At 60.7% G+C, this 53253-nt stretch carries 59 protein-coding genes (1 of these 59 cut by a window edge); 30 read left to right on the top strand and 29 right to left on the bottom strand.

Annotated elements, in window-relative coordinates:
• The first annotated feature begins 39 nt into the window (after nt 1-39).
• Both speB and ACR0KM_RS15925 read left to right on the top strand, forming a co-directional pair.
• Nucleotides 40-987: an agmatinase gene (gene speB, locus ACR0KM_RS15930; protein WP_480857417.1), complete on the top strand. Its 948-nt coding sequence runs from the start codon at nt 40-42 to the stop codon at nt 985-987.
• 57 nt (nt 988-1044) lie between these two features.
• The gene (locus ACR0KM_RS15925; protein ID WP_480857419.1) at nt 1045-1446 is read left to right on the top strand and encodes a DUF1499 domain-containing protein; all 402 of its coding nucleotides are present in this window, start codon (nt 1045-1047) and stop codon (nt 1444-1446) included.
• On the opposite strand, the gene ACR0KM_RS15920 is transcribed toward ACR0KM_RS15925, so the two are convergent.
• Nucleotides 1372-1674, bottom strand: a complete 303-nt coding sequence (locus tag ACR0KM_RS15920) for a hypothetical protein (protein WP_480819766.1) — start codon at nt 1672-1674, stop codon at nt 1372-1374. The two genes, ACR0KM_RS15925 and ACR0KM_RS15920, sit on opposite strands and share 75 nt — an antisense overlap.
• 62 nt (nt 1675-1736) lie before the next feature.
• Here ACR0KM_RS15920 and prfA point away from each other — a divergent pair, with 62 nt between their 5' ends.
• The 3 genes from prfA to ACR0KM_RS15905 all read left to right on the top strand — a co-directional run bounded on the left by prfA (nt 1737) and on the right by ACR0KM_RS15905 (nt 4447).
• On the top strand, nt 1737-2792 hold the full coding sequence (prfA, locus tag ACR0KM_RS15915; protein WP_480857641.1) for a peptide chain release factor 1: 1056 nt from the start codon (nt 1737-1739) through the stop codon (nt 2790-2792).
• The gene (gene prmC / locus ACR0KM_RS15910; protein WP_480819767.1) at nt 2789-3634 is read left to right on the top strand and encodes a peptide chain release factor N(5)-glutamine methyltransferase; all 846 of its coding nucleotides are present in this window, start codon (nt 2789-2791) and stop codon (nt 3632-3634) included. Before prfA ends, prmC begins: the two co-directional genes overlap by 4 nt.
• 240 nt (nt 3635-3874) lie before the next feature.
• Nucleotides 3875-4447, top strand: coding sequence for a DUF4167 domain-containing protein (locus tag ACR0KM_RS15905; RefSeq protein WP_480819768.1), 573 nt, complete (start codon nt 3875-3877; stop codon nt 4445-4447).
• A 55-nt stretch (nt 4448-4502) separates the two neighbouring features.
• Here ACR0KM_RS15905 and rsmA read toward each other — a convergent pair whose 3' ends face one another.
• The 5 genes from rsmA to lptG all read right to left on the bottom strand — a co-directional run bounded on the left by rsmA (nt 4503) and on the right by lptG (nt 10881).
• Nucleotides 4503-5345 (bottom strand): 16S rRNA (adenine(1518)-N(6)/adenine(1519)-N(6))-dimethyltransferase RsmA, encoded by an 843-nt coding sequence (gene rsmA, locus ACR0KM_RS15900; RefSeq protein WP_480857421.1) that lies wholly within the window; start codon nt 5343-5345, stop codon nt 4503-4505.
• Nucleotides 5346-5424: 79 nt separating this feature from the next.
• Complete coding sequence (gene pdxA, locus ACR0KM_RS15895) at nt 5425-6390, bottom strand: 4-hydroxythreonine-4-phosphate dehydrogenase PdxA (protein WP_480857422.1); 966 nt, start codon at nt 6388-6390, stop codon at nt 5425-5427.
• Nucleotides 6387-7631: a peptidylprolyl isomerase gene (locus tag ACR0KM_RS15890; protein ID WP_480819771.1), complete on the bottom strand. Its 1245-nt coding sequence runs from the start codon at nt 7629-7631 to the stop codon at nt 6387-6389. The genes pdxA and ACR0KM_RS15890 overlap by 4 nt, the downstream gene beginning before the upstream one ends.
• Nucleotides 7622-9781 carry an LPS-assembly protein LptD gene (locus tag ACR0KM_RS15885; protein WP_480857424.1) on the bottom strand — a complete coding sequence of 720 codons (2160 nt, stop codon included), beginning with the start codon at nt 9779-9781 and terminating at the stop codon, nt 7622-7624. The genes ACR0KM_RS15890 and ACR0KM_RS15885 overlap by 10 nt, the downstream gene beginning before the upstream one ends.
• Complete coding sequence (gene lptG / locus ACR0KM_RS15880) at nt 9781-10881, bottom strand: LPS export ABC transporter permease LptG (protein ID WP_480857427.1); 1101 nt, start codon at nt 10879-10881, stop codon at nt 9781-9783. Before lptG ends, ACR0KM_RS15885 begins: the two co-directional genes overlap by 1 nt.
• A 219-nt stretch (nt 10882-11100) precedes the next feature.
• On the opposite strand from lptG, the gene ACR0KM_RS15875 reads away from it, so the two are divergent.
• Genes ACR0KM_RS15875 through ACR0KM_RS15865 form a run of 3 tightly spaced genes read left to right on the top strand, consistent with a single transcriptional unit; the run spans nt 11101 to nt 14116 of the window.
• On the top strand, nt 11101-12579 hold the full coding sequence (locus tag ACR0KM_RS15875; RefSeq protein WP_480857429.1) for a leucyl aminopeptidase: 1479 nt from the start codon (nt 11101-11103) through the stop codon (nt 12577-12579).
• A 3-nt stretch (nt 12580-12582) separates the two neighbouring features.
• Nucleotides 12583-13041 carry a DNA polymerase III subunit chi gene (locus tag ACR0KM_RS15870; protein ID WP_480857430.1) on the top strand — a complete coding sequence of 153 codons (459 nt, stop codon included), beginning with the start codon at nt 12583-12585 and terminating at the stop codon, nt 13039-13041.
• Between the two features lie 28 nt (nt 13042-13069).
• On the top strand, nt 13070-14116 hold the full coding sequence (locus ACR0KM_RS15865; protein WP_480819782.1) for an aldo/keto reductase: 1047 nt from the start codon (nt 13070-13072) through the stop codon (nt 14114-14116).
• Nucleotides 14117-14187: 71 nt separating this feature from the next.
• Here the strand turns inward: ACR0KM_RS15865 and ACR0KM_RS15860 are convergent, their stop codons facing one another.
• Nucleotides 14188-15174, bottom strand: coding sequence for a GlxA family transcriptional regulator (locus ACR0KM_RS15860; protein ID WP_480857432.1), 987 nt, complete (start codon nt 15172-15174; stop codon nt 14188-14190).
• Between the two features lie 131 nt (nt 15175-15305).
• Here ACR0KM_RS15860 and bcoG point away from each other — a divergent pair, with 131 nt between their 5' ends.
• The 3 genes from bcoG (at nt 15306) to ACR0KM_RS15845 (ending at nt 18521) form a co-directional block, all read left to right on the top strand.
• Nucleotides 15306-16223, top strand: a complete 918-nt coding sequence (gene bcoG, locus ACR0KM_RS15855; protein ID WP_480819786.1) for a 3-dehydrocarnitine:acetyl-CoA trimethylamine transferase BcoG — start codon at nt 15306-15308, stop codon at nt 16221-16223.
• 76 nt (nt 16224-16299) lie between these two features.
• The gene (locus ACR0KM_RS15850) at nt 16300-17763 is read left to right on the top strand and encodes a carnitine 3-dehydrogenase (RefSeq protein WP_480857433.1); all 1464 of its coding nucleotides are present in this window, start codon (nt 16300-16302) and stop codon (nt 17761-17763) included.
• Nucleotides 17760-18521 (top strand): SDR family oxidoreductase, encoded by a 762-nt coding sequence (locus tag ACR0KM_RS15845; protein WP_480857435.1) that lies wholly within the window; start codon nt 17760-17762, stop codon nt 18519-18521. The genes ACR0KM_RS15850 and ACR0KM_RS15845 overlap by 4 nt, the downstream gene beginning before the upstream one ends.
• 1 nt (nt 18522) lies before the next feature.
• Here the strand turns inward: ACR0KM_RS15845 and ACR0KM_RS15840 are convergent, their stop codons facing one another.
• Together ACR0KM_RS15840 and ACR0KM_RS15835 are read right to left on the bottom strand one after the other, a co-directional pair.
• On the bottom strand, nt 18523-18705 hold the full coding sequence (locus ACR0KM_RS15840) for a hypothetical protein (protein ID WP_480819791.1): 183 nt from the start codon (nt 18703-18705) through the stop codon (nt 18523-18525).
• A gap of 61 nt (nt 18706-18766) precedes the next feature.
• The gene (locus ACR0KM_RS15835) at nt 18767-19627 is read right to left on the bottom strand and encodes a helix-turn-helix domain-containing protein (protein WP_480857437.1); all 861 of its coding nucleotides are present in this window, start codon (nt 19625-19627) and stop codon (nt 18767-18769) included.
• 108 nt (nt 19628-19735) lie between these two features.
• Here ACR0KM_RS15835 and ACR0KM_RS15830 point away from each other — a divergent pair, with 108 nt between their 5' ends.
• From ACR0KM_RS15830 to ACR0KM_RS15820, 3 genes are read left to right on the top strand one after another with little or no spacing between them, the layout of a single operon-like run.
• Nucleotides 19736-19939 carry a DUF2061 domain-containing protein gene (locus ACR0KM_RS15830; protein ID WP_480857438.1) on the top strand — a complete coding sequence of 68 codons (204 nt, stop codon included), beginning with the start codon at nt 19736-19738 and terminating at the stop codon, nt 19937-19939.
• On the top strand, nt 19932-20834 hold the full coding sequence (locus tag ACR0KM_RS15825; protein ID WP_480857440.1) for a fatty acid desaturase: 903 nt from the start codon (nt 19932-19934) through the stop codon (nt 20832-20834). Before ACR0KM_RS15830 ends, ACR0KM_RS15825 begins: the two co-directional genes overlap by 8 nt.
• A gap of 21 nt (nt 20835-20855) precedes the next feature.
• Nucleotides 20856-21758: an EamA family transporter gene (locus ACR0KM_RS15820; RefSeq protein WP_480819799.1), complete on the top strand. Its 903-nt coding sequence runs from the start codon at nt 20856-20858 to the stop codon at nt 21756-21758.
• Here the strand turns inward: ACR0KM_RS15820 and ACR0KM_RS15815 are convergent.
• From ACR0KM_RS15815 to ACR0KM_RS15805, 3 genes are all read right to left on the bottom strand, one after another.
• Nucleotides 21755-23134 (bottom strand): DEAD/DEAH box helicase, encoded by a 1380-nt coding sequence (locus tag ACR0KM_RS15815; RefSeq protein WP_480857442.1) that lies wholly within the window; start codon nt 23132-23134, stop codon nt 21755-21757. The genes ACR0KM_RS15820 and ACR0KM_RS15815 overlap by 4 nt on opposite strands.
• A gap of 184 nt (nt 23135-23318) precedes the next feature.
• Entirely contained in the window at nt 23319-24260 is a 942-nt protein-coding gene (locus ACR0KM_RS15810) for a glycosyltransferase family 2 protein (RefSeq protein ID WP_480857443.1), read from the bottom strand.
• A gap of 21 nt (nt 24261-24281) precedes the next feature.
• Entirely contained in the window at nt 24282-25886 is a 1605-nt protein-coding gene (locus ACR0KM_RS15805; RefSeq protein WP_480857445.1) for a peptide chain release factor 3, read from the bottom strand.
• A 108-nt stretch (nt 25887-25994) separates the two neighbouring features.
• Here ACR0KM_RS15805 and ACR0KM_RS15800 point away from each other — a divergent pair, with 108 nt between their 5' ends.
• The 8 genes from ACR0KM_RS15800 to ACR0KM_RS15765 all read left to right on the top strand — a co-directional run bounded on the left by ACR0KM_RS15800 (nt 25995) and on the right by ACR0KM_RS15765 (nt 33399).
• Nucleotides 25995-26357 carry a SnoaL-like domain-containing protein gene (locus tag ACR0KM_RS15800; RefSeq protein ID WP_480819807.1) on the top strand — a complete coding sequence of 121 codons (363 nt, stop codon included), beginning with the start codon at nt 25995-25997 and terminating at the stop codon, nt 26355-26357.
• A gap of 69 nt (nt 26358-26426) precedes the next feature.
• Complete coding sequence (locus ACR0KM_RS15795) at nt 26427-27206, top strand: SDR family oxidoreductase (RefSeq protein WP_480857643.1); 780 nt, start codon at nt 26427-26429, stop codon at nt 27204-27206.
• A gap of 2 nt (nt 27207-27208) precedes the next feature.
• Nucleotides 27209-28321, top strand: coding sequence for a hypothetical protein (locus ACR0KM_RS15790; protein WP_480857447.1), 1113 nt, complete (start codon nt 27209-27211; stop codon nt 28319-28321).
• Between the two features lie 98 nt (nt 28322-28419).
• The gene (locus ACR0KM_RS15785) at nt 28420-29466 is read left to right on the top strand and encodes a methyltransferase domain-containing protein (RefSeq protein WP_480857448.1); all 1047 of its coding nucleotides are present in this window, start codon (nt 28420-28422) and stop codon (nt 29464-29466) included.
• 122 nt (nt 29467-29588) lie between these two features.
• Complete coding sequence (locus tag ACR0KM_RS15780; protein WP_480820080.1) at nt 29589-30632, top strand: ABC transporter ATP-binding protein; 1044 nt, start codon at nt 29589-29591, stop codon at nt 30630-30632.
• 120 nt (nt 30633-30752) lie between these two features.
• On the top strand, nt 30753-31535 hold the full coding sequence (gene surE / locus ACR0KM_RS15775; protein WP_480857450.1) for a 5'/3'-nucleotidase SurE: 783 nt from the start codon (nt 30753-30755) through the stop codon (nt 31533-31535).
• Nucleotides 31532-32182: a protein-L-isoaspartate(D-aspartate) O-methyltransferase gene (locus tag ACR0KM_RS15770; protein WP_480857452.1), complete on the top strand. Its 651-nt coding sequence runs from the start codon at nt 31532-31534 to the stop codon at nt 32180-32182. Before surE ends, ACR0KM_RS15770 begins: the two co-directional genes overlap by 4 nt.
• Nucleotides 32183-32241: 59 nt before the next feature.
• Nucleotides 32242-33399: a LysM peptidoglycan-binding domain-containing protein gene (locus ACR0KM_RS15765; protein WP_480857454.1), complete on the top strand. Its 1158-nt coding sequence runs from the start codon at nt 32242-32244 to the stop codon at nt 33397-33399.
• A gap of 63 nt (nt 33400-33462) precedes the next feature.
• Here ACR0KM_RS15765 and ACR0KM_RS15760 read toward each other — a convergent pair whose 3' ends face one another.
• Together ACR0KM_RS15760 and ACR0KM_RS15755 are read right to left on the bottom strand one after the other, a co-directional pair.
• Entirely contained in the window at nt 33463-34134 is a 672-nt protein-coding gene (locus ACR0KM_RS15760) for a helix-turn-helix transcriptional regulator (RefSeq protein WP_480857455.1), read from the bottom strand.
• A 21-nt stretch (nt 34135-34155) separates the two neighbouring features.
• Nucleotides 34156-34461, bottom strand: coding sequence for a hypothetical protein (locus ACR0KM_RS15755; protein WP_480857457.1), 306 nt, complete (start codon nt 34459-34461; stop codon nt 34156-34158).
• Between the two features lie 220 nt (nt 34462-34681).
• On the opposite strand from ACR0KM_RS15755, the gene ACR0KM_RS15750 reads away from it, so the two are divergent.
• From ACR0KM_RS15750 to ACR0KM_RS15735, 4 genes are all read left to right on the top strand, one after another.
• Nucleotides 34682-34897, top strand: coding sequence for a twin-arginine translocase TatA/TatE family subunit (locus ACR0KM_RS15750; protein ID WP_170672333.1), 216 nt, complete (start codon nt 34682-34684; stop codon nt 34895-34897).
• 6 nt (nt 34898-34903) lie between these two features.
• Nucleotides 34904-35362 carry a Sec-independent protein translocase protein TatB gene (tatB, locus tag ACR0KM_RS15745; RefSeq protein ID WP_480585217.1) on the top strand — a complete coding sequence of 153 codons (459 nt, stop codon included), beginning with the start codon at nt 34904-34906 and terminating at the stop codon, nt 35360-35362.
• Nucleotides 35359-36240: a twin-arginine translocase subunit TatC gene (gene tatC / locus ACR0KM_RS15740; RefSeq protein WP_480857459.1), complete on the top strand. Its 882-nt coding sequence runs from the start codon at nt 35359-35361 to the stop codon at nt 36238-36240. The genes tatB and tatC overlap by 4 nt, the downstream gene beginning before the upstream one ends.
• A 116-nt stretch (nt 36241-36356) precedes the next feature.
• Nucleotides 36357-37199 carry an ATP-binding protein gene (locus ACR0KM_RS15735; protein ID WP_480857460.1) on the top strand — a complete coding sequence of 281 codons (843 nt, stop codon included), beginning with the start codon at nt 36357-36359 and terminating at the stop codon, nt 37197-37199.
• A 62-nt stretch (nt 37200-37261) separates the two neighbouring features.
• On the opposite strand, the gene ACR0KM_RS15730 is transcribed toward ACR0KM_RS15735, so the two are convergent.
• The 3 genes from ACR0KM_RS15730 to purF all read right to left on the bottom strand — a co-directional run bounded on the left by ACR0KM_RS15730 (nt 37262) and on the right by purF (nt 39955).
• A complete protein-coding gene (locus tag ACR0KM_RS15730) occupies nt 37262-37906 on the bottom strand; it encodes an SDR family NAD(P)-dependent oxidoreductase (protein ID WP_480819826.1) in 645 nt (214 codons plus the stop codon).
• Nucleotides 37907-37948: 42 nt separating this feature from the next.
• Nucleotides 37949-38137, bottom strand: coding sequence for a hypothetical protein (locus ACR0KM_RS15725; protein ID WP_480857462.1), 189 nt, complete (start codon nt 38135-38137; stop codon nt 37949-37951).
• A 297-nt stretch (nt 38138-38434) separates the two neighbouring features.
• Nucleotides 38435-39955 carry an amidophosphoribosyltransferase gene (purF, locus tag ACR0KM_RS15720; protein WP_480857464.1) on the bottom strand — a complete coding sequence of 507 codons (1521 nt, stop codon included), beginning with the start codon at nt 39953-39955 and terminating at the stop codon, nt 38435-38437.
• A gap of 117 nt (nt 39956-40072) precedes the next feature.
• Here purF and ACR0KM_RS15715 point away from each other — a divergent pair, with 117 nt between their 5' ends.
• Nucleotides 40073-40477: a hypothetical protein gene (locus ACR0KM_RS15715; protein ID WP_480857466.1), complete on the top strand. Its 405-nt coding sequence runs from the start codon at nt 40073-40075 to the stop codon at nt 40475-40477.
• A gap of 100 nt (nt 40478-40577) precedes the next feature.
• Here the strand turns inward: ACR0KM_RS15715 and ACR0KM_RS15710 are convergent, their stop codons facing one another.
• From ACR0KM_RS15710 to ACR0KM_RS15695, 4 genes are all read right to left on the bottom strand, one after another.
• Nucleotides 40578-41150 carry a CvpA family protein gene (locus ACR0KM_RS15710; protein ID WP_480819832.1) on the bottom strand — a complete coding sequence of 191 codons (573 nt, stop codon included), beginning with the start codon at nt 41148-41150 and terminating at the stop codon, nt 40578-40580.
• Nucleotides 41151-41191: 41 nt separating this feature from the next.
• Nucleotides 41192-42556, bottom strand: coding sequence for a DNA repair protein RadA (gene radA / locus ACR0KM_RS15705; RefSeq protein ID WP_480819834.1), 1365 nt, complete (start codon nt 42554-42556; stop codon nt 41192-41194).
• Nucleotides 42557-42677: 121 nt separating this feature from the next.
• Complete coding sequence (locus ACR0KM_RS15700; protein ID WP_480857468.1) at nt 42678-43454, bottom strand: DNA repair protein; 777 nt, start codon at nt 43452-43454, stop codon at nt 42678-42680.
• A gap of 148 nt (nt 43455-43602) precedes the next feature.
• The gene (locus ACR0KM_RS15695; RefSeq protein WP_480857469.1) at nt 43603-44055 is read right to left on the bottom strand and encodes a paraquat-inducible protein A; all 453 of its coding nucleotides are present in this window, start codon (nt 44053-44055) and stop codon (nt 43603-43605) included.
• 121 nt (nt 44056-44176) lie between these two features.
• On the opposite strand from ACR0KM_RS15695, the gene ACR0KM_RS15690 reads away from it, so the two are divergent.
• Nucleotides 44177-44587: a hypothetical protein gene (locus ACR0KM_RS15690; protein ID WP_480529649.1), complete on the top strand. Its 411-nt coding sequence runs from the start codon at nt 44177-44179 to the stop codon at nt 44585-44587.
• On the opposite strand, the gene ACR0KM_RS15685 is transcribed toward ACR0KM_RS15690, so the two are convergent.
• From ACR0KM_RS15685 to alr, 3 genes are read right to left on the bottom strand one after another with little or no spacing between them, the layout of a single operon-like run.
• On the bottom strand, nt 44584-45330 hold the full coding sequence (locus ACR0KM_RS15685) for an ABC transporter ATP-binding protein (RefSeq protein WP_480857472.1): 747 nt from the start codon (nt 45328-45330) through the stop codon (nt 44584-44586). The genes ACR0KM_RS15690 and ACR0KM_RS15685 overlap by 4 nt on opposite strands.
• Nucleotides 45327-46109, bottom strand: coding sequence for an MlaE family ABC transporter permease (locus ACR0KM_RS15680; protein WP_480857474.1), 783 nt, complete (start codon nt 46107-46109; stop codon nt 45327-45329). Before ACR0KM_RS15680 ends, ACR0KM_RS15685 begins: the two co-directional genes overlap by 4 nt.
• A complete protein-coding gene (alr, locus tag ACR0KM_RS15675) occupies nt 46106-47140 on the bottom strand; it encodes an alanine racemase (RefSeq protein ID WP_480857476.1) in 1035 nt (344 codons plus the stop codon). Before alr ends, ACR0KM_RS15680 begins: the two co-directional genes overlap by 4 nt.
• A gap of 292 nt (nt 47141-47432) precedes the next feature.
• Between alr and ACR0KM_RS15670 the strand changes: the two genes are divergently transcribed.
• Nucleotides 47433-47978: a GNAT family N-acetyltransferase gene (locus ACR0KM_RS15670; protein ID WP_480857477.1), complete on the top strand. Its 546-nt coding sequence runs from the start codon at nt 47433-47435 to the stop codon at nt 47976-47978.
• A 3-nt stretch (nt 47979-47981) separates the two neighbouring features.
• Here ACR0KM_RS15670 and ACR0KM_RS15665 read toward each other — a convergent pair whose 3' ends face one another.
• From ACR0KM_RS15665 to ACR0KM_RS15645, 5 genes are all read right to left on the bottom strand, one after another.
• Nucleotides 47982-49472, bottom strand: a complete 1491-nt coding sequence (locus ACR0KM_RS15665; protein ID WP_480819848.1) for a replicative DNA helicase — start codon at nt 49470-49472, stop codon at nt 47982-47984.
• 225 nt (nt 49473-49697) lie between these two features.
• Entirely contained in the window at nt 49698-50378 is a 681-nt protein-coding gene (locus tag ACR0KM_RS15660; RefSeq protein ID WP_480819850.1) for an orotate phosphoribosyltransferase, read from the bottom strand.
• Nucleotides 50379-50584: 206 nt separating this feature from the next.
• The gene (locus tag ACR0KM_RS15655; protein ID WP_480857479.1) at nt 50585-51064 is read right to left on the bottom strand and encodes a CinA family protein; all 480 of its coding nucleotides are present in this window, start codon (nt 51062-51064) and stop codon (nt 50585-50587) included.
• Nucleotides 51061-51558, bottom strand: coding sequence for a phosphatidylglycerophosphatase A family protein (locus ACR0KM_RS15650; RefSeq protein ID WP_480857480.1), 498 nt, complete (start codon nt 51556-51558; stop codon nt 51061-51063). The genes ACR0KM_RS15655 and ACR0KM_RS15650 overlap by 4 nt, the downstream gene beginning before the upstream one ends.
• Nucleotides 51555-52685, bottom strand: coding sequence for a bifunctional 2-C-methyl-D-erythritol 4-phosphate cytidylyltransferase/2-C-methyl-D-erythritol 2,4-cyclodiphosphate synthase (locus tag ACR0KM_RS15645; protein ID WP_480865515.1), 1131 nt, complete (start codon nt 52683-52685; stop codon nt 51555-51557). The genes ACR0KM_RS15650 and ACR0KM_RS15645 overlap by 4 nt, the downstream gene beginning before the upstream one ends.
• A 233-nt stretch (nt 52686-52918) precedes the next feature.
• On the opposite strand from ACR0KM_RS15645, the gene dusB reads away from it, so the two are divergent.
• Nucleotides 52919-53253 carry the start of a tRNA dihydrouridine synthase DusB gene (gene dusB, locus ACR0KM_RS15640; protein ID WP_480857645.1) on the top strand. 595 nt of this gene lie beyond the right edge of the window, so only the first 335 of its 930 coding nucleotides appear in the window; it begins with the start codon at nt 52919-52921; its stop codon lies off the right edge, out of view.

Here is a 53253-nt window from a genome sequence, read left to right as displayed (position 1 = left end):
CGGTATGTGCTGGGTGGAGGACCGGATCGGAGTGAGCATATGACCGAATTCAACCAACCCATCGGCGGCAACGATCTGGCGCGGTTTTCAGGGCCGAATACGTTCATGCGTCTGCCGCAGGCCTCCTCGCTACACGGTCTGGATGTGGCGGTGTTGGGCATTCCGATGGATATCGGGACCTCATGGCGGTCGGGCACGCGGTTCGGGCCCAAGCAAATCCGCAGCGAAAGCGCGATGATCCGGCCTTATAACATGGCGAATGGTGCGGCTCCGTTCGACAATCTGCAGATCGCCGATATCGGGGATCTGGCGATCAACACGTTCTCACTGGGCGACAGTCTGAAGATCATCAAGGACAGCTATGATGGCATTCTGGCGCAGGGCGTGATCCCGGTGGCGATGGGTGGGGACCATTCAATTACCCTGCCGATCCTGCGAGCCATCGCCGCCAAACACGGGCCGGTGGCTTTGGTGCATGTGGATGCACATGCGGACGTGAATGACGAGATGTTCGGCGAGAAGGAAACCCACGGCACCGTCGTCCGTCGCGCCTACGAAGAGGGGCTGATCGTCCCTGACAAGACCTTCCAGATCGGTATCCGCGGCTCGGGCTATGCCACCAGCGACTTTACCGAGGCGCAGGGCTGGGGGTTTCAGCAATTTCCGGCTTGGGCGTTATGGCAGCAGAACCTGACCGAAATCGGAACACGTATTCGCAAGATGGTGGACGATCACCCGGTCTATATCACCTATGACATCGACAGCCTTGATCCGGCCTATGCGCCGGGAACCGGAACGCCCGAGATTGCAGGCCTGACCACCCCACAGGCACTGCAACTGATCCACGCACTTCAGGGTCTGAAAGTAGTGGGCTGCGATCTGGTCGAGGTCTCTCCACCCTATGATCCGTCGGGCAATACAGCGTTGACCGCTGCAAATCTGTTGTTCGAGATGCTATGCATCCTACCCGGCGTGACGTCGCGATAGGGGTGCAGGGCGACAATCGAAGCGGGTAGGTTGGGCTAAGAGGGGTTGAATAGGCTGATGAAGATGATGCTTTGGCTGGTGATCGCGGTGGGCGTTGCGATGGGGGCGTATATCCGTCTGGCCCCGTCAGACCCTGCCCATTGGCATATTGCGCCCGAGGGCGCGGACCGTGATCTGAATGGCGGTGTCGTTCGGGTCGTCGAGACCGGTCCGGACGGGTTGGTGCGTCTGGATGCCATTGCCCGCGCGACCCCGCGCACCCGAGTTCTGGCCGGTGCGGTCGATGAAGGGATGATCACCTATATCACCCGCACCAAGGTGTTCGGATTTCCCGACTACACCACCGTTCAACAGGATGGCGACACGTTGCGGATCTATGCGCGCCTAAGATTTGGCCGGAAGGATTTCGGCGTCAATCGGGACCGGGTCACCGCTTGGCTTGCTCTGCTGCAGTCCTGAGGACAGGCACCCCTCCTGCACCTCGCGCCACATGGGGACGTTCAGCGACATCTGGCATTGAGCGGTGAACATGCGACCGTCGACCTGCAGGCAGATCAACTCTCCCAACTCGATGCGTGACCCTGATGTGTCGGTGCAATAGCAGTCGCGGACTTTACCATCCGGGCCGACGTAATCCGCCAGCGCCGGTGTAGAACAGAGGGTGAGGACCAGGATTAGACGTTTCATACGCCAAACCTAGCACAAGGCAGGGCCTTGACCAACGCCCCCGGATGAGAGACACCGCGCGGATGATCCCCGAAGAACGCCTTGAACAGATCACACAGCGATTCCAGTACCTCGAAGCGGCCATGGCCGATGGGGCTTCGGGCGGGGATATTGCGGCTTTGGCCAAGGAATACTCTGACCTCAAACCCGTGGTCGATCAGATCATGGGCTGGCGTCAATTGGTGGCCGATCTCGCCGAGGCCAAGGCGATGCTGTCCGATCCGGACATGAAAGAGCTGGCCGAAGAGGAAATCCCCGACTTGCAGGCCCGCATCCCCGAGGCCGAACACGCCCTGCAACTGGCGCTGTTGCCCAAGGATGCTGCGGATGCGCGCCCGGCGATGCTGGAAATCCGGCCCGGTACAGGTGGCGATGAGGCCGCGCTGTTCGCCGGAGATCTGCTGCGGATGTATCAGCGATACGCTGAGGCGCGGGGCTGGCGGTTTGAGATCATCGAGGAGCAGGCATCCGACCTGGGCGGGGTCAAAGAGGTCGTGGCCCATATCAAGGGTGACAACGTTTTTGCACGGATGAAATACGAGTCAGGTGTCCACAGGGTGCAGCGGGTGCCTGAGACCGAAAGCGGCGGGCGGATTCATACTTCGGCGGCGACGGTGGCGGTGCTGCCCGAGGCCGAAGATGTGGATATCCAGATCGACGCCAATGACATTCGCATCGATACGATGCGCAGCTCGGGCGCGGGCGGGCAGCATGTGAACACCACGGATTCGGCGGTGCGCATCACGCACCTGCCCAGCGGGATCGTGGTGACCAGTTCCGAGAAATCCCAGCACCGCAACCGCGAGATCGCGATGCAGGTGCTGAAGACCCGTCTGTACGATCTGGAACGCCAGCGGATCGACAGTGAACGGTCGGCGGACCGGGCCAGTCAGGTGGGCTCGGGCGACCGGTCGGAACGGATCAGGACTTATAATTTCCCTCAGGGGCGCATGACGGATCACCGGATCAACCTGACGCTGTATAAGCTGGATCAGGTGATGCAGGGCGATCTGGACGAGGTGATCGACGCGCTGACCGCCGATGATCAGGCGCGGCTGCTGGCGGAGATGGCGCAATGATCGCGGCACTGACAGCAGCACAGGCCATGGTCGCAGCCACCGCCCGACTGCGGGCGGCAGGTGTACCTGACCCGGCACGGGATGCGCGGGTTTTACTGGCTCATGCGGCGCGAATCGAAGCCAGCCGGGTCACGCTGATTGCGCCCGAAGAACTGCCCGTTGATATCGCGGAACGTTATGATCAGCTGATCTCGCTGCGTGCCATTCGGGTGCCGGTGTCGCATCTGCTGGGCGAGCGTGAATTCTATGGTCGCCGGTTCCGCGTCAGTCGCGACGTGCTGGACCCGCGCCCTGAGACCGAAGCTTTGATAGAGGCCGCGCTGAGCGAGCCATTCGACCATGTGCTGGATCTGGGCGTTGGCTCGGGCTGCATCCTGATCACGCTGCTGGCTGAGCGTGCCAGCGCCTCGGGACTTGGGGTGGATTTGAGTGAATCTGCCTGCCTGCAGGCCAGCGCTAACGCGGTGCAGCATCAAGTGCAGGCGCGCGCCGAGATTCTCCAATCAGATTGGTTTGAGAACATTGATGGTAAATTTGATCTGATTGTTTCCAATCCGCCCTATATCTCGGCCGAAGAGATGCAGGATTTGTCGCCCGAAGTGCGCGAGCACGAGCCGCGCATGGCCCTGACTGATGAAGGTGATGGGCTGGGTGCGTATCGCAGGATCGCCGCTGCGGCTCCGGATTTCCTTATGCCGGGCGGGCGGTTGCTGGTCGAAATCGGGCCAACGCAGGGGGCGTATGTTGCTGCTTTGTTTGATGCGGCAGGATTGGTAGAGACACGGTTGATCCCGGATCTGGATGGGCGGGACCGCGTTGTGGGCGCCAGAATGCCGCAGTAAAAGCCTGCCTGAGGCTGAAATGCGCCGATTGATGTAAAAAAGCTGCGAAATATCAGACAAAGCTCTTGTCTGGACGCGCAGGACGTGTTTACTCAAGACTAGTCTGCGAGGTTGACGCTGTTTCAGCGCACCCCTGACGCCAAGCCCAAAAAGTCGATGACGCGTAACGGCACAAAGCCACTGAGCAGCGTTAGATACGGGTTGATCGACAGTGAATTGATAAGGCTGACGTAAAGTAAGATGAGATCTTCCAAATCCCGTTCGCGGGCCAAGAACAACCGCAATCGTCCTTCTGGCGGCAACGTCGTTAACCGAGTTTTTGACAGCTCGGGTCCCGAGGGCAAGGTGCGTGGCACGCCGCAGCAGATCATTGATAAGTATAACCAGTTGGCGCGCGATGCTCAGCTGTCGAATGACCGCGTGGCTGCCGAGAACTTTCAGCAGCATGCCGAGCATTATCTGCGTTTGCTGGGTGAAGCTCAGCGCGAGATGGAGGCCCGCCGCGAGGAGCAGGAGCGCCAGAACCGCGAACGCCAGGCTGAACGCGACCGTGAGCGCGCCGAGCGTCAGGAACGCGAAGCGGCCCGTCAGGCTGACCCGGCCGAGGCCCCGCAGCCTGATGTAATGGATTTTGGCGCGCCGGAGGCCACCCCCGAAAGCGGGTTGGTCGAAACGCCCGAGAACAAAGGCGCAGAGGCGCCTGAGAAGAAGGAAAAGCCCGCACGCAAGCCCCGTGCGCGCAAGCCGAAACCCGCGCCAGTGGAAGAGGCCGCGCCCAAGACGGACGGCGATGCACCCGAAGCGGCTGAGTAAGCCCAGACATAGAAGATGCAAAGCCCCGAGGTTTCGACCCGGGGCTTTTTTCTTATCAGGATTTTTGAACCGCGCGTGCCAGTGCGCAGAACGCCTCGAGCGGAACTTGTTCGGCGCGTTCGGTGGGCTGGATGCCAGCCGATAGAAGGCGATCCTCGATATCTGGCGCAACGCCCCTCAGCGACGCGCGCAGCATCTTGCGGCGCTGGTTGAAGGCGGCGGCAACCACACGGGACAGCGTTGCGGCATCGGCTGCATAGCGCGGTTCGGGCAGGGCAGTCAGGTGGACGACGGCGCTCGAGACTTTGGGCGGTGGTGTGAAGGCCCCGGGGGGCAGGGACATGGCGATGCGCGCCTCGGCCCGCCATTGGGCGAGGATGGCGAGGCGGCCATAGGCCTTGCTGCCGGGCTGGGCCACGATACGTTCGGCCACTTCGCGTTGGAACATAAGCGTCAGGCTTTGCCAGAAGGGCGGCCATTCCGGTGGGGTAAGCCAACGCACCAGAAGCTCGGTCCCGACATTGTAGGGCAGGTTGGCGGCCACACGGATGGGCGGGGTCAGATGCGCCAGCGGATCAATTTCCAGCGCATCGCCGTTGATGACCTCAAGCTGACCAGGATAGGCGGCAGCGATATCGTTCAGGGCAGCAATACAGCGGGTGTCCTTTTCCACCGCCACCACCTTGCGAGCGCCTTCGGACAAGAGCCCTCGGGTCAGACCACCCGGGCCGGGGCCGATTTCCAGGACGTCGCATTGGCTGAGGTCTCCGGCCTGGCGCGCGATTTTGGCGGTCAGGTTGAGGTCCAGCAGAAAGTTCTGGCCCAGCGATTTGCGGGCCGAGAGCTGATGGGTGGCGATGACTTCGCGCAGCGGGGGAAGGGTGTCGATGGCGCTCATGTCTTACCGTTGCGCGGGGTGGTGGCGGAGGGCCAGATTTTTTTGCCTCCGGCGGGGATATTTTTGGCCAGATGAAGCATTAGCGAGATCGGGCCATCGTCTGTGCGAGCCGTAGCGCCTCGATCAGGCTTGTGGGAGTGGAGATGCCCTTGCCTGCGATGTCCAGCGCGGTGCCGTGATCCGGCGAGGTTCGGATGAAGGGCAAGCCCAGCGTCACGTTCACGCCTTTGTCGAAATCCAGCGTCTTGATCGGGATCAGCGCCTGATCATGATACATACAAACGGCGGCATCATAGCGCGCGCGCGCTGCGGCGTGAAACAGGGTATCGGCTGGGTGTGGACCGGTGATCGTCACCCAATCGGTACTGAGATCGTTCAGAAGGGGGGCGATCCAGTCGATCTCTTCCATGCCCATTTTGCCGCCTTCACCAGCGTGCGGGTTCAGGCCAGCGACGGCGATTTTTGGGAGGGTGATGCCAAATTGGGTGCGCAGGCTGTTGCCTGTGATTTGTATTGTCTCGCGCAGCAGGTCGGGCGTCAGCGCAGCGGGGACATCCGACAGGGGCATATGGATCGTGGCGGGAACGACGCGCAGCTGCGCGCTGGCCAGCATCATGACAGCGCGTTTGCTGCCGGCGCGTGCCGCAAGAAACTCGGTATGACCGGGATAGGCAAAACCTGCCCCGTCGATCAAAGCCTTTTTGTTGATCGGAGCGGTGCAAAGCGCTGAGGCATGGCCAGTCCGGATCAAATCCAGGCCACGATCAATCGCTGCGATTACAGAGGACGCGTTCGCAGGATCGGGATGGCCGGGCCGGTTTGGCGCGGGAAAGTCCAGTTGCAATACCGGCAGAGCCGAAGCGCTGATGCCATGCGCCTGAGCAGTGTCGCTGATCTGCCGGACCGGCGTACCTGCGGGCAGGTGCCGTGCATCACCAATATAGATGAAAGGACAATCGCCGCGCAGCGAATCCCAGGCTTTGGCGGCAATCTCGGGGCCGATACCGGCGGGTTCCCCGCAGCTGAGCGCGATGGGGGGCGTCATTGTTCGATAATGACGGCGTCTGCCCGGAGTTGTTCAAGAAGGCTGTCGGCGAAGGCCTGAAGGCGTTGCTGGGTCAAGGCGTTGGCCACGTCGGTGCGGGTGGTCTGCTCACCCAGATCGCGGGTGCGGCTGCACAGCATCAGGAACACCAGCGTCTGACCGTTGTTGCGGGTCAGCGTGGTCGACACTTCGTTCGCGTCGAGTTTTGCCAGCTCCAGCGCGATATCACGCGGGATCTCGGAAGGGCTGGCGGTGACGCGGTCCAGCACCTCGGCGGGCTGATCCTTGGCAAGCCCATAAAGGTCGTCGCAGGTGTCGATTTCTTCCCGTAAACGCGCCGCGTTGGCCAGTGTATCGGCGCTGCGGCCGCCTGCCAGAAAATAGGTGGCATAGTCGATCTCGGAATAGCTTGGTGCACCTGTGGCGACTTCGCGGATACCGCGCATCTGGAACAACGCAATTGCGTTGTTGAGTGACAGCGGCTGGGTGACGTCGCCATTTCTGAGGCTCAGGATCACCGGTTGCAACGCTGGTGGTAAATCGTTGAGGGTCAACCAATCGAGTTGTCCACCGTTTTCGCGCGTGACCGCTGCAGAATATTGCGTGGCAGCGGCAGAAAAGCTTTCCTGATCCGAGAGATTGGCGATTTCATCCGCCAGAGCTTCGGCCTGCGCCACCGTTTGGGGGGTTACCGGGATGATGATCTCGGATAGCAGCACCTGCAGACCGCCGCCGCCGCCCTGACCAAGGGCACGATCAATCTCGTCGTCGGACGGGCGGGCCTGTGACAGAAAACGCGCGCTGACGAAGTCGCGCCATGACAGTTGATCGGCGATAAAATCACGCACGGTTTCGCGCGACACGCCGGCCTCGCCGAGCAGTCGCAGGAAATCATCGCTGCTGAGGTTGCCGCGGGCGGCGAAGTCGTCAATGCCGGCCTGGATGTCTTCTGGTGCGACTTGAATTCCTGCATCCCGCATCGCCTGTTTACGCAGGCGATCTTCGATTAGCGCCTCGCGTACTTCGGCTTCAGAGCTGTTTGGTGCACCCAGAAGCTCAAGAAACTGCTGGCGCTGCTGTAGCTCGTACCATGTCACGATGTCCTGGTTCACCCGGATCGCGGGCGAGAACAGGCTTTGACTGAAGGCCTGTGGCGCAGTCAGACCGAACACGGCAACAGCGAAGAGCGCGGCGCGCCAGCCCGAACGGAGGATTGTGGTGAAACCTGAGATCAGCTGCATCTTTTCCTGAACTTCTTCCCATCGCCTTCGACAGAGTAGCCTGTCAGGGCTACCGTAAAGCCGAATTCGGTCGAAGGCTCAATACTTGATGTCGAGGTAAAGCGTCTGTTGACGGTCATATTAACCTGCACACATTCGTTACTGTAGGTCAGCCCGAAACCCAGCCGGAGCGGTTCGGATTCTGCGAAATCGTATCGCGCGCTTGCGCGTGTCAGCCAGTTTTGGTCGATCCGATAGCGCCCCGCAACCCTCAGTTCAGAGATTTCATCATTGTTGAGTTCGGCCGGATCGGGTTCAAGCCAGACATATCCTGCGCTCAGCAATGTATCATCCTGCGCCCACGCGGCGCGCAGCTCGGCCTTGGTGAAGCTGAAATCGCTGTTAAAAAGCCCGCGCGCCGCAAGCGTCAGGCCCTTTCCATTGTCGAGTTGACCGGCCAGCAGAAGGTCAGACTTTGTACCCTGCAGCCCCGAGGTCAAAGTGAAATCTTCGTCGGCGTCGGCGCGAAAGACCTGCCCGACGGTTGCCAGGGCCTTCCATCCACCTGTCGCGAACCGCGCCCAGTTTACGCCGACAACGGCCGCTACCCCGTCTTCGCGCCGATCTTCCGCCGGAAAACGCGACAGGGACAGCAAGTTACCTTGGTCGAATTCCTGAAAGGTGCTTTCGTCATTGGGCACATCGGTGTCCGAGACATGGGTCCAGCCCACCTGCGCAATCGGTTCCAGAAACTGGGTTGCTCCGGTTTGTTCCTGGCGCAGCATGGGATAGCGCAGGGTGAATGCCGCGCGCGGGGTGGCGCGGGTTACGTCGTTGGGGAAGCTGCTGTCATTGCGGATGTTGAACGCATCCACAGCCGCGCCCAGCCGGGCCTCTGCGCGCACGCCCGTCGTAAAGGTCCAACTGCGTAACCATTCGGCATCGAGCGTTGCGCGGGCCACGTCGCGTCCGATGATATCCGCATCGCTGGTCCGGGTATGCGTGTGACCGATTATGCCCAGTGCGATCTCGCCGCCGATGGCCCGTGGGAAAAAACGCTTGTTGTAGTTGATGTCAAAAACGCGTGACGGAATTTCGTCCTGTTCTTCACTGTCGCGCAGCGTTTCATAGTGGATGAAGCTGGTTCTGAAGGCGGTATCCCGCTTGATCCGCTCTAACGCGATTTCGCTGCGCAGACGGTCGAAATCGGGCAGGCCGTAATCGGCTAGATAGGCATCATCCGAGGTGGTCTTGATGTCGAATGTCAGGCGGTAGTCGTTGCGCAGATTGAACCCGCCATCCGCGAAGAAGTAACCGCGATCCTGATCGGGTTGAATGTCGTCGCGGGTATACGCGCCACGCAGTCGGATCCGGCCGTTCTTGAACGCTTGCCGATAGCGCAGGTCAAGCGTGCGGGTTTTGGGCGATATGTACGGCGTGACGGTAAGGTCCCGATGATCACCAAGCTTGAAGAAATAAGGGACCTGCAGCCCGGTGCCCAACTGCGATGTGGTGCGAATGGATGGAACCAGAAAGCCTGTGGCGCGGTCGAGCGTTGGATCGGGCAGTCGAAGATAGGGGAAGTAGAATACTGGGACATCCAGCAACCGAAACTGTGCGCCCTCGAAGTACAGTTGGCGCTCAAGCTGATCATGGGTCACCTTGCGGGCGCGAATTTGCCAAAGCGGTGGCTTGCCGTTGGCACAGACGTGACACGAGGTTGCGGCCACCTTGCTGAACTGGGTGTAACGTCCTCCGGCGCGGGCGGCCTCGACCGAGGCGATTTGCACCTGCTGGTCAAACACCATCCGCGCACCGGTCAGCAAGCCATTCTGGATACCGCTATCCAGTTGTGCGGAATCGGCCAGCAGGGTGGACTGCCCGCCCTGATCGATACGGATTGGTCCGGTCAGCGTCAGCTCACCGGTTTCGCGGTCATATATCACGCTCTGCGCAGTCAGCTTCACATCGCCCTGAAACGCCTCGACATTGCCTTCGGCGATGAGTTTCCGGTCAGGGGTAATAAAGATCTTGTCAGCCACCAGCAGCGCAGGTTGGTTTTGTTCGACAGTGCTGCTCGCCGGGGGCGTGTCGCTGGATTGCGCACTGGTGGCAACAGGTAGCGTCAGGATCAGGACACTCGACAGCAAAGCAGGAAGAACAACGCGCATCATCCGTCCTCCGCATGCAGTAGCAGCCCGAGAGATAACAATATGCCCGCGAACGGAGGTGCCCAGGCGGCGACAAGGATTGGCAATTGCCCGTTCTCGCCGAGAATCTGCGCGAAGTTGCGGATGAAATAGATTCCAAAGCCCAAAAGCACGGCTGTCAGCACTGCAACACCCGTGCCGCCGAAGCGCACATGGCGCATCGTGAATGCCGCGCCGATCAGCACCATCGAGACCAGAAACAGAGGGCGGGCCAACTGCACCTGCAGCCAGACCTCGTATTGCTTGGTGGAAAATCCGGCCTCGCGCAGGTCTCGAATCAACTGTGGCAGGTCATAGACCGATACGGAATCCTGTTGTCCCAGCGTGTCCAGAATGCGGTCGCGGGTCAGCGTGGTGGGCAGGTTCAGAAGATCATGACTGACAGCGTTGGTTTCGGGGTTCAGATCGTCTTCGAGCGTCCAGATTTTTGCGTCATGCAGCACCCAGTGCCCGTTGTTCAGCTCTGCCTGACGGGCGGCAATCTGCTCGGTTGGCTTGCCGTCCCCCGAAAACGTCGTGATTGTCACGTCGCGCAGCGCCAGCCTGTCGCCATTCACGGTGCCAAGCGCATGGATCACCGACTGGCCGTTGGCCGAACCCTGACGCAGCCACAGCCCGTCACGGCTGATCGAAAGGGCAGAGCTGCCATCGTTGCGAAAGTCGTCTGACAGGCGTTGGTAGGCCTCGGACGTGGCGGCGGCGATCGGGTTCAGCAACGCAACGGCCAGCGTCCCGATGCCCAGCGCCAGCAGGACGGGTGCCAGCAGCGCCCGGATGCCCGAGCGCCCGATGGCGCGGGTCACGACCAGTTCCGAACTGCGCGCCAGGCCGACGAACAGGGCAATCGTTGCGAGGATCATCAGCAGGGGCAGCATTTCGCTGATGGCGGTCGGCGTATTCAGCAAGGTCAGCCGCAACAGTTGAGCGAACGAAAGGCCAACCCCGTCGAAACGGCGGACCTGCTCGATCAGGTCGATGAGGATCATCAGGGTCAAAAAGATTCCGCCGATGACCAGAAAGCTCTGGATAAAGCGGCGGGCAAAGTAACGGTCGAGAATCATGCAGGCATCTCTGCCCGATCACGGTGCAGGGGAATCGCAGTCGAGCATGTGATTGTGCGCGACGGCCTGTGCCTGCCGATTGGTGTCACGTTCTCTCCCCCGAGCCTGCCGTTCTTTTCGCGCGACCATAATGCAAATGCAGGCCGGGGAAAACTGCTATCTGGTCAACTGCGACCGCGCGGGCTAGGTCTGGGGCAACGTATATTTCAGGAGAATGATATGAGCAGTCTGGTGCCGGTCCGTTTTACCCCCGTTGATCTGGATGCGATGGCCACGGCCAAGGGGCGCGTGGCGATCATCATCCCAGACGATGGCAAGATGAGCCCCGCCGCACGCCGGGCCAACCGCCTGACCAAAGGTGCCGTAGCGCGGCTGGTGGACAGTGAGCGGTTTGGCAAGGCCAAATCCGGCGATGTGATCTCGTTGGCGTGGCCCGCAGGGATGGAGGCCGACACGCTGGACGTGCTTGTCCTGCCGCGCCGCCCCGACCATGACGAGGCGCGCAAAGCCGGGGCCAAGTTGATGAAACTGGCAGGCAACAAATCCGTTCTGGTGGTGGCCGCCAATCAGGTGCGCATCGAGGATTTGGTGATGGGTATGGTGCTACGCGCCTATGATTTTGACGCACACAAGACCAAGGAACCGAGCCCCGCCGGAGAGATCGTGATCGCCCATGGCAAACCCGACGAGGCCGAGGCCGCCTTTGCACCGCTTTATGCCGTGGCAGATGGCGTGCGCATGACACGCGATCTGACCAATGAGCCTGCGAATGTGCTGACCACCACCGAATTCGCAGATCGTCTGGCCGAGATGGAATCGCTGGGCCTGAAGGTCGAGGTGCTGGAAGAGGACAAACTGGCCGAGCTTGGAATGCGCACACTGCTGAGTGTCGGGCAAGGGTCGGTCAGCCCGTCCAAAGTTGTGGTGATGCAGTGGAATGGCGGCGACGCCGATGACTCTCCGCTTGCGCTGGTTGGTAAGGGCGTTGTCTTCGATACCGGCGGGATTTCGTTGAAGCCTGCGGGCGGCATGGAAGACATGACCATGGATATGGGCGGCGCAGGCGTTGTCGCGGGCACGATGCGGGCACTGGCCAAGCGCAAGGCCAAGGCCAACGTCGTGGGTCTGGTGGGGCTGGTCGAGAACATGCCCTCGGGCAATGCCACGCGTCCGGGCGATGTGGTGAAGTCGATGAAGGGCGATACGGTCGAGATCATCAACACCGATGCCGAGGGCCGTTTGGTTCTGTGTGACGTGATGTGGTACGCGCAGGATCGGTTCAAACCGGTGGGCATGATTGATCTGGCCACTCTGACCGGCGCGATCATCATCGGGCTGGGGCATGAGAATGCTGGGGTATTCTCGAACAATGACACGTTCTGCGATGCGTTCCTGAAATCGGCCAAGGCCGAGGATGAGGGCGCGTGGCGGATGCCTTTGGGTGCGAAGTATGACGAGCTGCTGAAATCGCGCATTGCCGATATGAAGAATGTCGGCGGTCGCGCGGCGGGTTCGATCACCGCAGCCCAGTTCCTGCAGCGCTTTGTCAAGGAAGAGACGCCTTGGATTCACCTCGATATCGCGGGTGTCGCCTCGGTCTCGTCCGAGACGTCTTATGCCCCCAAGGGGGCCACAGGCTGGGGCGTGCGCGCGCTGAGCCGGTTCGTACAGGACAATTTCGAGACGGCGGAAGACTAACCCGTGGGAGCCGTCTATTTCTATCACCTGACCCGTCAGCCGCTAGAGCACACCTTGCCGGTGCTGCTGGACAAGGCGCGGCAGGCCGGGTGGCGGATTGCCGTGCGGGGTGTTGATCCCGCGCGGATGGACTGGCTGGATGAAAAGCTGTGGCTGGGACCGGAAGAGGGGTTCCTGCCACATGGCCGCGCCGGTGGGCCGCACGATGCCGCGCAGCCCATTTTGCTGACCACCGGGCCGGAGGCCGCCAATGATGCGGTTTGCGTGATGGCCGTGGATGGCGCAACGGTCGAGGCCGAAGAGGTCACGGCGCTGGAGCGGGTGTGTATCCTGTTCGACGGGAATGATCCGGACGCCGTTCAGCAGGCGCGTGGGCAGTGGAAGGCGCTGACCGGCGCGGGGTGTTCGGCGCAATATTGGTCAGAAGAATCAGGGCGTTGGGAAAAGAAGGCCGAGGCTTGATCGGCCGTATTTATTCAGGAGATTTCAGATGAAGATGAAGCCTTTGGGCCGCACGGAAATTATGGTGTCCGATCTGTGTCTGGGCACGATGACCTTTGGCACGCAGACCTCGGAAGGCGATGCGCATCGCCAGATGGACATGGCGCTCTCGGCTGGGATCAATTTTGTGGACGCCGCAGAAATGTATCCCGTCAATCCGATCTCGGCCGAAACCGTTGGCCGGACCGAAGAGATTCTGGGTAATTGGAATGCCGCCAACCGGGCGCGACGGGGGGACTATGTGCTGGCCACCAAACACTCGGGTGCGGGGTTCATGCATGCGCGCCGGGGCGCTCCGATCTCAAAAGAGACTATCCCCGAAGCGATCGAAGGTTCGCTGCGCCGGTTGCAGACCGATTGCATCGATTTGTACCAGTTTCACTGGCCCAATCGCGGCAGCTATATGTTCCGGCAGAACTGGGATTTTGCGCCCTCGGGTGAGAATCGTGACGCGGTCATAGCCGAGATGGAAGACTGCCTCGTGGCGCTGCAGGCGCAGGTGGACAAGGGCAATATCCGCGCTTTTGGTCTGTCTAATGAAAGTGCATGGGGCACGGCGCAATGGCTGCGGGCCTCGGACGCGGTCGGAGGCCCTCGGGTTGCGTCGATCCAGAACGAATACTCGCTGCTGTGCCGGTTGTTCGACACCGATCTGGCCGAGCTGTGCATGTTTGAAGATGTTGGACTGCTGGCGTTTTCGCCGCTGGCAGCGGGTTTTCTAACCGGAAAGTATCAGGACGCAGCGGTGCCGGACGGGTCGCGGATGTCTCTGGTTCCGGAAATGGGTGGGCGCAAGTCGGATCGGGTGTTCGATGCGGTCGCGGCGTATCTTGAAATTGCGGCGCGGCATGGGCTGGATCCGGTGCACATGGCGCTGGCGTGGTGTCAGAGCCGGGCGTTCATGGGGTCGGTGATTTTTGGTGCAACGACGCTGGCGCAGTTGGAGCATGTGCTGGCGGGCAAGGATCTGGTTTTGCCGTCTGAGGTGATGGATGAGATCAGCGCGGCGCATCGGGCGTTTCCGATGCCTTACTGAGGGGGCTCTGCCCCCGCTGCCCTTCGGGCGACTCCCCCGGGATATTTTTAGCCAGATGAAGGGGGATCCCGTTAGTGATGGGTGGGTTGCGTGCGGTCTTGTCTGAGGTCGCGGGCCGAGAGGCCGTGGGCGGTTCGGAAGGCACGGGCGAAGCTGGATTGCGAGGTGAAGCCGGTGGCCAGCGCCACGTCCATCAGCGAGAGATTGGTGTCGGTGACCAGACGGCGGGCCTCGGCCAGTCTGAGTTGCAGGTAGTGGTCCTGTGGCGTGGTGTTCAGGCGCAGGCGGAATTGTTGCTGCAGGGTGCGCGGGCTGGTGCCGAGGGTGTTGGCGATGTCGGCGAGCGGAAGCGGGTCGTCGAGCGATGCCTCCATCAGCGCGTTCGCCTTGGCCGTCAGTGCGGTATGACGATGTGGGGCGCCAGTGCGGCTTTGAGGTTTTGAGGGTTCTGACTGGCCCTCGTAGAGAAACAAGCCCGATACGCGGGCAGCGAAGCTTGCCCCGTGGCGTGCGGCGATGATGTGGAGCATCATGTCCACAGCCGGGACGGCTCCGCCAGAGGTGAGGCGGTTTTCGGAGACGGTGAAGCGGTCGGGGCGGACGTCGACGGCAGGAAAGCGCGCGGCGAAGTTTTCGAGGTCTTCCCAGTGGGTGGTTGCGGCATGGCCGTCCAGCAGGCCGGCCTCGGCCAGCAGCCAGGGGCCTCCGTCGATGCCGGCCATGGTGGCTCCGGTTGCAGCGATGCGGCGCAGACCCGCGAGCAGGCTCGGTGTGGCGTGGCGGGCGAGCTGGAAGCCCGCGACGACGATCATCAGGTCGCAGCTTTGCAGGCGGGCCAGCGGGATGCCCGGAACTGTCAGGGCGCTGGTCAGCAATGCCGGTTCGGCGGTGGCGGTCACGTAATCCCAGTCAAAGGCCGGGCGGTCGGCCAGCCGGTTGGCGGCGCGCATCGGATCGACGGCGGCCGCGAAGCTGAGCGTGTTGCATTCGTCCAGCACCAGCACGGCCGTTTTCAGCGCGCGATGTTCGGGCTGCAGGATGTTTTTTGCGGATTTCATCAAGTTCGATTCGCATTTTGGCAAGTGTTTCTCCAAGGCTGCGCCAGAGTTGGAAGCAACGCAAATCGATAACCGGGGAGAAGTCTGGGGAAAACCCATGGCACAAGCCGGTATAAGTTGGGGAAAACGCCATGCCTTTGGAAATGAACCGCGAAGTCTTCATTACCTGTGCCGTGACCGGATCGGGTGGGACGCAAGATCGTAGCCCGCATGTGCCACGCTCGCCTGCTCAGATTGCTGAAAGCGCGATTGCTGCTGCGAAGGCGGGTGCTGCTGTCGTGCATTGCCATGTGCGTGATCCGGAGAGCGGTGCGCCCTCGCGCGACTTGGGCCTGTATCGCGAGGTGACAGAGCGGATTCGTGAGGCGGATGTGGATGTCGTCCTGAACCTCACGGCGGGTATGGGCGGTGACATCGTATTTGGGGGTGTCGAAAATCCGTTTCCGGTCAACGAAGCCGGAACGGACATGATCGGAGCGTCCGAGCGGGTGGCACATATTGCTGAGTGTTTGCCCGAGATTTGTACGCTGGATTGCGGCACCATGAACTTTGCCGAAGCCGACTATGTGATGACAAACACTCCAGGTGCGCTGCGGGCGATGGGGCAGATGATGACCGATCTGGGGGTGAAGCCCGAGATCGAGGCGTTTGATACCGGTCATCTTTGGTTTGCCAAGCAATTGGTGAAGGAAGGGGTGCTGGAAGCGGACGCTCTGGTCCAGCTTTGCATGGGGGTGCCGTGGGGTGCGCCGGACGATCTGAACACGTTCATGGCGATGGTAAACAATGTGCCTGATGACTGGACGTTCAGTGCTTTTGCCTTGGGACGGCATCAGATGGCCTATGTCGCGGCGGCGGTGCTGGCTGGAGGCAATGTGCGGGTCGGGCTGGAGGATAACCTGTGGCTGGACAAGGGAGTATTGGCCGAGAACTGGCAACTGGTTGAGCGCGCAGGGAGCATCATTGAGAATATAGGCGCGCGGGTGATCGGGCCGGAAGCGGTGCGCGAGAAGTTGGGGCTGACAAAGCGCGCGCCTTTGGCGAAGTGAGGGTTGGGTTGGATTGGGGGCCAGCCCCCAAACCCCCGGGATATTTTTGGCCAGATGAAGTTTGGGGCGTGATGAGATGAAAACAGCAGCGATCATCGGTGGCGGGGTTATTGGCGGCGGATGGGCTGCTCGGTTTTTGCTGAACGGGTGGGATGTGCGGGTGTTCGATCCGGACCCCGAAGCCGAGCGCAAGATCGGTGAGGTTCTGAACAATGCGCGGCGGTCGTTGCCGGGCCTGAGCGATGTGCCTTTGCCGCCCGAAGGGGCGTTGAGTTTTCATGATGACATTGGCGAGGCCGTGCTGGGCGCCGCTTGGATTCAAGAAAGCGTGCCGGAGCGGTTGGATCTGAAGCTGAAGGTTTACAAGAGCTTGCAGGCGGCCTGTGATCCGGAGGCGATTATCGGGTCTTCGACCAGCGGGTTCAAGCCGTCGGAGTTGCAGGAGGGCGCGCTGCGGCCCGAGCAGATCGTAGTGACCCATCCCTTCAACCCGGTCTATCTGTTGCCATTGGTTGAATTGGTGCCGACCGACAAGAACGCGCCCGAGCTGGTGGCGCGCGCGCAGGAGGTGTTGAAATCGGTCGGGTTTTTCCCGCTGCATGTCAAAAAAGAGATCGACGCCCATATCGCCGACCGCTTTCTTGAGGCCGTCTGGCGCGAGGCCTTGTGGCTGGTCAAGGACGGCATCGCCACCACGGAGGAGGTGGATGAGGCCATTCGGATGGGCTTTGGCATCCGCTGGGCGCAGATGGGTCTGTTCGAGACATATCGTGTCGCCGGCGGCGAGGCCGGGATGCGCCACTTTATGGCGCAGTTCGGGCCTGCGCTGAAATGGCCGTGGACCAAGTTGATGGATGTGCCGGACTTTACTGACGAACTGGTCGATATGATTGCAGATCAGTCGGATGCGCAGTCGGGGATGCATTCGATCCGCGAGCTGGAGCGTATTCGGGATAACAACCTTGTCGGTATGATGCGGGCGCTCAAGGCGCAGAATTATGGGGCGGGGGCGGTGCTGAACCAGCATGATGCAGCGTTGAAACCCGGCGCTTTGCCGACACTGGATCAGGCGGATCTGAGCCAGCCGATTCTGACCCTGGCCCGTGCGGTGCCGCTGGATTGGACCGATTACAATGGTCACATGAACGAGGCGAAGTACCTTGAAGCCTTCGCCGCCGCCACGGACCGGTTCATGGAGATCATTGGATGTGACATGGACTATATCGCCACGGGCGGCAGCTATTTCACAGCCGAGAACCATATCAGATACATACATGAGACCCACGCGGGTGCGCGGATCGAGTGCCGGACGCAGATGCTGCTGGGGCAGGGCAAGAAGCTGCATGTCTTTCACAGTATGTATGAGGGCGACACGTTGCTGGCCACCGGCGAGAGCTTTTTGCTGCATGTCAGCCTTGAAACCCGTCGCCCCAGCGCTCCATCGCCCGAGATCGAGGCCGCGATGGCTCGCATCACGCAGGCGCAAGCCGGGTTGCCTTATCCCGAAGGCGCAGGGGCTGCGATCCGCAAGCCAGTATGAGCGGTCGGGTTTTGATCACTGCCGGGGCCTCGGGCGTTGGGCGCGCGATGGCCGAGGCGTTTGATGCTGTCGGTGCTCAGGTCTGGGTGGCAGATTTGGATGCTGGGGCGCTGGCGGATTGTCCGGCAGCTTGGAAGCGCAGCCAGCTTGATGTGTCGGATGAAACGGCCGTTGCGGATCTGTTCACCGATCTTGAGACCGAATGGGATGGGCTGGATGTCCTCTGCGCCAATGCAGGCATCGCTGGCCCGACGGCGGCGGTTGAGGATGTGGCGATTGCCGATTGGCGCGCTTGCCTGTCCGTGAACCTCGAAGGCGCATTTTTGTGCTGCAAATACGCAGCACCAATCATGAAACGGCAACGCAGCGGCGCTGTGCTGATCACCTCATCCACGGCGGGTCAGTATGGCTATCCCAACCGTGCGCCCTATGCGGCGGCGAAATGGGGTATGGTCGGCCTTGGCAAAACGCTGGCGATGGAGCTTGGGCCGCATGGCGTGCGTTGCAACGTCATCTGCCCCGGCGCGGTTGAAGGCCCCCGGATGGAAGGCGTGCTGCAGCGTGAAGCCGCAGCCAAGGGCATGACCCGCGATCAGGTCTATCAAGGTTATGCTGCTGGCACCTCCATGGGACGCTTTGTCGAGGCGCAGGATATTGCCAATATGGCGGTGTTTCTGGCCTCGGACGCGGCACGGCTTGTGTCGGGGCAGGTGATCGCGGTGGATGGCCATACCGTGAACCCCGACCCCAAGCTGTAGCTTAGCCCTGATTGGGCCCGCGAATCTGTCGGATCGCGCCTCGGACGGCTTGCCAATCCCGGGCCTCCTGTGTGTTCCCGGCAGCCTCGCATTCGCGCATTTTCTGAGCGGCCTCAGCCTCGGCCCGATCCCCGTGGGCCGTGTAAAGCGCGCGTGCGTACTGAGCGGTTTTGAGTGGGTCCATTCCTGTCTTCCTCCATCTTTGATCGAGGTTCGCGCGGATCGATCATACTACAGGTTGCGGCTCAGGTCATGTCCTGCCGGAGGCGCTGCAGATGGGCGGGGAAATCGCGCGCGGTCATGTCGGCCTCGCGCACCAGCCTGTCAAAGTGCCGGGTGAAAACCTCGATCCGGTCGCGGTCACGGAACGCCATGTAGTGGCTGCCCGCGTAGAAGACACAGAGAAGTGGGCCGAAGATCGTCACCGGGGCGCAATAAAGCCGTTTGGCATCAAAGAGATAGATGCGTAACCGAGGATAGAGCTGTTCGCAAAGCGCCAGCAGGTGATCGATCTGATCCTGCCGAACCTGCAGTGGCAGACCCTCGTAGTATCCGGTGGCATGGGCAAAGCTGTGAAGCTCGTACAGCGGCATCGCGATCTCATAGTCTGATTGCGCGCTGCGCATCCACGACAGCCGGTCCTCGGACGCGCCAATGGCCTGATCAGCCGTGCGACCCAGATGCGGGGCATACTCCCATTCCAGAACAGCGCGGGTTTTCAGCATGTCGGGCAGGGTGGCGGGCACATAGCGGATCTTGTAGCCCGCAGCCTCTTGGTGCCACTCGAAGATGCGCTCATCGACCAGCGCGCGGGCGGCCTCGGTCAGGGTCAGAGAACTGGCCAGCAACTCGGCCGCGCTTTCGGGGCGATCCGATAGCCCCAGCAGCCAATCGACCGAGACGCCAAGCGCCGAGGCGCAGCTGCCGACCACATGCGCGTTGGGCAAGCGCGCGCCTGCACCTGTCAGCAGTTGCGAAATGGTCGAGCGGTCGACGCCAATGTCGCGCGACAAGGCGCTTTGGCTGATACCGCGGTCTTGCATCGCGCGCGAAAGGCGCTGGCGGAATTGCGCCGCACGGTCTCGTTTGTCCATCTTTTCTATCATATGGTGATAAATATCACATCTGATGAATATTGTTAATCATATTCAGAATTCCCGGCCAGTGGCCTGATCTGTAACGCTGATATCATAAAAACAAGAATGGGGTCCGGAATGGAGACGCGACGAAGATCGGTCGTGAAGGCTGTGCTGTGGAATGTGATGGGGCGGGCGGTGATGACGCTGGTCGGATTGATCGCCACCGGCTCGGCCGCTTTTGGTGGGGCGCTGGCGTTGGTCAATACGGCGATCGGTCTGACACTGTATGTGATTTACGAGCGGATCTGGGCCGGGATTGCATGGGGTCGCCATGGCTGAGTCCACAACGCCGGAATCCCCGGAATGGATCACATTTGGCCTGATCGTTGGCTGTTACTTTGCTTGGTTGGGTGTCGTGTTCTGGCTAGCGAGCGTCAGCCTTTGGCTGGCGGTCCCTGCCATGGGCCTTGTCGCGGCGTTGCATTCGTCGCTGACGCATGAGGCGCTGCATGGGCATCCGTTTCGGTACAAATGGTTGAACGAGGCGCTGATGGCATTGCCTTTGACGCTGTTTATCCCGTTCAACCGGTTCCGCGACCTTCATCTGGCCCATCACTGCGATGCCAATCTGACCGATCCCTATGATGATCCCGAAACCAACTATCTTGATCCGCAGGTCTGGGCGGGTCTGGCGGGCTGGCAGCGGCGTTTGTATCAGGTCAACAACACGCTGCTGGGGCGTATGGTGCTGGGACCCGCCATCGGTCAGATCGCCTTTTTGCGGGATGAATGGCGCGGTGCGCTACGTGGGGATCGGGCGATTCTGCTGGCTTGGGCGCTGCATCTGCCCGGGGTGGTGATTGTGCTGTGGATCGTCGCGCTGTCGCAGATGCCGATCTGGGCGTTTGTTCTGTCGGCTTATGTCGGCTTGGGTCTGGTCAAGATCCGCACCTTTCTGGAACACCGCGCGCATGAGAAATCCCGCGCCCGTACCGTCATCGTTGAAGATCGCGGACCTCTGGCTTTTCTGTTTTTGAACAACAACCTGCATGTCGTTCATCACATGAATCCTGCCGCCCCGTGGTATCGTTTGCCCGCGCTCTATCGCGCGGGAAAAGACCGCTATCAAGCGTGCAACGAGGCGTATGTCTACCGCTCATACGCACAAGTCTTCCGGTCCTATTTCTGGCGGGCAAAGGACCCGGTGGCGCATCCGCTCTGGCCAAAGCCCTGATTTCGCGACAGAAGGGAGGCCATGACCCTGTGGATTCCCGTCACTATCGCCGCCGCCACGTTCCAGACAGTGCGGTTCATGCTGCAAAAATCGCTCAGCAGCGTGAAGCTGTCCGCCGCCGGCGCGACTTTTGCGCGCTTTGCCTATTCCCTGCCGCTGGCCTTGCTGGGGCTGTTCATTGCGCTGCAGGCGACCGGGTATGAACTGCCATCGCTGACGGCCCGTTTCTGGGTGTTTGCGGTCATCGGCGGCACCTCGCAGATTCTGGCTACGATCTGTGTCGTGGCTTTGTTCAAGCAGCGCAACTTTGCAGTCGGGATTACCTTTAAGAAAACCGAAGTTATTCAAACCGCTATCGTGGGATTCCTCATCCTCGGGGACCGGGTTTCAGTCGGAGCGCTGGGGGCGATTCTGCTGGGTCTGATGGCGGTTCTGCTGCTGTCGAAGACACCCGGTGGTGATGGTGCCTGGTGGCGGAACCTGACCAACAAGGCCTCGCGCCTTGGGCTGGGGTCGGGAGTTCTGTTTGCGTTTTCGTCGGTGACCTATCGCGGCGCGTCGCTGGAGCTTGGCGATATTGATGCGTGGTTCCGGGCACTGGTGACACTAGCCGCGGTGGTAACGTTCCAGTTTCTCAGCATGGGGCTTTGGCTGCTCTGGCGCGACCGGGCCGAATTGCGCGCGGTGTGGGAGACGCGGCGTACAGGGGTTTTCGTGGGCTTAACCAGCCTTGGCGGATCGTTCTGTTGGTTCCTCGCCTTCACGCTGCAAAACGCGGCCTATGTTAAGGCGCTGGGGCAGGTCGAGTTGATCTTCAGCCTGCTCGCCTCGATCCTGTTTTTCCGCGAAAAGATCACCCGGCGAGAGATCGCAGGGATTGGCCTGCTGGGTTTGTCGATATTGGCTCTGGTACTGGCGATTTAGGTCGCGTCGGCGTCCGCCAGCTCTGAGGTGCCCGCACGTCGTTCTTCAAAGCTGAGCGCGATGAAGCTGGGCAGATGATCGCCCATACCGACCACCGCTGGGCCACCATCGTCGCGACGATTGCGCCCGCGGCCCTTGGGCTCACGCTCTTTCCGGCTTTCGCTTTTCTTGGCTTCGGCAGGTTTGGCTTTTTTCTCGGGCTTGGGCTGCTCTGCCTTTGGCTCGTCCTTGACCGGGTTGTCGACGCGCGGAATTTCCTTCTGGATCAGCTTCTCGATCGCATCCAGGGCCTTTTCATCGCGGCCCGAGCAGATGGTGAATGCCTTGCCTTCGCGCCCGGCGCGCCCGGTGCGTCCGATGCGGTGCACGTAATCCTCGGCATGGCCGGGGACGTCGAAGTTGAACACATGGCTGACCGAGGGGATATCCAGACCCCGCGCCGCCACGTCCGAAGCAACCAGCAACCGCAACGATCCATCGCGGAACCCGTCCAGCGTCTTCATGCGTTGCGACTGGTCCAGATCGCCATGGATAGCGGCGGCGTTATAGCCGTACTTCTTCAGCGACTTGGCGCAGATATCTACATCCGTCTTGCGGTTGCAGAAAATGATGGCGTTGGTGCACTTCTCACCTTCGGCGTCGATCAGCGCGCGCAGAACCTTGCGCTTGGCGCTGGCTTCGCGGTCGCGGCGGCCGCCTTTGAACATGACCACACCCTGTTCAATCGTCTCAGACGCGGTGGCCTGACGGGCAACCTCGATCCGGGCGGGGGCGGACAGGAAGGTGTCAGTGATCCGTTCGATCTCGGATGCCATGGTGGCCGAGAAGAACAGCGTCTGGCGCGTGAATGGCGTCAGCGAAAAGATGCGTTCGATATCGGGAATGAAGCCCATATCCAGCATCCGGTCGGCTTCGTCCACGACCATGATCTGCACACCGGTCAGCAGCAACTTGCCGCGTTCGAAATGGTCCAGCAGACGGCCCGGCGTCGCAATCAGCACATCGACGCCCCGGTCGATCAGCGCTTCTTGCTCTTTGAAGCTGACACCGCCGATCAAAAGCGCCTTGGTCAGTTTCAGGTGCTTCGAATAGGTGTCGAAGTTTTCGGCCACCTGCGCCGCCAGTTCCCGCGTCGGGCACAGCACCAGCGAGCGCGGCATGCGCGCACGGGCGCGACCGCGCGCCAGCAGCGTGATCATCGGCAGGGTAAAGCTGGCGGTCTTGCCAGTACCGGTCTGGGCGATGCCCAGAACATCCTTACCTTCAAGCGCAGGTGGTATCGCGCCTTCCTGGATCGGAGTGGGGGTTTCGTATCCGGCTTCCTCAATGGCTTTGAGGACCTTCGGGTTCAGGTTCAGTTCGTTAAACTTTGTCATGTATGTCCGGTTCATGCGGACACGTATACCTGGCCCGCGCGTCAGAAAAATGCCGGGCCCGGATGGCCACGCGCCTCATGCGCGTTTCGGCTGAGGCGGGGCATAACAAAAACGTGGGGCAGGGTCAAATGAAGAGGCGTTCACCTGTTGCATCTCAGCGCGATGCGCGAATTTATGCAACAATTCAGATGGTTCCGGGGAAGTGTTTCGCCACTTTCTGGTCCAGATTCAATGGCCTGTGCCGCAGCAGATCGTGATCTTCGAGCCGCATGCGCACATCGGGGTCGGTTGCGCTCATTTCGTCATAGAATGCGCGCAGCCCGTCGGGGCCTTCCTCTGCCTCAATCCAGCTGAGCAACTCGTGCATGTTCAGCCCGCCCCGGTCGCGCGACACGTTGGGTGACATGCCCGCCTGATATGAGCCGCGCGCCATTCGGAACCTCAGATGTGATTGCCAATGATCCCAGCTTGGGGCGTGGCGATGACATAGTTCGATCTGCGGCAGTTCCGTCTTCACCGGAAGGATCTTCTTGTTCTGAAACAGGTTGTGGATGCGATAGTTGAGATGCTCCAACCCGGTGCGCACGAATAGCTTGCCCTGTACGTGGCTGAGAAATCCACCCAGAACAAAGCCGCCATAGTTGGGATAGAGCGTCTCGACCAAAGCCTCGCGATGCGGGCTTTTCGGGATATGTGCTTTGTAAAGATCCTCGCCCCCGGCAATTGCTTCGATCGGGCGCATGCGCACTGCAGGGGTGTCGGTCGGTATCGATTGCAACAGGTCGGCAACAGGGGCAGCGGGCCACAGAAACTCGTCCACATCGATATGCGCCAGCCAGTCAAGATGTGTGTTGCGATAAACAAATGTCGCATGGACCGTCTGGCGCAGTTGGTGCTTCTCCGGGCGGTTGCGTTTGCGCTTTTGCCAGAACGCGTCATCGCAGACACGCACACGCACTCTGGGATGCTGCCGCAGTGCGCGAAAGGCTTGGCGGTTCGGCTCGTCCAGATAGACATACATATGGTCCGCGCCCAGATCGAGGTGATGGGCGACGAACCGCAGGATATCCTCGGCCGGGCCGCGCGCCATCGAGACGGTTCCCCAGGTTGGACGGTCCTGCGTCATATCTGGCCCATCATCCGTCCGTCAGGTCATCATTTCTTTGGTCGCGGTCAGATTCAGCGCCGGGTAGTCACGTACAACGCGGTCGATGTCCCATTGCAGCCGGGTCAGATAAACGATGTCGCCGTCGTGGTCATGGGCAATGTGCTGCTTGTTGGCGTTGACGAATTTCTCGACCTCGGCCTTTTCACCGCTGACCCAGCGGGCGCTGGTGAATTGCGAGGCCTCAAAGCGCACGGGCAGCCCGTATTCCATCTCGATCCGGCTGGCGAGTACTTCGAATTGCAGCGCACCCACGACGCCGACGATAAAGCCCGATCCGATGGAGGGTTTGAACACCTTGGCCGCGCCTTCCTCGGCAAACTGCATCAGGGCCTTTTCCAGATGCTTGGCCTTCATCGGATCGCCCGCGCGGACGCCTTGCAGCAGTTCCGGCGCAAAGGATGGAATGCCCTTGACCCGGATCGCTTCGCCTTCGGTCAGCGTGTCACCGATGCGCAACTGACCGTGGTTCGGGATGCCGATGATGTCGCCCGCCCAGGCTTCCTCGGCGAGTTCCCGGTCGGATGCCAGAAACAGCACCGGGTTCGAGATCGCCATCGGCTTCTTGGTGCGCACATGGGTCAGCTTCATGCCGCGCTTGAAATGGCCCGAGGCCATACGAACAAATGCCACCCGGTCACGGTGCTTGGGGTCCATATTGGCCTGCACCTTGAAGACAAAACCGGCGACCTTTTTTTCGTCCGGGGAGATCTGCCGTGGCTCAGCCGATTGGATCTGCGGCTGCGGGCCATAGGCGCCGATGCCTTCCATCAACTCCTTGACGCCGAACGAGTTGATCGCCGAGCCAAACCAGATCGGAGTCATATGCCCTTCCAGAACTGCTTGCGGATCGAGAGTAGGCAGCAATTCGCGCGCCATCTCGACCTCTTCCAGCAGTTTCTCCAGCAGGTGTTCGGGCACGTGTTCGGCCAACTTCGGATCGTCCAGGCCATTGATTTCGATGCTTTCGGCCACCTTGTTGCGGTCCGCTCGGTCCATTAGCTCAAGCCGGTCGCGCAGCATGTCATAGCAGCCGATGAAATCGCGCCCCACGCCAATCGGCCATGCGGCGGGCGTGACATCGATGGCCAGCATTTCCTGAATTTCGTCGATGATCTCGAACGTATCGCGGCTTTCGCGGTCCATCTTGTTGCAGAAGGTCAATATCGGCAGATCGCGCAGGCGGCAGACCTCGAACAGTTTCTGCGTCTGGCTTTCCACACCTTTCGCGCCGTCGATCACCATCACGGCGGCATCCACCGCAGTCAGCGTGCGATAGGTATCCTCGGAGAAATCCGAGTGACCGGGCGTGTCCACCAGATTGAACCGGAAATCGCCATAGTCGAACGACATCGCCGAGGCGGAGACCGAGATGCCGCGGTCCTTCTCCATCTGCATGAAGTCCGACCGCGTGCGCCGCGCCTCGCCTTTGGCGCGCACCTGACCGGCCATCTGGATCGCACCGCCATACAGCAGGAACTTTTCCGTCAGCGTCGTCTTGCCCGCATCCGGGTGCGAGATGATGGCGAATGTCCGGCGCCGGGCGATCTCGGGCGGCAGGGTGGGTTGGTTCGAGGTATCAAGCATATTCGCGCGTATAGGCGGGGAAACCTGCCGAGGCAAGACAAAGGGGTGGTTCGAATCATGTCACTATGGCAATAAGAACATATAGTGAACAAATAATGGAGTGGACCGATGAATTTGAAAGAGATTGCAGAAGAACTGGTCGCAGGTTGTCGGGAAGACCGGGCCAAGGAAAATCTTGAAAAGCTCTATGCCGAAGATGCTGTCTCGGTCGAGGCGATGGCGATGGAAGGCATGGGCCGCGAAACCCATGGTCGCGATGCGATCAGGGGCAAGCATGAGTGGTGGGAGGGCGCGCATGAGGTTTCGGGCGCATCCGTCAGCGATCCGTTTCCGCATGGTGAAGACCGCTTTGCCGTGATTTTCGAGGTGCAGGGTAAGGTGAAGGACAGCGGCGAAAGCTTTGATATGCGCGAGGTCGCCGTCTACCATGTCGCGGATGGCAAGATCGTCAGGGAAGAGTTCTTCTACTAAAACGCTCTTCTGGCCTTCCTCGTCTGGCCGGTGCTAGACATGCGGATAACAACAGATGGGGAGGATCGGATGGATCTGGGTATCAAAGGTAAACGCGCGCTGGTCTGTGCCAGCAGCAAGGGTTTGGGTCTCGGTTGTGCCGAGGCCTTGGCGGCGGCAGGCGTCAATCTTGTGATGAACGCGCGCGGGGCCGAGGCGTTGGAGGCCGAGGCTGCGCGCCTGCGCTCGGACCATGGCGTTGATGTGCAGACGGTGGCCTGCGACGTGACCTCGGCTGACGGTCAGGCGCAGGTGATAAGTGCCGCGCAGGGCGTTGATATCCTTGTGACAAACGCAGGTGGGCCACCTCCGGGCATGTGGTCGGACTGGGAGCGCGAGGATTTCATCAAGGCGCTGGATGCCAACATGCTGACGCCGATTGCGTTCATGAAGGCGCTGCTACCGGGGATGATGGACAAGGGTTGGGGTCGGGTGGTGAACATCACCTCGCAATCCGTGCGCGCGCCGATTGCGGTGCTGGGTTTGTCGAATGCAGCGCGGACCGGGCTGACCGGGTATGTGGCCGGAACCTCCCGGCAGGTCGCGCCGCATGGGGTGACGATCAACAACCTGTTGCCGGGCATTCATGCAACCGACCGGGCCGATGCGCTGGATGGTACGGTTTCGCTGCAGAAAAACATCTCGATTGAGGATGCGCGCGCAGAACGGGCCGCAACAATTCCAGTACGCCGTTATGGCACACGGCAGGAATTCGGAGCGGCCTGCGCGTTCCTCTGCTCGCAACATGCGGGCTTTATCGTTGGGCAGAACATCCTGCTGGATGGCGGCGCGACCAATCTGACGATGTAGCCATGGCGCAGGGCTTTTCGCTTAAGGATCAACTGTTCAACGCCGAAAAGGTAAGCTACCTCAGTGGCTTGTTTTCTGATGCTGAACCGGCATTTGATGGCGCAGCCTTCGAGGCACAGGTCATGTCGCGCCTGCTGGACCTGGAACTGAAAGAGCGAATGGCCTGGATCGCGGAATGCCTGCAAGAGGCTTTTCCGGGCGATCTACCAGCGGTTGCTCCGGTCATTCTGCAGGCATTGCCGCTGCCGCTTGATCCCGGCAAAAGCGATGATGATTTCGGCGATTTTATCTTTGCGCCCTTGGGTGATTGGGTCGTCTCGGTCGGATTGGATCACCCGGACCTGGCCTTGGATGTGCTTGAGGAACTGACCCAGCGGTTCTCGATGGAATGGGCGATCCGTCCGTTTCTGAACAGCCATCCCGATCTGGTCATGACGCGGATGGGGCGATGGTGCGACCATCCCAGCTATCACGTGCGCCGATTGGTCAGCGAGGGCACCCGGCCAAGGCTGCCATGGGGGCAGGCAGTCGGGCTGGGCCTGTCCGACCCGTTACCGCTGCTGGATCGGTTGCATGGGGACAAGACGCGCTATGTCACGCGATCAGTGGCCAATCATTTGAATGACATCACCAAGAAGGAACCAGAACTGGTGCTGGGCCGATTGCAGAGCTGGCGAGAGGCTGGACAGCAAGGGGGGGATGAACTCGATTGGATGACCTCTCATGCCCTGCGCGGGTTGGTCAAAGCGGGCCATCCAGGGGCGATGAAAGCGCTAGGATACGACCCGGATGCCGAAATCTCGGTTGAGATCACGGTGAATGCAGAGGCACAGATTGGTGGGGCTTTGGATTTTGACGTGACCCTTTGTGGGAATGCAGGACAGCCCGTTCTGGTGGATTATATCATTCATTTTCAGCGCCCTGGGGGCAAAATCTCACCCAAAGTACATAAGCTGAAACAAGCGGTGCTTGCCGATGGCACGCTGTCTCTGTCGAAGCGGCACAAGCTCAAGGGCAATGCCACGACCTTCAAGCTGGTGCCGGGACCGCACCGGCTGGAGGTTCAGGTGAACGGGCGCGTCCGCAACAGCACAGAATTCGACCTTTTGGCCTGATCCCGGTCACGGTTTCGTCAGATCGCGCGGCTTCGGATTGCGGCGCGCAGGCGGCTGCACTAGCTGCGTTGCAACCACTCACGAAAGGGAATGCGGCGATGAAGCATGAGGCTGTGCAGAATTACTATGGCGAGGTGCTGCAGGGCAGCGCGGATTTGCAGACGAATGCCTGCTGTACGCCTGACGACATGCCGGATCACCTCAAGGCAATTCTGTCGCAAATTCATGATGATGTGCTGACACGTTACTATGGTTGCGGTCTCATCGCACCGCTGGATCTTGAGGGGATGTCGATCCTCGATCTGGGCTGTGGCGCAGGGCGGGATGTGTATGCGCTGTCCGCGATGGTGGGTGAAACGGGCCGCGTCGTGGGCGTGGACATGACGCCCGAGCAGTTGGACGTCGCCCGTGCGCATCAGGACTATCACGCGAAGGCCTTTGGTCACGCGGTCAGCAATGTGGAATTTCACCACGGCTATATCGAAAAGCTGGACGAACTGGACCTTGAGCCCGGCAGCTTTGACATCATCGTTTCGAACTGCGTTATCAATCTGGCGACCGACAAGGCTGCTGTGTTGCGCGGCGCGCATCGGCTGCTGAAAGAGGGTGGCGAGATGTATTTCTCGGACGTCTATGCGGATCGCCGGGTGCCGAAGGCGATGGCCGAGGATGAGGTTCTGTATGGCGAATGCCTGTCAGGGGCGCTGTATTGGAACGATTTCCTGTCGCTGTCGCGCGCTGCCGGGTTTCACGATCCGCGTCGAGTCACGCACCGCCCGTTGACGATCGAGAATCCAGTTCTGGAACAAAGGGTTGCGCCGCTAAGTTTCATCTCTGCCACCTACCGTTTGTTCAAACTGCCCGCGCTTGAACCTGCCTGTGAAGATTACGGTCAGGCCGTCGTCTACAAGGGTACGATCCCTCATGCGCCGCATGAATTCGCTCTGGATGATCACCATGCAATCGAGACCGGCAAGGTTTTCCCGGTCTGCGGCAACACATGGATGATGCTGCAGGACACCCGCTTTGCCCGGCATTTCGAGTTCATCGGCGATTTCTCGACCCATTATGGCATCTTCGAGGGCTGCGGCGGCGACAGCCCGTTTGTGGTTGAGGGCGACACAGCGTCCTCGGGGTGCTGCTGATCCCTTGCACCTGAGAGGCGGGGTTGCTATCCCCGCCCAAGCCCGATGGATTTGATCGGGAAAGGCTACGGGGTCCATCGGTGAACGTGAATACAGCTCCTCCGCGACTGGAAATCCGCAATATGGTGGCGCGCTTTGGCGGGCGCACGGTGGTGGATGACGTCTCGTTGACGGTGCAGGCGGGGCAGGTGACCTGTTTGCTGGGGCCGTCGGGTTGCGGCAAGTCGACCACGTTGCGGATGATTGCGGGGGTCGAGATGCAGACCTCGGGCGAGATCTATGTCGATGGCAAGCTGATCTGCGACACGGTGTTTCGGGTCCCGCCAGAACGGCGCGAGATTGGCCTGATGTTTCAGGACTTTGCGCTGTTTCCACATCTGAGCGTTGCGGACAATGTGGGCTTTGGCCTGAAGGGCAGCCGGGACGAAAAACGCATCCGGGTCGAGGAACTGCTGACCAAGGTCGATCTGATGCGGTTTATCGACGGCTTCCCACACCAGCTTTCGGGGGGCGAACAACAGCGGGTCGCGCTGGCCCGCGCGCTGGCTCCGCGCCCCCGGATCATGCTGATGGACGAGCCGTTCTCGGGCCTCGACAACCGCCTGCGCGACGGTATCCGGGATGAGACGCTGGCGATCCTGAAGGAAGAGGATGCCGCCGTTCTGCTGGTCACGCATGAGCCGGAAGAGGCGATGCGCATGGCCGATGAAATCGCGCTGATGCGGCGCGGCAAGATCGTACAGCAGGGGGCCCCTTACAACGTCTATACCCGCCCAGCGGATAAAGCGGCGGTTGCATTTTTTAGTGATATCAATGTCCTAAAAGCGCAAGTTAATGGAGCCTTGGCGCATACGCCCTTTGGGCGTTTTCTGGCGCCCGGCGTGCCGGATGGCACGGATGTCGAGATTGTGTTCCGGCCTCAGCATGTAAAGCTGGACTTCGACCGAAATGGCAAAGGCCCGATGCCAACGCCCACGGATGGCGTAGCCGCGCGCGGCGTGGTCGAACGCGCGCGCTTTCTGGGCAACGAAAGCCTGATCGAGTTCCGCATGGACTATGACGGCTCGATCCTGAAAGCGACGGTGCCCAATGTCTTTGTGCCCAAAGAGGGCCGTGTGATGTGGCTGACCATTCGCCGCGACCGGTGCTTTGTGTTTCCGGCCTGAGGCCGCGATGTCACGATTTCCGGCCAACTGGTGCGGGAATGCCGCAGATTGCGCGTGCACGTCGCTTGCCGCAGCGCGGGGGCGGGTCTATCAAGGGCGAAACGCGGGGGTGGAGCGGGCATGCGTATTCTTCTGACCAATGATGACGGTATCAACGCGCCGGGGCTGATCGTGCTTGAGGCGATCGCAAAGGAACTGGCTGGCCCGGACGGAGAGGTCTGGATCGTCGCCCCCGCCTTTGAACAATCGGGTGTGGGGCATTGCATCAGCTATACGCACCCCATGATGGTCGCAAAGCTGGGCGAGCGCAGGTTCGCGGCCGAGGGCTCTCCGGCGGACTGTGTGTTGGCGGGGTTGCATGATGTGATGAAGGACGCACCGCCGGATCTGGTCTTGTCTGGGGTGAACCGGGGCAACAACTCGGCGGAGAATGCGTTGTATTCCGGTACGTTGGGCGGCGCTATGGAGGCCGCTCTGCAAGGCGTGCCGTCGATTGCCCTGTCGCAGTTCTTCGGTCCACGCAATCTTGGGCTGGATGATCCGTTCGAGGCCGCCGCGCGGCATGGCGCGGCACTTGTGCGCCGGATTTTGGATGCGATGCCTGAGACACAAGGCGACTACCGGCTGTTCTACAACGTGAATTTTCCACCCGTGCCAGCGGATGAGGTTCTGGGTACGAGGGTTGCGCCGCAGGGGTTCCGCCGCGACACGCATTTTTCGGTCGAACCGCACAGCTCGCCCTCGGGCCGTCGGTTCCTGTGGATCAAGGGCGGGTATCAGCACAATCCGACCGCGCCGGGGACCGATGCGGCGGTGAATCTGGAAGGTTACGTTTCGGTCACGCCGATGCGGGCTGATCTGACGGCGCATGATGCGCTGGAGGCGTTGAAGACAATCGAATGACCGGACCAAGCGCAGAAACCACGATGCAGTTCTTGTTCGCCCTGCGTTCGCGCGGGGTGACAGATGCGCGCGTGTTGGCTGCGATGGAGCAGGTCGACCGGGGCCGGTTCGTCAAAGGCCTGTTCGCGGAACGGGCTTATGAGGATACACCGCTGCCGATTGCCTGCGGGCAGACGATCAGCCAACCTTCGGTGGTGGGGCTGATGACGCAGGCGCTGAAGGTGCGGCCCCGGGACACGGTGCTGGAGGTGGGGACGGGCTCGGGCTATCAGGCGGCGATCCTGTCGAAACTAGCGCGGCGGGTTTACACGGTCGAGCGGCACAAGCGGCTGGTGCGTGAAACCGGGCAGTTGTTTCGCGAACTGGGACTAACCAATGTCACCGCGATGCTGTCGGATGGCTCGTTTGGCCTGTCCGAACAGGCTCCGTTTGATCGTATCATTGTGACCGCAGCCGCCGAGGACCCGCCCGGGCCGCTCTTGGCGCAGTTGAAAATCGGCGGTATTATGGTGTTGCCGGTTGGACAATCGGATGCGGTTCAGACCTTGATCCGGGTGACCCGCACCGAAACCGGTCTGGACTATGACGAGCTGTTGCCCGTTCGTTTCGTGCCCTTGCTGGAGGGGCTGGGAAAAGACGGCGTTTAAAGTTATATTCAATGATGCCGGAGCCCCGGAGAACAGGGGCAGGTGTTGAGGGCGATAAAATGAGAGCAGTTTCAAAATCAGCAACGCGCCGCTGTGCAATGGGCGTGGCAGCTCTGGCCATTTTGGCCGGATGCGAAGGACCTTTCGACTATGATCTGCGCGGCAATGTCGGTGGGTTCTCGACAACGGATGCCGCATTGGCGGCGACGACAAGTCGCCCGACGCCGGATGCCCGGGGTGTGATTACGTATCCCAACTATCAGGTCGCGGTCGCACGCCGTGGCGATACGGTGGGCAATGTTGCGAACCGCATTGGCATGCCGGTCGCAGAGTTGGCACGCTTTAACGGGCTTCAGCCCAATGACTCGCTGCGTGAGGGAGAGGTCCTGGCGCTGCCGCGATCCGTTGGTGGGGGCAGCGCGGTCGATATCGCGAGTATCGCAGGCACCGCGATTGACGAGGCACCGGATACCGGTTCTGTTCAGACCACGGCATTGGCACCCGCACAGCCTGCGCCGGCTGCAGCGCCCGTCGGGCCCGAGCCGATCCGCCACAAGGTCAAGCGGGGTGAAACGGCATATACCATTGCGCGCCTCTATCAGGTTTCGGTGGAGTCCTTGGCCGAGTGGAACGGGCTGGGCCCCGACTTTATGGTGCGTGAGGACCAGTATCTGCTGATACCGGTCAAAAACCAGTCTGCGCCGCGCGCCGCTGCGCCAGCCGCGACCGCGACGGCGGTGGCGCAACCGGGTGAAGGCTCTGCAACGCCGACGCCGCCCAGCGCAACGCAGCCATTGCCGGATGAGGACGTCGCACCGGCCACGCCCGCGCCAGATGTGACTGCCGAGGCACCGACAAATACGGGGTCGTCCGCCTTGGCGCTGCCGGTGAGCGGTACGATCATCCGCGGCTATGACAAAGGCAAGAATGAAGGCATCGACATCGCTGCGGCGCCCGGCAGTGCGGTGAGTGCAGCCGAAGCGGGAACGGTGGCCGCGATTACGGCTGACGCAGATCAGGTGCCGATCATCGTGGTCAAGCACAACAATGACTTGCTGACCGTTTACGCAAATGTGGACAATATCAGCGTCAAAAAGGGCGACCGCGTGCAACGGGGTCAGAAGATTGCCGCGCTGCGCGGGGGCGACAATGCCTATGTGCATTTTGAGGTGCGTCAGGGATTCGAGTCGGTGGATCCCGAGCCCTATCTGAGGTGATCTGAATGGCCCGTTCCGGGCCATGCCTCCGGCGGGGATATTTATGGCCAGATGAAGTGTGGATCACCCGTTCGGGTCGTAGTCGCTGAGACGTTTGCCGGGTTCGTCTGTGAAGAGTTCCGGTAAGGGCACAATGGATTCGATCAGATCGATGCGGAAGACGCGGAAGCCCGTGCGCAGTTCGCACCATGCGGTCAGCGTCCAGACGCGGCCCCAGTATTCCATGTGCAGCGGGCGGATCGTGCGTTCGGTCAGCGTGCCGTCGATGCGGCGATAGCTGAGGTGCAGTTTCTGGCGCGATTTGATGGCGGCACGGATCGGGGCCATATGGGCCAGACCGCGTGCGGCATCGGCAAAGGGATAGACGGCGAATTTCCAGCTGTCGGCCTCGGCGATGACCTGCGTGGGCAGAACGGCGTCGATCTTTTCGGCAAGGGAATTGGCGGCAGATTTGAGGTCGGGGTCAGCGGCCTCGGCGACGATGGCCATGCCGAGGTTCAGAGCCTCAAGTTCGGCGGGGGTCAGGTTCAGCGGGGGCAGGGTGATCTGATCGCGCACCATATAGCCCACGCCGCGTTCCCCTTCGACCGGTACGCCTGAGGCGACCAGCGTATCCATGTCGCGATAGATCGTGCGAACCGACACTTCGAGCCGGTCCGCGATATCCTGCGCGCGGTGCAGTTTGCCGTCACGCAGGATCTGGATGATATCGAACAGGCGGTCAGTGCGGCGCATGACACGCTGTCTGATCCGCGTTTAGGCGGTCATGTTCCATAGCACGGTCTCGTGGCGCATCCGCGCGCTGTCGGGGTTGATTGCGGCCATCAGGGCGGGCGCGAAATCCTGCTGCATGAAGGCGGCGGCGGCTTCTTCGGCGGATTTCATATCGGTCCAGACGACATAATCTGTCCAGCGGCCATCCGCGCCCTGGCTCAATTGACGATGGGCAAAGCCTGGCGCGGAGCGGACGAAGGCTTCGGTCTTTTGACTAAGCATCACGAATTCTTCGGGCTGCACGCCATCTGCAAGGGTGAAGGTGACGATTTCTGCGACATGGGTCATGTGGGTCTCCGTTGACCTGGGTTTCGATATCGTCCTTCTAGGCTCTTCCAACTGACATAAACCTGTCAGTTGGAAAACGCCAGCCCGCAAAAACTGCGCGATCTGTTCAATTTCGCGCGCGGATTTGATCTGTTTCACTTTTGCTGGCGGCGATCCGGGCGTAGACACTGGGCCAGATCATATTCCCGGCGTGCGCGCCGACGTAGTAAGGAGACAAGACATGCTCAACAATATCGGCCTTCCCGGCCTGCTGCTGATCGCCGTTGTGGTTCTGGTACTGTTTGGCCGCGGCAAGATCAGTTCGCTGATGGGCGAAGTGGGCAAGGGCATCACTGCGTTCAAAAAAGGCGTCAAGGATGGCTCGGAAGAGATCGAGCAGGACGCGTCCGAGCTGGCCAAAGACGTCACGCCTGAGACCGACAAAGACAAGGTCTGAGCCTAGATGTTTGATCTGGGCTGGACCGAGCTTTTGGTCATCGGCATCGTCGCGCTGATTGTGGTGGGGCCGAAGGACCTGCCTGTGCTGTTCCGCAATGTCGGGCGGTTTGTCGGCAAGGCGCGCGGCATGGCGCGCGAGTTCAGCACCGCGATGAACGAGGCAGCGGATGAGGCCGGCGTCAACGAGATCAAGAAGGGTCTGAATGCGGCGACCAACCCGGTCAGTACCGCGATGGACGGGATCAACGAGGCTGCGCGCGACGTCGCCAAATCCATTGATCCGACCAAGTTCGATCCTGACAGCGAGACCGGCAAACTGGCCGCCGAGCGGGCCGAGCAGGCGAAGAAGATTCAGGCCACCACTGCGCGCGCCGCGGCTGAACGCAAGGCGAAAGAGGCTGCCGATGCGCTCGCCAAGGCGGAAGAGGCCGAAGCGGCACTGAAGACTGAAAGCAAGACATGACCAAGACCGACGAGATCGAGGACAGCTCGGCCCCGCTGATCGAGCATCTGGCCGAGTTGCGCACGCGGCTGATCCACTGTGTTGTGGCGTTTCTGATCGGGATGATCATCTGCTTCACGGTGGCGACGCCGCTGTTCAACTTCCTGACCCAACCGCTGTGCGAGGTTCTGACCGAGCGGGGGCAGGATTGCGGGCTGATCTTCATTTCGCCGCAGGAAGGGTTCTTTGTGGCCATCAAGGTTTCGCTTCTGGGCGGGTTCATTCTGGCGTTCCCCTATATTGGGATGCAGATGTGGCGGTTCGTGGCGCCGGGGCTCTACAAGTCCGAGAAAAACGCGTTTCTGCCATTCATGCTGGCCTCGCCCTTCATGTTCCTGCTGGGGGCAAGCTTTGCGTTCTATGTGGTTACGCCGCTGGCCTATGACTTCTTCCTGGGGTTCCAACAGTTCGGGGCCGAGGGCGAAGCCGTCGCCGATGGCACCAATGCCGCGCCGCTGAGCGTGGTGTTCCAGGGCTCGGCGCAGGAATATTTGAATCTGACGATCAAGTTCATCGTCGCCTTTGGCCTGTGTTTTCAACTGCCGGTCTTGCTGACCCTAATGGGCAAGGCGGGTCTGGTCAGCGCCGAAGGTCTGGGCGCGATGCGCAAATATGCGGTGGTCGGCATTCTGGTGCTGGCGGCGATCGTGACGCCGCCGGATGTGATCACTCAGATCATCCTCTTCGTGGTGGTTTATGGCCTTTATGAAGTGTCGATCTTCCTTGTTGCCCGCGTTGAGAAGAAGCGCGAAGAGCAACTGCGCGCCGATGGTTACTATGATGATGAAGAGGCCGAGGCCGATGCGGACATGATGCAGGACTACGAAGAGACCAAGTAATCCGCCCCGGGCTTTGAAAAGGCGCGCCTATCACCCGCGCGCCTTTTTCATGTTCCGCCCTTGTTGCAGCGCGCCGAACATGGTTGAACTTCGCCGAAACACTCGCGGAGGCCCCAATGGACGACCAAGCCCTGAACCGTATCGCCGACGCGCTGGAGCGCATGGCCCCCGCGCCACTGGCCGCCCCCGATTTCAGCGCGGCCCCGGCCTTCGTCTGGCATGTGGAACCCGATAGGCTGGAACCGGTGACGCAGGTCAATCGCGTCGATCTGGATTTGCTCGTCGGCATCAACCGCTCCCGCGATACGCTGCTGGATAACACGCGCCGTTTCGCTGCCGGATACAAGGCCAACAACGCGCTGCTGTGGGGCGCGCGTGGGATGGGGAAATCCAGCCTCGTCAAAGCGGTGCATGGCACGCTGCAGACCGACCACCCGGACCTGAAACTAGTCGAGCTTCAGCGTGAGGATATGGGTTCGGTCGCGCGCCTGCTGAACCACCTGCGCGCCGCGCCGCACCGGTTCATCCTGTTCTGCGATGACCTGTCGTTCAGCCACGATGACCAACACTACAAATCGCTCAAGGCGGTGCTGGATGGCGGCATCGAAGGCCGCCCTGAAAACGTGGTGTTCTATGCCACCTCGAACCGCCGCCATCTGATGCCGCGAGACATGATCGAAAACGAACGCTCCAGCGCCATCAACCCGTCCGAGGCGGTCGAGGAGAAAGTCTCGCTCTCAGACCGGTTCGGCCTGTGGCTGGGCTTCCACCCCTGCGATCAGGACGAATACCTCGCCATGATCGACCGCTACTGTACCGCCCACGGTGTGAAAGTCGACGCAGAAACCCTGCGCGCCGAGGCCATCGAATGGCAGGCCACCCGTGGCGCCCGCTCGGGCCGCGTCGCATGGCAATTCTTCGTCGACCTCGCCGGACGCAACGGCGTCCATATCGCATAGTCCGCCCGCTTCATCTGGCCAAAAATATCCCCGCCGGAGGCATGGCCCGGACGGGCCATTCCCTAAAGCTGGGCCAGCAACCGCGCTGCCTCATCGGCAGTGCGCGTCAACGCTTCCCGATCCTCACCCGGATGGAAACGCGCGCGTACGGCTGTCGGCATCGGTGCAGGCTCAACAATCGATACGCGCGGACCCGTGCGTGCGGTCTCGGCAGCCCAGCTGCGCGCCAGTGCCATCTGCGCTGCTTTGGTTGCACCATAGATGCCATAGAACTTCTCACCCGCTTTGGGGTCATCAAAGAATACAGCGTGGCCAGCCTCGCCCAGCAGTGGGGTGACATATGGGATCAGCACGGATGTCGCCGTGGCATTGATGTTGACCGCCTTGGCCCATTCCTTCGGATCAACAAAATGCGCAGGCGTCAGGGCCGAGGTGTGGATTGCAGTGTGAAGCCACAGATCAACCTTGCCCCAGCGGTCATGAATCCCACGGCACAGCGTCGCCATCGCGTTTGGGTCGCTGATATCCATCGGTGCCAAAGTGGCCGAGCCGCCCTTGGCCTGAATGCGGTCGTCCAGTTCTTCCAGTCCGCCCTGGGTGCGGGCAACAGCGACAATATGATATTCGGGCGACAGAGCTTCGGCCAATGCCGCGCCCAACCCGCGTGAGGCCCCGGTAACAAGGGCGATTTTGGTCTGATCGGTCATGGGTGGGGTTTGAACCCGCGCGCGCAGGGCGTCAAGTCAGGATCAGCTACCCGGAATGTCGATCCTGCGGTTCTGGCCGCTTTGTCGCAGCACGACACCCTCTTCGTCGATTGCGATGATCTTACCCGACCCCAAGCGGCTGCCGGGTTTCACCTTTTTTACCCGCCCGGACGACAGGCGGACCAAAGCCTCCGGCTCTGCTTTGGGTCCAAAAATACCCAGAACCGACACCGAATTTTTCCTGAGAGCGTCCGCTTGGGTAGCGGCGCTTTTGACTGTTGAATTTGGCATGATCTGTGGCCAGGCTGCTCACCCGGGCCCCGTTTTATGAGTGGTTTCGGGCGACCGGCTACCATATGCCCAACCGGACTTGAAGCGGTCCGAGGGGCAAAGCGATGGGTGCCAGATCACCTCGTGCAAACCTCTGTCCGACCAAAGAAAAAGGTCGGCGGATTTTTACCGATCCCACGACCTGTGCGCTGGTGTTGCAGAGGCGGCTGACGCTGCGATTCGCCCCGGGGCCGGACGTCAGCCCGAGGCCAGCTTCGCCGCGTTCCATGAACTGCCGACGACCTGCATATCCTCGCGCTTTTTGCTCACCCGGCTGCTGCTTTCAAGGCTGGCCAGATAGTCCTCATCCACGCCAGTGACGTAGTTGCCGTCAAAGCAGGAACAGTCAAAGGATTCGATGTCAGGGTTACCTTCTTTCGCGGCCCAGATCAGATCATCAAGGTTCTGGTAGAACAGTGCATCCGCGCCCAATTCCTGACGGATGTCCTCGATCTCTTTGCCATTGGCGATCAATTCATGCCGTGTGGGCATATCGATGCCATAGACATTCGGATACTTCACCGGCGGTGAGGCGCTGGCGATATAGACCTTCTTTGCGCCAGCCTCGCGGCACATCTGAACGATCTTCTTGATGGTGTTGCCGCGCACGATGGAATCGTCGATCAGCAGCACGTTATGCCCATCGAATTCCAGCGGTACGGCGTTCAGTTTGCGGCGCACCGATTTCTGGCGCTCGGCCTGACCGGGCATGATGAAGGTGCGCCCGACATAGCGGTTTTTCACCAGACCTTCGCGATAGGGGATGCCGGTGATCTTGGCAGCTTCAAGCGCGACGGGGCGGGCGCTGTCGGGGACGGGGATGATGCGGTCAATCTCAAGCCCTGAGTCCTGGATCTGTTTCGCCAGCGTCTGCCCCATACGCATCTGGGTCTTGTAGACCGAGACCCCATCCAGCAGGGAATCCGGGCGGGCCAGATAAACATACTCGAAAATGCAGGGCGTCAGTTGGCCTTCGACGGCCTGAAACTCGTGCATATTGCCATCGAGATCGATCAGGATCGCCTCACCCGGGTTCAGGTCACGCAGCTTGTCGAACCCATTGATGCCAAAGGCCACATCCTCGGACGCAAAGGCATAATCATCACCGTGACCCGATGCTTCGCGCTTGGCGACGGACAGCGGACGAATGCCGTAAGGGTCGCGGAAGGCCAACATTCCGACACCTGCGACCAGACAGATCACCGAATAGGCGCCCTGAACCCGCTCCATCGTCATTTTGACACCGGCAAACAGGTTGCGGATCGGGTCGGCATTGCCGTTCACCTTGATCGCATCAGCCACCTTGTCGGCCAGCACATTCAGCAGAACCTCGGAATCCGAGGTTGTGCGCAGGTGCCGGCTGTATTTCGCAGTGACCTTTTCGCGCTGTTCTTCGGTGTTGGTGATGTTGCCGTTGTGAACCAGATAGATGCCATAGGGCGCGTTGACGAAGAAAGGCTGCGCCTCGGTCGCGCTGAGCGAGCCTGCGGTGGGATAGCGCACATGGCCCATGCCGACTTTGCCCAACAGGGTCTCGGCATCGCTGGCGTTGAACACGTCTTTGACGAGGCCGTTGGCCTTTTTCTCGCGAAAGAACTCGCCGTTATATGTCACAATGCCCGAGGCATCCTGACCCCGGTGCTGCAGCATCAGCAAGCCGTCATAGATTTCCGCAAAGACATCATGTGTCCGGCTTGCGATCCCCAAAATCCCACACATACACGGGCTCCGTTTGCTATGACTTGGTCTGGCTGGTGAATTGACCGGATGCTCTGCGGCGGGGTATCTGAATGGGCAGTCGCGCACCGCGCTGGCGGCAGGCAGGCACAAGCGCGATTGCAGCAAGCGCAAGAGAAAACAGATACAGCAAGCTTGGCAGCTCCGATTCCATGTCGGTACGGCCCCGACATACTGCCTAAAGATGCGCGTGTCATCAAAGGATCACATTTGCGAATTGCCGCAGGCGAGATTTGTGCATTCCATGAGTTTAAGATGACAAATGGACAGACCTATGCTGTCATGCCTGCAAATGTCATGCGGACCTATCGGGTGGGACAATCGCCATGTGGCAACACAAGCAAAACGCACCGAAGGAAAAACCGCTCAAGCGGCGATGCCATCGATGCCGCGGGGCAGGGCGCGCGCCTTGCGAGATTTGCAAGGGCAGCGGTGAAGTCATCAAAAGCCGCGATCAGTTTGGCAAGCCGATCTCAAGCCGTTGTGATGGCTGTGTCGGGCTGAAAACAATCCGCTGCAATATTTGTGGCGGTGAAGGATTTGTCTGATCCGACGTGAAAAAGCCCGGACAAAGCCGGGCTTGGATCTGAATATCTGATCGGGTTCAGCCTTCCTGAGTGCTGTCCGCCGTGCAGCTTGCAACCAGCTGTTCGTATTGGGCGGTAACCCAGCCCAGCGCGGCCTCGGGGTTTTGTTCTTCGATCTTGCCGCTGAACTGTTCGAACACCTTGGCCGAGCGGCTTTCGTCCACCATTGTATAAGACTGGCCGGTCATCACGGTGTCGTAGACAAAGAACGCGATCGCAACCAGCAGGATGCCGCGCGCGATGCCAAAGAAGAACCCCAGCGCCTGATCCAGTCCGCCAATAGCCGAGCGTTGGACCAGCGAGGAGAACAGCGGCGTGAAGATGCTGACCACGATCAGCGCGATGGCAAACACCGCAGCAAACCCGGTGATGACCGAAAGCTCGCAGCTGTCGCGCAGGAACTCTCCGACGACCGGCACCTCTTTGACCAGAGGCACCGCTTGGGGTGCGAAGATGAATGCCAGAACGGCGGCGGCGACCCAGCCTGCGATGGCCAGAACCTCGCGCATGAAGCCGCGCGAATAGGCCAGAAGGCCTGACAGCACGATGATCAGGGCCACAACCCCGTCAATAATTGTAAAACCTTCCATGGCCCTCGCCTGTTCTTTTTACTGCCCCTCGGGGCGCGACCTTAACCTGCTCCGAAGGTTTCGCCAACAAACCCAACCAAATCAGAGGGTCGGGTGAGTGTCAGACCTGCCACAGTGCCGGTTTTGCCACCCGCCGGAGCAATTGCCGCGGTGAAACCAAGTTTTTGCGCTTCTTTCAACCTGTTTTCGGTCTGCGGGGCGGGCCTAAGTGCCCCGGAAAGCGAGATTTCTCCGAAAACCACGGTATCTGCAGGTAGGGCCGTGTCCTCGCGGGCGCTTAATAAAGCGGCAGCAACGGCAAGGTCAGCGGCGGGTTCGGTCACTTTCAGGCCACCGGCCACGTTCAGATAGACGTCAAGGCCCGCGAAAGGGATGCCGCAGCGGGCCTCAAGTACCGCGAGGATCATCGCGAGGCGTCCGCTGTCCCAGCCGACGACCGTGCGGCGTGGCTGAGAATGGGGTGAGGGGGCGACGAGGGCCTGCAATTCGACCAATACCGGGCGGGTGCCTTCGATACCTGCAAACACGGCTGAGCCGGGGCTGGGCGTGCCGCGCTCGGACAGGAACAGGGCCGATGGGTTGGTGACCTGCGCCAGTCCCTTGCCGGTCATTTCGAACACGCCGATCTCGTCAGCGGGACCAAAGCGGTTCTTGACGGCCCGCAGGATGCGGAACTGGTGGCCGCGTTCGCCTTCGAAATACAGCACCGTGTCGACCATGTGTTCCACGACGCGCGGCCCTGCGATCTGGCCTTCCTTGGTGACGTGGCCAACCATGATGATCGAAACGCCGTGTCGTTTCGCAAACGTGGTCAATTCGTGCGCTGCGGCCCGGACTTGTGACACCGAGCCCGGCGCGCTGTCCACATTGTCGGCCCACATGGTCTGGATCGAGTCGATGATGGCGAGGCCGGGCTTTTCGGCCTCAAGCGTCGTCAGGATGTCGCGCAGGTTGGTTTCAGCGGCCAGTTGGACCGGAGAGTTCTCGAGGCCCAAACGACGCGCACGCATCCGAACCTGTGCGCTGGCTTCTTCGCCCGAGACGTAGATGGTCTTGATGCCATTGCGGGCAAAACGGGCGGCGGCCTGCAGCAGAAGGGTGGATTTGCCGATGCCGGGGTCTCCGCCGACCAGCAGAGCCGAGGCCGGGACGAGGCCGCCACCGAGGACGCGGTCGAGTTCCTCGACGCCGCAAAGTGTGCGGGGTGGCGGTGTTTCTTCGGTCGAGAGATCGGTGAGAGCGATGGACTGGCCACGTTTGCCACCGAGGGATTTTTTCGCAGGGCCAGCCGAGAGAGGCGTTTCCTGAACAATGGTGTTCCATTCACCGCAGCCATCGCAGCGGCCGGACCATCTGGTGTGTGAGGCACCGCAGGCGGAGCAGGAGAAAGTTTGTGTCTTTGCCATGGCGCCCTTCGTGCCCGAGGCGGGGCGGTTCTTCAAGCCCTTGCGGGCTTTCCTCACCGCCGGGGGCGGGCCGCGTCGTCAGGCCCTGCGGGCCATCCTCCGCGGCGGGCGCTTTGAGCGCCTATTCCGCCGCGCGAGGGGGTGTCATTGCCACGACGCTTGCGGGTGTTTTGTCGTCGGTCGAGGATTGCAGCTGCACCGCAAGCTCGGGCAGCAGATCGAACAGCTCATCCCGCAGACGGGCGAGTTGCGATTTGGCGATTGATTCCTCGATCTCGATATCTCGGGTCCATTGGCGCAGCTCGTGCTGGATGATCTGGGCCTCTTCGATACGCTGCTGGAACTGCTCGACCTCTTGCTGGCGCTGCTGCAGGAAGGTGCGGGCGCGGTCCACCTTTTCGTCGCCATAGGTATCGGCAAGCTCCTGACTGATCTGGCTCATCTGCGCGGCTAGTTCCAGCACCTGAGGTTCCAGCCCCTGCAGATCGGGGTGGTCGCGCAGAAAAGCCATGCGTTCCTTGACCGCGTCGAATTCGGAGGACAGCGCGAAGGCCCCGCTGCGGTCGGCGGCATGGGCCAACTGATAGGCCCCGGCCACGTCCTGCATGTTCAACGAGAAGTTCCGGTGCGTCCGCTCCAGCGCCATCATGCGGGCGCTGGAGGGCAGATAGAAGGCCAGCATCAGGATCAGTGCGGTCAGGCCGATCTGGATATAGATACCCGCATCGATCACGCCCGTTTCGCCAAACCCGGCCTGCATGGAAAGCCAGGGAATGGTGCCAGACGCGGATAAAGCGGTGGCTGTGACCGCGCCAAGGGCGGCGGCGCAGATCAGGAAAAAGGTGAATTTCAGGAATGCATTCTGGAATTGCAATGTCGCTGCGTGGAGGGCGGCCATGGTCGTCGAACTCCTTCTTCTACCGATATGAAACCGGGCCGAAGCGGAGGAATATCAAACACGATCTGGCCCGCTGCGGACCGGTGAACTACAAACACGTTGCTGCTCGAAATATCTAAATGATACTTGGAAATGCGTTTTCAATCAATTAGCTCTGAGGTTTTCGTGAACCGAATGTCATCTCTGTAATATGACCCAGGGTCAACGAGGCGAGGATGCAGCCTGTGAAAAGATAGAGGCCCCAGGCGGTTTCGATGGTGGCGTAAGAGATGCCTTTGGCCAGAGTGATATACAGCGCAATGAGGAAGATATCGGCCATCGCCAGCTTGCCGAGGATGTTGAGCGCGGGTTGGACGCGTGGATCCAGCAGGTCCCATTGGATCAGCGCGGTGCCGATGGTTTTGATGTAAGGCGCGAACAGGGCGAAGACGGTGACGACCAGTGCGAGGAAGATGTCGGATTTCCACAAGGATTGGAGCCCGGTGATGACGCTGATTTCGCTGAGGCCGAAGATTGGGAGGAGGCCTGCACGCATCAGCGGGGCGAACCACGCGATCGGGTAGAGGATCAGGAGGGAGAGGGTGGCGAGGCGGAGGGTCATAGACAATCCCTGACAAGGCAATTGATATCTATGAGGTGGCCAGATCGCGCGCAAGTTTTTCGTTGTAGCCGCCCAAGCTAGCGCTATGGTTGCAAGCTGTTGTCAACGTCTTTGAGGTGTAATGCCTGAACCTGTCATAAAAGTTTTGAGTGGTCCTTCTGCATTGAGCAAAGGTATGTCGGACGCCCTGACAGGCGGCGCAAGCGCCGTGTTGTCGGCCGGAAGTGCGGCTGCAGATCGGTTGCCATTCGACCGAGAACAACTCTTTGGTGTGCTGCATTTTCGGCTCTATGAAGCCGATGAGGCGCGGAAGAGGGGGCGTTGGTTCGGAGGTCGGCTCTACAACAGATTTTCCGGGGAGGATCCGGCGTATATTCCGGTTTCCGGCATCCATCTTCGACAGACTCTTGAAGTCGTGCGCACTCAGACGCCTGATTTCGTTGTCAACGCAGGAAAATATCTGCTGCGTTATGACTATGCCAAGCGGGCGTATGAGCAGATAAAGCGCGATCGTGAGGCGGAGAAAGCTTAGCGCACCGCCTCAATCGGCCCTTCAGCGCTCCCACTGATAAACTGCTCCACATAAGGATCACCCGAGGCATCCATCTGACCGACCGGGCCAGTCCACTGGATCACGCCTCCGTGCAGCATAGCCACGTTATCGGCGATTGCGCGGACCGAGCTCATGTCGTGGGTGATGGTCATCGCGGTGGCGCCCATCTCGGTCACGATCTCGCGGATCAGGTCGTTGATGACGCCGGACATGATCGGGTCCAACCCTGTGGTGGGCTCGTCGAAAAAGATGATCTCGGGCTCGGCGGCAATGGCACGGGCGAGGCCCACGCGTTTTTGCATGCCGCCCGACAGCTCGGCCGGGAAGCGGTCGGCGACGTTGGATTTCAGGCCCACACGGCGCAGTTTCTCGATGGCGATTTCGCGGGCTTCCTCGGTGGGGCGTTTCAATGAGCCGCGCAGCAGGCGGAAGGCGACGTTTTGCCAGACGGGCAGCGAGTCAAACAGGGCCGCGCCCTGAAACAGCATCCCGAAGCGCGCCAGAAACGCATCGCGGTCGCCTTTGGTGGCGTCTTTATCGTCGACATAGATCATGCCGCTGTCGGGTTTGATCAGGCCGAGGATACATTTCAGCGCCACGGACTTACCCGTGCCCGAGCCTCCGATGATGACCATCGAGGTGCCCTTGGGAATCTCAAGGTTCATGCCTTGCAGGACGCGGTTGTCGTCAAAGGCTTTATGTACGTTCTCCATCCGGATCATAGCGAGAAGAACACCCCTGTGAGTACGAAGTTGGCGGCGAGGATCAACACGGCGGCGGCCTCGACCGAGCCTTTGGTGGCCCGGCCCACACCCTGCGCACCGCGACCCGAGGACATGCCGTAATAACAGCCCATGATGGCGGCGATGACGCCGAAGGCCGCGCCTTTGACCAGTGACGAGACGATGTCGCGCGCCTCAAGGAAATCGACGGTGTTTTTCAGATAGGCGGCTGGGTTGAAGCCCAAATTTTGCGTGGCGACGGTATAGCCGCCTGCGATGCCGATGATATCTCCGATCGCGACCAGCGCCGGAACCGTGATCAGCGCCGCCAGAACGCGCGGGGCGGTGAGGTATTTCATCGGGTGCGTGGACAGGGTGACCAGGGCGTCGATCTGCTCGGTCACTTTCATGGTCGCGATCTCGGCGGCGATCGAGGAGGTCACGCGGGCGGCGATCATCAGGCCAACCAGCACCGGGCCAAGCTCTCGCACCATGCCGATGGCGACGATTTGGGGCACGACGGCCTCGGCGTTGAAACGTGCACCGCCGGCATAGATCTGCAGCGCCAGCGCGCCGCCGGTGAAGATGGCGGTCAGGCCGACCACGGGCAGGGACAGCCAGCCGATATTCAGCAGGGCGATGCCGAATTCACGCGGATAGAACGGAGGCCGGAAAATATGCGAAATCGCGTCTAACGCGAACAGCGCGACGCGGCCAAACGCGGCCAGCATGGTCAGGATGGCGCGTCCCAGCTCCCCCAGCAATGAGATGGGGTTCATTCCACGTAGCCTCGGGAATAGCGGCTGCCGAGCGAGGTCAGAATCTCATAGCCGATGGTGCCGGCAGCTTCGGCCAGATCATCGACGGTTTGGTGCCCGTTCAGGATACGCAGGCGGTCAGGTTTGTACGGCAAGTCGGTAACATCCACGGTGATCAGGTCCATCGAGATACGTCCTACCACCGGGCAGGGCTGATCACCAGCGAATGTATCGATGCCGCCGCCGATGGCACGATGCAGCCCATCGGCATAGCCTGCGGCTACCGTCGCGATCTTGGACGGGCGGCGTGCGGTCCAGCTGTTGCCATAGCCTACGGTTTCGCCGACCGTGACATCGCGCACCTGAATCACCGGCAGATCGACCGTGACCACGGGCTTGGCCCCGGTGAATGGCATCCCGCCATAGAGACCGATGCCCGGACGGCAGAAATCGAAATGGAATTCCGGCCCCAGCAGGGTGCCTCCGGTCGCGGCCAGTGAACGCGGCACCTCGACCCCGTCTGTCATCTGCTTGAAGGTCTCAAGCTGCTGACGGTTCATCGGGTGTTCGGGCTCGTCGGAGCAGGCCAGATGAGACATCACGACCAGCGGATCACGCTCCAGCGCTTTGTGCTTCAGCTCGGCCCAATCCGCAGGCTCCAGACCAAGGCGGTTCATGCCGCTGTCCAGCTGGATGCCGAAGGGATGGTTGGGCAGCGCCTCTAGATGGCGCTTGAATTGTTCGGGCGAGTTGATCAGCGGCGTCAGGTTGTGATCGCGCAGCAGGTCGCTGTCGCCCTCCATATGGCCCGAGAACACGGCAACCAGCGCCTCGGGTCCCACCGCCTCGCGCACGATGGCGCCTTCTTCGGCGGCGGCGACGAAGAATTTGCGCACGCCTTCTTCGGCCAACGCCCAGGCAACCGGCTCGGCACCCAAACCGTAGGCGTCAGCTTTGACAACTGCGCCGGTTTCGACATTCGTCTTTGCATCCAGTGCGCGCCAGTTATGGGCAAGCGCGTGAAGATTGATCGTTAAACGTGCGGTACTCATGATCCCGTTCAAGACATTGCCCGATCCGAGGTCAAGAGGGAATGCGGATTTCCATCACGGTTTAATGTCTCGAACTGAGAGCGCGATGCCGCAGGGCCAATAAATCCAAGGATTTGGCTGACTTGGGGTGCGTTCTGGCCCGATTCGCAATTGTATTCACATCAGTGTCAAATAGACGCTGCAGCGCGCTATCGTTCATGTTCCGCGTGCAGGCTACGGGCGTTGATTTGGTGGTTGCGTTTCGGCTTGGGCCGGGGGCACTCTGCCACTGCAACGGCAAAGGGTTTCAAAGATGGCGATCCGGTTCATATCAGGTCACGACGGGCGCGAGGCCGAGATCGAGGCGCTTTTTATCGACGTCTTCACCGCCTCGGAAGGGGCGGACGAGGGCAGACTGATCGGCTCATTGGTGCGCGGGCTGATGGAAACCACGCCGGACGAGGATTTGTTTGTGTTCTCCGCCGTGGAAGATGGCGCGTTGCTGGGGTGCATCTTCCTGTCGCGCCTGCGGTTTGATCAGGATGAGCGGCAGGTGTTCGTCCTGTCGCCGGTCGCTGTTAGCACTGGCCGTCAGAGAAGCGGCGTCGGGCAGGCGCTGATCCATCATGGTCTGGATCAACTGCGTGCGGCGGGCGTTGATTTTGTCGTCACTTATGGCGACCCGGCCTATTACGGTAAGACCGGGTTCCAGCCGATCACCGAGGCGTTTGCGCGGGCTCCGCTTAAGCTGAGCCATCCGCATGGCTGGATCGGGCAGCCTTTGTCGGCCCGGGGTGACGCGCCGTTGCAAGGCGCGTCGCGCTGTGTCGACGCGTTGAACCAGCCTGCGCTATGGTAGCGGTCAGTAGCCTTCGATCTGGCCGTCCTGCTGCCACGGCTTGACGAGGTTGCCAAAGCGGGTGAACTGCGCCTCGAACGAAAGCTCGACCGTGCCGATGGGGCCGTGGCGCTGCTTGCCGACGATAACCTCGGCCTTGCCATGCAGGCGTTCCATGGCCTGCTTCCACTCTTCCATCTTTTCCAGCTCGTGATCGCCGGGCTTTTCGCGCTCTTTGTAGTATTCCTCGCGGAACACGAACATAACCACGTCGGCATCCTGTTCGATCGAGCCCGATTCCCGCAGATCAGACAGTTGTGGGCGCTTGTCGTCGCGGTTTTCCACCTGACGCGACAGCTGGGACAGAGCGATGACCGGGATGTTGAGTTCCTTGGCGATGGCCTTCATGCCCATCGAAATCTCGGCGATTTCATTGACGCGGTTTTCGGCCATACCGCGGCAGAGCTGCAGATAGTCGATCACCAGCAGGTCCAGCCCATGGGTCCGCTTGAGCCGCCGCGCACGGGCGGCGAGCTGTGAGATCGGCAGGGCTGGCGTGTCGTCAATGAAAAGCGGGCAGGCCTCCAGCTCTTTCGCGGCATCCACGAAACGGCGGAACTCAGCCTCAGTCATGTCGCCTTGGCGGATTTTATGCGACGAAATCTCGGAGGCTTCGGCCAGAACCCGGCCGGCCAACTGCTCGGCGCTCATTTCCAGCGAGAAGAAGCCGACAACGCCGCCGTCGATCGCACCCTCCGAGCCATCGGGCTTGGTGCCGCGCTTATAGGCTTTGGCCACGTTGAAGGCCACGTTGGTCGCAAGCGAGGTTTTTCCCATCGACGGACGGCCAGCCAAGATGATCAGGTCGGACGGATGCAGACCCCCAAGCTGTTTGTCCAGGTCGGCCAGACCGGTGGAAATCCCCGCCATGCCGCCACCGCGCTGGTAGGCCTCGTTGGTGACGTTGACGGCTTCTGTGACCGCCTTCAGGAAGGATTGGAAACCCTGTTCGGTCTGGCCCTGCTCGGAAAGCTGATAGAGCTGTTGCTCGGCCTCGACGATTTGTTCTTTTGGTTCGCTGGACACATCAACCCGCGCGGCCTTGTCCGAGATGTCGCGACCCAGCCGGATCAGCTCGCGCCGGATGGCGAGGTCATAGATCATCTGGGCGTAGTCATGCACCGCGAAGGCACTGATCGAAGCGCCAGCGAGTTTGACAAGATAGGCGGGTCCGCCCAACTCCTTCAGGCCCTCGTCATCTGCCATGAAGGATTTCAGCGTCACGGGCGAGGCCAGCGCATTCTTCGCGATGCGCGTGGCCGCGACCTCGTAGATACGCGAGTGAACCGGGTCGTAAAAATGTTCGGCCCCGATAATTGAAGCTACCCGGTCGTAGAGGTCGTTATTCGTCAGGATCGCGCCCAGAAGCTGCTGCTCGGCCTCGATAGAGTGCGGCATGGTTTCCGGATTCTGAATCTGTGCCGCTGCCTGCTCTATACTGCTGATCTCGTTCATTGTGTCCCCGCTGCCCGTTCCGAGGTTCTACACGCGAATTGTCCCGGCAAGCTATCTGGAAATACCTGTGGCTAACTCGTGGTAAAGCCTTGGGATAACTTTCCTGACAGTTTGGATACCTGCGTATGCTCAGCTTATTATGTATGAACTGAGGGAAAAGTCACCAGATATCGTAGGCAGAACGCCGATTCTTCTGGTGTTATCCCCAATCTGTCCACAAGAGTTTTATGTGGTTTTATGTGCGTCCTGCCAACCGCGCGGGTCGTTCAAGAACAGCTCCACCGCCTCAAGTGTCTCTTGATCAAAGGCTTTCTGAGCCTTGGCCTCCGCCAGAACATCCCACCACGTGCAGAGCGAATGAAGCCTTACACCGTGATCTCCGAGCGTCTTCTCAGTCTCGGGGAAAATGCCATAGTAGAAGATCACCGCTGTATGCCCACAGGTCGCGCCGGTTTCGCGGATTGCATCCACGAAGGACAGTTTGCTTCCGCCATCGGTGGTCAGATCCTCGACCAGCAGCACCCGTTCGCCTTCGCTCATCGCGCCTTCAATGCGGGCGTTGCGACCGTAGCCTTTGGGTTTCTTGCGCACATAGGTCATCGGCAGCGCCATGCGTTCCGCGACCATTGCGGCGAAGGGGATGCCAGCCGTCTCGCCGCCTGCGATGTTGTCGAACGCCTCGAACCCGGCATCGCGCATCACGGTGACGGTCAGAAAGTCCATCAGGGTCGAGCGAATGCGCGGGTATGAGATCAGCTTGCGACAGTCGATATAGGTCGGGCTGGGCAGGCCTGAGGCCAGCGTGAACGGTTCGCGCGCGTTGAAGTGGACGGCCTTGATCTCCAGCAGCATGCGCGCGGTCAGGCGGGCGATTTCGGTGCTGTCAGGGAAGGAACTGGGGATCATGGCGCAAACCTCTGGGCTGAAGGGACGTTGCGGGCTGATAGCCCGACCCTTGGACCAGAGTCGAGGGGCCAAACGAGAAAAGCAGCTTCGTAACCAGTGCGTTTGCGCCCGAGCGCAAAGCGGGATGCAGTAGAAGGCGATGATGCGGTTCTAGGTGTGCTTCACCAGCACGCGACAGATTTGGCCCTTCTGTTCGGACGTGTCCCTTATCGGTCGCTCGCTGAGCAGCCGTTCAGCAACATTACCAAGGCGTGATCGCGCGCGGCTTTTCGGACATTGTCGCGCCCCAGCGCGCCGAATTCGATCGTTTCGACGCGTGTGGGCTGGTCCAACGCGGAGAGGCCGAAGCAAACGCGACCTTCCGGTTTGTACTCAGACCCGCCGGGTCCCGCTATGCCCGTGACAGACACCGCCAGCTGCGCCTGCGAGTTGCGCAGCGCGCCTTCTGCCATCTCTTTGGCGACCTCCTCTGAAACAGCGCCATGTGTCGCAAGGGTTTCGGCGCGCACGCCCAGCATCTGTTGTTTGGCGGTGTTGGTATAGGTGACAAAGCCACGCTCGACGACGGCAGAACTGCCCGGAATGTCCGTCAGCGCGGCGGCAACCATGCCACCGGTGCAGCTTTCAGCCGTGGCGATCATCACACCCTTCGCTTTGGCGCGGTCCAGCAGATCTACGACGTTCATAAGCCCATGACCCCGTGCGCGATGCCCGCAAGTACCAAAACCCCAACCGCGGCGAAGAGACCGGCGATCACATCGTCCAGCATAACGCCCATCGGGTCCCCGCGTCGGTCAGCCCATCCGACGGGACCGGGTTTGGTGATGTCGAACAAGCGAAACAGCAAGAAGCCTGCGACCCATCCGGGCCAAAGCGCACTGATGTCGATGCCATGCGCCCATGAGGGGTAGGATATCGCCCAGAGGGCGATGAACTGGCCTGCGGCCTCGTCGATGACGATCTCGGACGGGTCGTGATCGTCTTGCCCCGCCGTCATCACGCGCGTGGCCCAGAGGCCCCCGAAAAAGGCCGCGAGGGTTCCGACGACCAGCAATGGGAAACCGCCCAGCGTATGCAGCACCCAGGCCAGCGGCAAAGCGGCCAGCGACCCCCAGGTTCCGGGGGCAGGGCGCAGATATCCGACGCCGCAGACAGTCCCGATCAGGCGCGCGGCAGTCATGATGCCACCAGACAGGCGGTGGCAACCGCAGCGATCCCTTCACTGCGGCCCGTGAACCCCAGCCTTTCCGAAGTCGTGGCCTTGACCGAGACCTGATCGGCATTCAGACCCATGATCCGTGCCATCTCGGCCTGCATCGCCACTGAATGCGGACCAATTTTGGGGAACTCGCACACCAGCGTGCAATCCACGTTCGAGATCGCATAGCCCAGCTGCCCGGCAAGCTCGACCGCGTGGCGCAGGAATATCTCGCTGGCGGCCCCTTTCCATTGTGGGTCAGATGGTGGGAAGTGCTGCCCGATATCGCCCCGGGCCAGCGCGCCATAGATTGCGTCCGTGACCGCATGCATTCCCACATCGGCGTCGGAATGTCCCTGCAATCCGCGATCATGCGGTATTTTCACACCGCACAGGATGACGTGATCTCCGTCGCCAAAACGGTGCACGTCATAACCGTTGCCCAGCCTCACATTCATATCGATACCCATTATGCGCCGCGCCCGGTCAAAATCCTCGGGCCGGGTGATTTTGATGTTATCCGCATCGCCCGGAGTGATCGCTACTTCTATTCCGGCAACACGCGCTACCTCAACGTCGTCTGCTGCGCCGCCGCCGTGGGCCTCATGGGCGGCGGCGATCGCGGAATAATGAAACCCCTGAGGGGTCTGCGCAGCATAGAGGCCGGTGCGATCCTGTGTTCCGGTCACCACAGATCCGTCCCCGGCCCAGAGCGCATCGGTGATCGCCAATCCCGGAGCTGCCGCGGGATGCGTATCCAGCGCGGCCAGAACATCGTTGATGACTTTGGCGCTGACACAGGGGCGTGCAACGTCGTGAATCAGAACTTTTTCAACGTCGTACGCCTTCAACGCCAGCAGGCCGTTGCGAACGGATGCGGCCCGGTCCGCACCGCCCGGCGCGAGAATAAGGTCGGTGTCCTTGAACGCTTCCCAGACCGTCGTGTCCTCGTTGGCGAGGACCAAGACGATGTGATCCACCAGGCCAACGAAGCGCTCAATGGTCCAGTCGGCGACGCGCCGTCCGCCGAGAGTGCGCCACTGTTTTGGTACTCCGCCGCCGGCGCGCTGGCCGCGACCGGCGGCGACGATTATGGCGGCTGTGGTCATTCGCAAGCTCTCCTGATTTGGGCATTGTTTAGGGGGCGGTGAATGCAGAGGCAATCACCTGCGTCATTTTGATTAAAAATTAAGCATATGATGATTTTGCGGGCTTGAACGGCGCCGTTTTGTTGTTCATATGCTGCGATTTCGATATCAAATGCGCAACTGCTTAAGGATTAGGCACATTGACCCTGCGTCTCGCTGAAAAGGATCTGTCCCCTCCGGTGCTGTTGGCGCCAATGGCCGGAATCACCGACCGGCCATTCCGTGATCTGGTGATGCGCTTTGGCGCGGGATTGGTGGTCAGCGAAATGGTCGCCAGTCAGGAAATGGTGCAGGCGAAACCGGGCGTACGCGAACGGGCCGAGTTGTCGGCGGATGTCGAAAATACAGCCGTGCAGCTGGCGGGGCGCGAGGCGCACTGGATGGCCGAAGCCGCCCGGCAGGTCGCGGATCGCGGTGCGCGGGTGATCGATATCAACATGGGGTGTCCTGCCAAGAAGGTTACCAATGGCTATTCCGGATCGGCGTTATTGAAGACGCCAGATCATGCTTTGACGCTGATTGAGGCCGT

Source organism: Ruegeria sp. G10 (assembly GCF_056533645.1).
This window is presented reverse-complemented; position numbering and strand designations above follow the sequence as displayed.

What these genes read in the sequence shown, in the direction of transcription:
- ACR0KM_RS15700 (WP_480857468.1), bottom strand. Translation starts at nt 43,454, where the DNA reads ATGGCCGCCCTCCACGCAGCGACATTGCAATTCCAGAATGCATTCCTG.
- ACR0KM_RS15830 (WP_480857438.1), top strand. Translation starts at nt 19,736, where the DNA reads ATGGAGACGCGACGAAGATCGGTCGTGAAGGCTGTGCTGTGGAATGTG.
- ACR0KM_RS15735 (WP_480857460.1), top strand. Translation starts at nt 36,357, where the DNA reads ATGGACGACCAAGCCCTGAACCGTATCGCCGACGCGCTGGAGCGCATG.
- ACR0KM_RS15810 (WP_480857443.1), bottom strand. Translation starts at nt 24,260, where the DNA reads ATGACGCAGGACCGTCCAACCTGGGGAACCGTCTCGATGGCGCGCGGC.
- ACR0KM_RS15905 (WP_480819768.1), top strand. Translation starts at nt 3,875, where the DNA reads ATGAGATCTTCCAAATCCCGTTCGCGGGCCAAGAACAACCGCAATCGT.
- ACR0KM_RS15650 (WP_480857480.1), bottom strand. Translation starts at nt 51,558, where the DNA reads ATGACTGCCGCGCGCCTGATCGGGACTGTCTGCGGCGTCGGATATCTG.
- surE (WP_480857450.1), top strand. Translation starts at nt 30,753, where the DNA reads ATGCGTATTCTTCTGACCAATGATGACGGTATCAACGCGCCGGGGCTG.
- ACR0KM_RS15805 (WP_480857445.1), bottom strand. Translation starts at nt 25,886, where the DNA reads ATGCTTGATACCTCGAACCAACCCACCCTGCCGCCCGAGATCGCCCGG.
- ACR0KM_RS15755 (WP_480857457.1), bottom strand. Translation starts at nt 34,461, where the DNA reads ATGACCCATGTCGCAGAAATCGTCACCTTCACCCTTGCAGATGGCGTG.
- ACR0KM_RS15885 (WP_480857424.1), bottom strand. Translation starts at nt 9,781, where the DNA reads ATGCGCGTTGTTCTTCCTGCTTTGCTGTCGAGTGTCCTGATCCTGACG.
- ACR0KM_RS15795 (WP_480857643.1), top strand. Translation starts at nt 26,427, where the DNA reads ATGGATCTGGGTATCAAAGGTAAACGCGCGCTGGTCTGTGCCAGCAGC.
- ACR0KM_RS15920 (WP_480819766.1), bottom strand. Translation starts at nt 1,674, where the DNA reads ATGAAACGTCTAATCCTGGTCCTCACCCTCTGTTCTACACCGGCGCTG.
- ACR0KM_RS15730 (WP_480819826.1), bottom strand. Translation starts at nt 37,906, where the DNA reads ATGACCGATCAGACCAAAATCGCCCTTGTTACCGGGGCCTCACGCGGG.
- ACR0KM_RS15825 (WP_480857440.1), top strand. Translation starts at nt 19,932, where the DNA reads ATGGCTGAGTCCACAACGCCGGAATCCCCGGAATGGATCACATTTGGC.
- ACR0KM_RS15655 (WP_480857479.1), bottom strand. Translation starts at nt 51,064, where the DNA reads ATGAACGTCGTAGATCTGCTGGACCGCGCCAAAGCGAAGGGTGTGATG.
- ACR0KM_RS15785 (WP_480857448.1), top strand. Translation starts at nt 28,420, where the DNA reads ATGAAGCATGAGGCTGTGCAGAATTACTATGGCGAGGTGCTGCAGGGC.
- ACR0KM_RS15670 (WP_480857477.1), top strand. Translation starts at nt 47,433, where the DNA reads ATGGCGATCCGGTTCATATCAGGTCACGACGGGCGCGAGGCCGAGATC.
- radA (WP_480819834.1), bottom strand. Translation starts at nt 42,556, where the DNA reads ATGGCAAAGACACAAACTTTCTCCTGCTCCGCCTGCGGTGCCTCACAC.
- prfA (WP_480857641.1), top strand. Translation starts at nt 1,737, where the DNA reads ATGATCCCCGAAGAACGCCTTGAACAGATCACACAGCGATTCCAGTAC.
- alr (WP_480857476.1), bottom strand. Translation starts at nt 47,140, where the DNA reads ATGAGTACCGCACGTTTAACGATCAATCTTCACGCGCTTGCCCATAAC.
- ACR0KM_RS15695 (WP_480857469.1), bottom strand. Translation starts at nt 44,055, where the DNA reads ATGACCCTCCGCCTCGCCACCCTCTCCCTCCTGATCCTCTACCCGATC.
- speB (WP_480857417.1), top strand. Translation starts at nt 40, where the DNA reads ATGACCGAATTCAACCAACCCATCGGCGGCAACGATCTGGCGCGGTTT.
- ACR0KM_RS15820 (WP_480819799.1), top strand. Translation starts at nt 20,856, where the DNA reads ATGACCCTGTGGATTCCCGTCACTATCGCCGCCGCCACGTTCCAGACA.
- tatB (WP_480585217.1), top strand. Translation starts at nt 34,904, where the DNA reads ATGTTTGATCTGGGCTGGACCGAGCTTTTGGTCATCGGCATCGTCGCG.
- rsmA (WP_480857421.1), bottom strand. Translation starts at nt 5,345, where the DNA reads ATGAGCGCCATCGACACCCTTCCCCCGCTGCGCGAAGTCATCGCCACC.
- ACR0KM_RS15645 (WP_480865515.1), bottom strand. Translation starts at nt 52,685, where the DNA reads ATGACCACAGCCGCCATAATCGTCGCCGCCGGTCGCGGCCAGCGCGCC.
- pdxA (WP_480857422.1), bottom strand. Translation starts at nt 6,390, where the DNA reads ATGACGCCCCCCATCGCGCTCAGCTGCGGGGAACCCGCCGGTATCGGC.
- ACR0KM_RS15750 (WP_170672333.1), top strand. Translation starts at nt 34,682, where the DNA reads ATGCTCAACAATATCGGCCTTCCCGGCCTGCTGCTGATCGCCGTTGTG.
- ACR0KM_RS15660 (WP_480819850.1), bottom strand. Translation starts at nt 50,378, where the DNA reads ATGATCCCCAGTTCCTTCCCTGACAGCACCGAAATCGCCCGCCTGACC.
- ACR0KM_RS15925 (WP_480857419.1), top strand. Translation starts at nt 1,045, where the DNA reads ATGAAGATGATGCTTTGGCTGGTGATCGCGGTGGGCGTTGCGATGGGG.
- lptG (WP_480857427.1), bottom strand. Translation starts at nt 10,881, where the DNA reads ATGATTCTCGACCGTTACTTTGCCCGCCGCTTTATCCAGAGCTTTCTG.
- bcoG (WP_480819786.1), top strand. Translation starts at nt 15,306, where the DNA reads ATGCCTTTGGAAATGAACCGCGAAGTCTTCATTACCTGTGCCGTGACC.
- ACR0KM_RS15840 (WP_480819791.1), bottom strand. Translation starts at nt 18,705, where the DNA reads ATGGACCCACTCAAAACCGCTCAGTACGCACGCGCGCTTTACACGGCC.
- ACR0KM_RS15875 (WP_480857429.1), top strand. Translation starts at nt 11,101, where the DNA reads ATGAGCAGTCTGGTGCCGGTCCGTTTTACCCCCGTTGATCTGGATGCG.
- ACR0KM_RS15770 (WP_480857452.1), top strand. Translation starts at nt 31,532, where the DNA reads ATGACCGGACCAAGCGCAGAAACCACGATGCAGTTCTTGTTCGCCCTG.
- ACR0KM_RS15665 (WP_480819848.1), bottom strand. Translation starts at nt 49,472, where the DNA reads ATGAACGAGATCAGCAGTATAGAGCAGGCAGCGGCACAGATTCAGAAT.
- prmC (WP_480819767.1), top strand. Translation starts at nt 2,789, where the DNA reads ATGATCGCGGCACTGACAGCAGCACAGGCCATGGTCGCAGCCACCGCC.
- tatC (WP_480857459.1), top strand. Translation starts at nt 35,359, where the DNA reads ATGACCAAGACCGACGAGATCGAGGACAGCTCGGCCCCGCTGATCGAG.
- ACR0KM_RS15800 (WP_480819807.1), top strand. Translation starts at nt 25,995, where the DNA reads ATGAATTTGAAAGAGATTGCAGAAGAACTGGTCGCAGGTTGTCGGGAA.
- purF (WP_480857464.1), bottom strand. Translation starts at nt 39,955, where the DNA reads ATGTGTGGGATTTTGGGGATCGCAAGCCGGACACATGATGTCTTTGCG.
- ACR0KM_RS15710 (WP_480819832.1), bottom strand. Translation starts at nt 41,150, where the DNA reads ATGGAAGGTTTTACAATTATTGACGGGGTTGTGGCCCTGATCATCGTG.
- ACR0KM_RS15835 (WP_480857437.1), bottom strand. Translation starts at nt 19,627, where the DNA reads ATGATAGAAAAGATGGACAAACGAGACCGTGCGGCGCAATTCCGCCAG.
- ACR0KM_RS15865 (WP_480819782.1), top strand. Translation starts at nt 13,070, where the DNA reads ATGAAGATGAAGCCTTTGGGCCGCACGGAAATTATGGTGTCCGATCTG.
- ACR0KM_RS15760 (WP_480857455.1), bottom strand. Translation starts at nt 34,134, where the DNA reads ATGCGCCGCACTGACCGCCTGTTCGATATCATCCAGATCCTGCGTGAC.
- ACR0KM_RS15850 (WP_480857433.1), top strand. Translation starts at nt 16,300, where the DNA reads ATGAAAACAGCAGCGATCATCGGTGGCGGGGTTATTGGCGGCGGATGG.
- ACR0KM_RS15780 (WP_480820080.1), top strand. Translation starts at nt 29,589, where the DNA reads ATGGTGGCGCGCTTTGGCGGGCGCACGGTGGTGGATGACGTCTCGTTG.
- ACR0KM_RS15685 (WP_480857472.1), bottom strand. Translation starts at nt 45,330, where the DNA reads ATGATCCGGATGGAGAACGTACATAAAGCCTTTGACGACAACCGCGTC.
- ACR0KM_RS15860 (WP_480857432.1), bottom strand. Translation starts at nt 15,174, where the DNA reads ATGAAATCCGCAAAAAACATCCTGCAGCCCGAACATCGCGCGCTGAAA.
- ACR0KM_RS15680 (WP_480857474.1), bottom strand. Translation starts at nt 46,109, where the DNA reads ATGAACCCCATCTCATTGCTGGGGGAGCTGGGACGCGCCATCCTGACC.
- ACR0KM_RS15690 (WP_480529649.1), top strand. Translation starts at nt 44,177, where the DNA reads ATGCCTGAACCTGTCATAAAAGTTTTGAGTGGTCCTTCTGCATTGAGC.
- ACR0KM_RS15890 (WP_480819771.1), bottom strand. Translation starts at nt 7,631, where the DNA reads ATGCAGCTGATCTCAGGTTTCACCACAATCCTCCGTTCGGGCTGGCGC.
- ACR0KM_RS15845 (WP_480857435.1), top strand. Translation starts at nt 17,760, where the DNA reads ATGAGCGGTCGGGTTTTGATCACTGCCGGGGCCTCGGGCGTTGGGCGC.
- ACR0KM_RS15815 (WP_480857442.1), bottom strand. Translation starts at nt 23,134, where the DNA reads ATGACAAAGTTTAACGAACTGAACCTGAACCCGAAGGTCCTCAAAGCC.
- ACR0KM_RS15790 (WP_480857447.1), top strand. Translation starts at nt 27,209, where the DNA reads ATGGCGCAGGGCTTTTCGCTTAAGGATCAACTGTTCAACGCCGAAAAG.
- ACR0KM_RS15765 (WP_480857454.1), top strand. Translation starts at nt 32,242, where the DNA reads ATGAGAGCAGTTTCAAAATCAGCAACGCGCCGCTGTGCAATGGGCGTG.